At 72.2% G+C, this 57,671-nt stretch carries 54 protein-coding genes (1 of these 54 running past the window's edge); 27 read left to right on the top strand and 27 right to left on the bottom strand.

Going from position 1 to position 57,671, the window contains the following annotated elements:
* The 3 genes from AC2CHG_RS02630 to AC2CHG_RS02620 form a co-directional block, all read right to left on the bottom strand.
* Positions 1-77: the beginning of an acyl carrier protein gene (locus tag AC2CHG_RS02630; protein ID WP_013286876.1), read on the bottom strand. The gene continues 184 nt to the left of window position 1, outside the view; only the first 77 of its 261 coding nucleotides appear in the window; its start codon is at positions 75-77; its stop codon lies off the left edge, out of view.
* A gap of 96 nt (positions 78-173) precedes the next feature.
* Entirely contained in the window at positions 174-1,427 is a 1,254-nt protein-coding gene (locus tag AC2CHG_RS02625; RefSeq protein ID WP_355509850.1) for a cytochrome P450, read from the bottom strand.
* Positions 1,418-2,380 (bottom strand): PaaX family transcriptional regulator, encoded by a 963-nt coding sequence (locus AC2CHG_RS02620; RefSeq protein ID WP_355509853.1) that lies wholly within the window; start codon positions 2,378-2,380, stop codon positions 1,418-1,420. The genes AC2CHG_RS02625 and AC2CHG_RS02620 overlap by 10 nt, the downstream gene beginning before the upstream one ends.
* A 237-nt stretch (positions 2,381-2,617) precedes the next feature.
* On the opposite strand from AC2CHG_RS02620, the gene AC2CHG_RS02615 reads away from it, so the two are divergent.
* Positions 2,618-3,979: an extracellular catalytic domain type 1 short-chain-length polyhydroxyalkanoate depolymerase gene (locus tag AC2CHG_RS02615; protein ID WP_262011945.1), complete on the top strand. Its 1,362-nt coding sequence runs from the start codon at positions 2,618-2,620 to the stop codon at positions 3,977-3,979.
* A gap of 78 nt (positions 3,980-4,057) precedes the next feature.
* On the opposite strand, the gene AC2CHG_RS02610 is transcribed toward AC2CHG_RS02615, so the two are convergent.
* The 10 genes from AC2CHG_RS02610 to AC2CHG_RS02565 form a co-directional block, all read right to left on the bottom strand.
* The gene (locus AC2CHG_RS02610; RefSeq protein ID WP_194799048.1) at positions 4,058-4,813 is read right to left on the bottom strand and encodes a GntR family transcriptional regulator; all 756 of its coding nucleotides are present in this window, start codon (positions 4,811-4,813) and stop codon (positions 4,058-4,060) included.
* An 88-nt stretch (positions 4,814-4,901) separates the two neighbouring features.
* Complete coding sequence (locus tag AC2CHG_RS02605; protein WP_396882404.1) at positions 4,902-6,104, bottom strand: dipeptidase; 1,203 nt, start codon at positions 6,102-6,104, stop codon at positions 4,902-4,904.
* A gap of 29 nt (positions 6,105-6,133) precedes the next feature.
* A complete protein-coding gene (locus tag AC2CHG_RS02600) occupies positions 6,134-7,123 on the bottom strand; it encodes an ABC transporter ATP-binding protein (RefSeq protein WP_484524079.1) in 990 nt (329 codons plus the stop codon).
* Positions 7,107-8,090: an ABC transporter ATP-binding protein gene (locus tag AC2CHG_RS02595; RefSeq protein ID WP_262011948.1), complete on the bottom strand. Its 984-nt coding sequence runs from the start codon at positions 8,088-8,090 to the stop codon at positions 7,107-7,109. The genes AC2CHG_RS02600 and AC2CHG_RS02595 overlap by 17 nt, the downstream gene beginning before the upstream one ends.
* Entirely contained in the window at positions 8,087-8,923 is an 837-nt protein-coding gene (locus AC2CHG_RS02590; RefSeq protein WP_262011949.1) for an alpha/beta fold hydrolase, read from the bottom strand. Before AC2CHG_RS02590 ends, AC2CHG_RS02595 begins: the two co-directional genes overlap by 4 nt.
* Complete coding sequence (locus tag AC2CHG_RS02585) at positions 8,920-10,101, bottom strand: M24 family metallopeptidase (protein WP_484524078.1); 1,182 nt, start codon at positions 10,099-10,101, stop codon at positions 8,920-8,922. The genes AC2CHG_RS02590 and AC2CHG_RS02585 overlap by 4 nt, the downstream gene beginning before the upstream one ends.
* A 2-nt stretch (positions 10,102-10,103) precedes the next feature.
* Complete coding sequence (locus AC2CHG_RS02580; RefSeq protein WP_262011951.1) at positions 10,104-10,985, bottom strand: ABC transporter permease; 882 nt, start codon at positions 10,983-10,985, stop codon at positions 10,104-10,106.
* Between the two features lie 61 nt (positions 10,986-11,046).
* A complete protein-coding gene (locus tag AC2CHG_RS02575) occupies positions 11,047-12,000 on the bottom strand; it encodes an ABC transporter permease (RefSeq protein ID WP_194799043.1) in 954 nt (317 codons plus the stop codon).
* A gap of 34 nt (positions 12,001-12,034) precedes the next feature.
* The gene (locus AC2CHG_RS02570; protein WP_262011952.1) at positions 12,035-13,660 is read right to left on the bottom strand and encodes an ABC transporter substrate-binding protein; all 1,626 of its coding nucleotides are present in this window, start codon (positions 13,658-13,660) and stop codon (positions 12,035-12,037) included.
* Entirely contained in the window at positions 13,657-14,871 is a 1,215-nt protein-coding gene (locus tag AC2CHG_RS02565) for a dipeptidase (RefSeq protein ID WP_484524077.1), read from the bottom strand. Before AC2CHG_RS02565 ends, AC2CHG_RS02570 begins: the two co-directional genes overlap by 4 nt.
* Before the next feature lie 366 nt (positions 14,872-15,237).
* Here AC2CHG_RS02565 and AC2CHG_RS02560 point away from each other — a divergent pair, with 366 nt between their 5' ends.
* The 24 genes from AC2CHG_RS02560 to AC2CHG_RS02445 all read left to right on the top strand — a co-directional run bounded on the left by AC2CHG_RS02560 (position 15,238) and on the right by AC2CHG_RS02445 (position 37,600).
* On the top strand, positions 15,238-15,618 hold the full coding sequence (locus tag AC2CHG_RS02560; RefSeq protein WP_262011955.1) for an ArsR/SmtB family transcription factor: 381 nt from the start codon (positions 15,238-15,240) through the stop codon (positions 15,616-15,618).
* Positions 15,572-16,039, top strand: a complete 468-nt coding sequence (locus AC2CHG_RS02555) for an SRPBCC family protein (RefSeq protein ID WP_262011956.1) — start codon at positions 15,572-15,574, stop codon at positions 16,037-16,039. Before AC2CHG_RS02560 ends, AC2CHG_RS02555 begins: the two co-directional genes overlap by 47 nt.
* Positions 16,032-16,457, top strand: a complete 426-nt coding sequence (locus tag AC2CHG_RS02550) for a DUF6069 family protein (protein ID WP_262011957.1) — start codon at positions 16,032-16,034, stop codon at positions 16,455-16,457. Before AC2CHG_RS02555 ends, AC2CHG_RS02550 begins: the two co-directional genes overlap by 8 nt.
* Before the next feature lie 136 nt (positions 16,458-16,593).
* Positions 16,594-17,724: an ABC transporter permease gene (locus tag AC2CHG_RS02545; protein ID WP_484524076.1), complete on the top strand. Its 1,131-nt coding sequence runs from the start codon at positions 16,594-16,596 to the stop codon at positions 17,722-17,724.
* Positions 17,721-18,446, top strand: a complete 726-nt coding sequence (locus AC2CHG_RS02540; RefSeq protein ID WP_262011959.1) for an ABC transporter ATP-binding protein — start codon at positions 17,721-17,723, stop codon at positions 18,444-18,446. The genes AC2CHG_RS02545 and AC2CHG_RS02540 overlap by 4 nt, the downstream gene beginning before the upstream one ends.
* Before the next feature lie 62 nt (positions 18,447-18,508).
* The gene (locus tag AC2CHG_RS02535; protein ID WP_262011960.1) at positions 18,509-19,093 is read left to right on the top strand and encodes a TetR/AcrR family transcriptional regulator; all 585 of its coding nucleotides are present in this window, start codon (positions 18,509-18,511) and stop codon (positions 19,091-19,093) included.
* A gap of 475 nt (positions 19,094-19,568) precedes the next feature.
* On the top strand, positions 19,569-21,596 hold the full coding sequence (locus tag AC2CHG_RS02530; protein WP_484524075.1) for an oxidoreductase: 2,028 nt from the start codon (positions 19,569-19,571) through the stop codon (positions 21,594-21,596).
* Between the two features lie 63 nt (positions 21,597-21,659).
* Positions 21,660-22,736, top strand: coding sequence for a class I SAM-dependent methyltransferase (locus AC2CHG_RS02525; RefSeq protein ID WP_262011962.1), 1,077 nt, complete (start codon positions 21,660-21,662; stop codon positions 22,734-22,736).
* The gene (locus AC2CHG_RS02520; RefSeq protein ID WP_194799033.1) at positions 22,736-23,047 is read left to right on the top strand and encodes a hypothetical protein; all 312 of its coding nucleotides are present in this window, start codon (positions 22,736-22,738) and stop codon (positions 23,045-23,047) included. Before AC2CHG_RS02525 ends, AC2CHG_RS02520 begins: the two co-directional genes overlap by 1 nt.
* Positions 23,047-23,433, top strand: a complete 387-nt coding sequence (locus tag AC2CHG_RS02515) for a nuclear transport factor 2 family protein (protein ID WP_013286889.1) — start codon at positions 23,047-23,049, stop codon at positions 23,431-23,433. Before AC2CHG_RS02520 ends, AC2CHG_RS02515 begins: the two co-directional genes overlap by 1 nt.
* A 99-nt stretch (positions 23,434-23,532) precedes the next feature.
* Entirely contained in the window at positions 23,533-24,642 is a 1,110-nt protein-coding gene (locus AC2CHG_RS02510) for an ABC transporter substrate-binding protein (protein WP_262011963.1), read from the top strand.
* Positions 24,643-24,718: 76 nt separating this feature from the next.
* On the top strand, positions 24,719-25,498 hold the full coding sequence (locus tag AC2CHG_RS02505; protein ID WP_355509869.1) for an ABC transporter ATP-binding protein: 780 nt from the start codon (positions 24,719-24,721) through the stop codon (positions 25,496-25,498).
* 12 nt (positions 25,499-25,510) lie between these two features.
* Positions 25,511-26,371: an ABC transporter permease gene (locus AC2CHG_RS02500; RefSeq protein ID WP_262011965.1), complete on the top strand. Its 861-nt coding sequence runs from the start codon at positions 25,511-25,513 to the stop codon at positions 26,369-26,371.
* A 100-nt stretch (positions 26,372-26,471) separates the two neighbouring features.
* Complete coding sequence (locus AC2CHG_RS02495) at positions 26,472-27,218, top strand: SDR family NAD(P)-dependent oxidoreductase (protein ID WP_262011966.1); 747 nt, start codon at positions 26,472-26,474, stop codon at positions 27,216-27,218.
* A gap of 32 nt (positions 27,219-27,250) precedes the next feature.
* Positions 27,251-28,615: a M20/M25/M40 family metallo-hydrolase gene (locus AC2CHG_RS02490; RefSeq protein WP_013476397.1), complete on the top strand. Its 1,365-nt coding sequence runs from the start codon at positions 27,251-27,253 to the stop codon at positions 28,613-28,615.
* Complete coding sequence (locus tag AC2CHG_RS02485) at positions 28,612-29,439, top strand: alpha/beta fold hydrolase (protein ID WP_013286895.1); 828 nt, start codon at positions 28,612-28,614, stop codon at positions 29,437-29,439. Before AC2CHG_RS02490 ends, AC2CHG_RS02485 begins: the two co-directional genes overlap by 4 nt.
* Entirely contained in the window at positions 29,436-29,900 is a 465-nt protein-coding gene (locus tag AC2CHG_RS02480; RefSeq protein WP_262011967.1) for an Ohr family peroxiredoxin, read from the top strand. The genes AC2CHG_RS02485 and AC2CHG_RS02480 overlap by 4 nt, the downstream gene beginning before the upstream one ends.
* The gene (locus AC2CHG_RS02475; protein ID WP_013286897.1) at positions 29,887-30,876 is read left to right on the top strand and encodes an EamA family transporter; all 990 of its coding nucleotides are present in this window, start codon (positions 29,887-29,889) and stop codon (positions 30,874-30,876) included. The genes AC2CHG_RS02480 and AC2CHG_RS02475 overlap by 14 nt, the downstream gene beginning before the upstream one ends.
* Before the next feature lie 45 nt (positions 30,877-30,921).
* Positions 30,922-31,779, top strand: coding sequence for an IclR family transcriptional regulator (locus AC2CHG_RS02470; protein ID WP_262011968.1), 858 nt, complete (start codon positions 30,922-30,924; stop codon positions 31,777-31,779).
* Positions 31,772-32,971 (top strand): CaiB/BaiF CoA transferase family protein, encoded by a 1,200-nt coding sequence (locus AC2CHG_RS02465; protein ID WP_252448003.1) that lies wholly within the window; start codon positions 31,772-31,774, stop codon positions 32,969-32,971. Before AC2CHG_RS02470 ends, AC2CHG_RS02465 begins: the two co-directional genes overlap by 8 nt.
* A 31-nt stretch (positions 32,972-33,002) precedes the next feature.
* Positions 33,003-33,842, top strand: a complete 840-nt coding sequence (locus tag AC2CHG_RS02460; RefSeq protein WP_262011969.1) for a cyclase family protein — start codon at positions 33,003-33,005, stop codon at positions 33,840-33,842.
* On the top strand, positions 33,835-35,241 hold the full coding sequence (locus AC2CHG_RS02455) for an MmgE/PrpD family protein (protein ID WP_262011970.1): 1,407 nt from the start codon (positions 33,835-33,837) through the stop codon (positions 35,239-35,241). Before AC2CHG_RS02460 ends, AC2CHG_RS02455 begins: the two co-directional genes overlap by 8 nt.
* A 22-nt stretch (positions 35,242-35,263) precedes the next feature.
* Entirely contained in the window at positions 35,264-36,727 is a 1,464-nt protein-coding gene (locus AC2CHG_RS02450; protein ID WP_262011971.1) for a dihydroorotase, read from the top strand.
* 12 nt (positions 36,728-36,739) lie between these two features.
* Complete coding sequence (locus tag AC2CHG_RS02445) at positions 36,740-37,600, top strand: HpcH/HpaI aldolase/citrate lyase family protein (protein ID WP_402810732.1); 861 nt, start codon at positions 36,740-36,742, stop codon at positions 37,598-37,600.
* Between the two features lie 58 nt (positions 37,601-37,658).
* Here AC2CHG_RS02445 and AC2CHG_RS02440 read toward each other — a convergent pair whose 3' ends face one another.
* Complete coding sequence (locus AC2CHG_RS02440) at positions 37,659-37,991, bottom strand: GntR family transcriptional regulator (protein ID WP_484524074.1); 333 nt, start codon at positions 37,989-37,991, stop codon at positions 37,659-37,661.
* 105 nt (positions 37,992-38,096) lie between these two features.
* On the opposite strand from AC2CHG_RS02440, the gene AC2CHG_RS02435 reads away from it, so the two are divergent.
* Positions 38,097-38,231, top strand: a complete 135-nt coding sequence (locus tag AC2CHG_RS02435; RefSeq protein WP_366625979.1) for a hypothetical protein — start codon at positions 38,097-38,099, stop codon at positions 38,229-38,231.
* Between the two features lie 66 nt (positions 38,232-38,297).
* On the opposite strand, the gene AC2CHG_RS02430 is transcribed toward AC2CHG_RS02435, so the two are convergent.
* From AC2CHG_RS02430 to AC2CHG_RS02400, 7 genes are all read right to left on the bottom strand, one after another.
* Positions 38,298-39,197: an ROK family protein gene (locus AC2CHG_RS02430; protein WP_484524073.1), complete on the bottom strand. Its 900-nt coding sequence runs from the start codon at positions 39,195-39,197 to the stop codon at positions 38,298-38,300.
* Positions 39,198-39,292: 95 nt separating this feature from the next.
* Positions 39,293-40,747 carry a lyase family protein gene (locus AC2CHG_RS02425; RefSeq protein WP_484524072.1) on the bottom strand — a complete coding sequence of 485 codons (1,455 nt, stop codon included), beginning with the start codon at positions 40,745-40,747 and terminating at the stop codon, positions 39,293-39,295.
* A gap of 41 nt (positions 40,748-40,788) precedes the next feature.
* Positions 40,789-41,610: a creatininase family protein gene (locus tag AC2CHG_RS02420; RefSeq protein WP_484524071.1), complete on the bottom strand. Its 822-nt coding sequence runs from the start codon at positions 41,608-41,610 to the stop codon at positions 40,789-40,791.
* Complete coding sequence (locus tag AC2CHG_RS02415; RefSeq protein ID WP_318334551.1) at positions 41,598-43,346, bottom strand: ABC transporter permease; 1,749 nt, start codon at positions 43,344-43,346, stop codon at positions 41,598-41,600. The genes AC2CHG_RS02420 and AC2CHG_RS02415 overlap by 13 nt, the downstream gene beginning before the upstream one ends.
* Positions 43,343-44,416: an ABC transporter ATP-binding protein gene (locus AC2CHG_RS02410; RefSeq protein ID WP_135240724.1), complete on the bottom strand. Its 1,074-nt coding sequence runs from the start codon at positions 44,414-44,416 to the stop codon at positions 43,343-43,345. Before AC2CHG_RS02410 ends, AC2CHG_RS02415 begins: the two co-directional genes overlap by 4 nt.
* Before the next feature lie 61 nt (positions 44,417-44,477).
* Positions 44,478-45,530, bottom strand: coding sequence for an extracellular solute-binding protein (locus tag AC2CHG_RS02405; protein ID WP_262011980.1), 1,053 nt, complete (start codon positions 45,528-45,530; stop codon positions 44,478-44,480).
* A 206-nt stretch (positions 45,531-45,736) separates the two neighbouring features.
* Positions 45,737-46,885: an ROK family transcriptional regulator gene (locus tag AC2CHG_RS02400; RefSeq protein WP_262011981.1), complete on the bottom strand. Its 1,149-nt coding sequence runs from the start codon at positions 46,883-46,885 to the stop codon at positions 45,737-45,739.
* A gap of 524 nt (positions 46,886-47,409) precedes the next feature.
* On the opposite strand from AC2CHG_RS02400, the gene AC2CHG_RS02395 reads away from it, so the two are divergent.
* A complete protein-coding gene (locus tag AC2CHG_RS02395) occupies positions 47,410-50,127 on the top strand; it encodes a sugar-binding protein (RefSeq protein WP_262011982.1) in 2,718 nt (905 codons plus the stop codon).
* Positions 50,128-50,219: 92 nt separating this feature from the next.
* Here the strand turns inward: AC2CHG_RS02395 and AC2CHG_RS02390 are convergent, their stop codons facing one another.
* The 6 genes from AC2CHG_RS02390 to AC2CHG_RS02365 all read right to left on the bottom strand — a co-directional run.
* Positions 50,220-50,798, bottom strand: a complete 579-nt coding sequence (locus AC2CHG_RS02390; protein WP_484524070.1) for a VanZ family protein — start codon at positions 50,796-50,798, stop codon at positions 50,220-50,222.
* A gap of 84 nt (positions 50,799-50,882) precedes the next feature.
* Entirely contained in the window at positions 50,883-52,184 is a 1,302-nt protein-coding gene (locus AC2CHG_RS02385; RefSeq protein ID WP_262011984.1) for an MFS transporter, read from the bottom strand.
* Positions 52,181-53,446 (bottom strand): KamA family radical SAM protein, encoded by a 1,266-nt coding sequence (locus AC2CHG_RS02380; protein ID WP_366625994.1) that lies wholly within the window; start codon positions 53,444-53,446, stop codon positions 52,181-52,183. The genes AC2CHG_RS02385 and AC2CHG_RS02380 overlap by 4 nt, the downstream gene beginning before the upstream one ends.
* 100 nt (positions 53,447-53,546) lie before the next feature.
* Entirely contained in the window at positions 53,547-53,759 is a 213-nt protein-coding gene (locus tag AC2CHG_RS02375; protein ID WP_135240728.1) for an MbtH family protein, read from the bottom strand.
* A gap of 92 nt (positions 53,760-53,851) precedes the next feature.
* Positions 53,852-55,075 (bottom strand): cytochrome P450, encoded by a 1,224-nt coding sequence (locus AC2CHG_RS02370; RefSeq protein WP_262011986.1) that lies wholly within the window; start codon positions 55,073-55,075, stop codon positions 53,852-53,854.
* The coding region (locus AC2CHG_RS02365) for an amino acid adenylation domain-containing protein (protein WP_484524069.1) at positions 55,072-57,671 on the bottom strand (2,600 nt) is incomplete at its 5' end. The genes AC2CHG_RS02365 and AC2CHG_RS02370, both read right to left, overlap by 4 nt.

The raw sequence follows: 57,671 nt of genomic DNA, 5'->3' as shown, positions 1-57,671 counted from the left end.
TCGTCGTCGACGTCGGAGACGTCGTACTTCATCTCGGTGAGTGCGGCGAGGAGGAACGCGCGGATCTCGTCGGTCATGTCCGGTGTTTCCCTTCCACGGTGTCCTGGCGGCGCGCTCGACCTGCTCAACGGAACGTGTGAGGCGCGGAGCGGACACTCCGCGTAGCATCGACCTTACTCGATCGGGTTGGTTTGGCAAGGTGCCCGACCGGTCAGCCGTACCGGTAGCCGGTCGTACCCGCGCAGCATCAGTGCGCGGCGCGGGCCGGGCTCGGCGGCCAGCGCCGGGAAGCGGTCCAGCAGCCGGGGCAGCACCAGCCGCCCCTCGGCGCGGGCCAGCGTCGCCCCGAAGCAGTAGTGCGGCCCGGCGCTGAACGCCAGGTGCCGGTTGTCGGGGCGGGACGGATCGAACCGGTCCGGGTCGGGGAAGCGGCGCGGGTCCCGGTTCGCGGCGCCGGTCAGCACCACCACGGTCCGGCCGGCCGCCACCGGGAGACCGGCGACCTCGGCGTCCTCGGCGGCGTAGCGGACCGCGAAGTGCACAGGCGGCTCGTACCGCAGGATCTCCTCGACGTACGACGCGGCCAGCGACGGATCGGCGCGCAGCGCGTCCCGGGCGTCCGGCCGCTCGGTGAGCAGCACCAGCCCGTTGCCGAGCAGGTTCGCGGTGGTCCGGAACCCGGCGTTGTACATGATGATGAGGTTGGCCAGCAGCTCGTCGGAGGTCAGCCGGCCGGGTTCGTCGTCCAGGCCGCGCAGCAGCGCCGAGACGAAGTCGTCGCGCGGCGCCGCCCGGCGCGCGGCGACCAGGCCGGTGAAGTACGCGGTCAGCTCCGCCGCGGCCACGTTGGCGGCCCGGACCTCGCGCATGGACCGGCGGCCGATCTCCAGCACCGCGTCGAACGCGCGGACCCGGGACGGGAACCACTCCCGGTCCGCCTGCGGCACGCCCAGCAGCTCACCGATGACGTCACTGGGCAGCCGCAGCGCGAAGCGCGCCATGAAGTCGACCGGCCGGCCGTCCGCGCCCTCGGCGGCGAGCCCGTCGAGCAGGTCGTCGGCGATGCGCCCGATGGCCGGTTCCAGCGCGGCGACCCGGCGCGGGGTGAGCGCCTGGGAGAACAGGTGCCGGACCCGAAGATGGTCGCCCTCGGCGGCGTTGAGCATCGACGACTGGAGGATCCGGATCACCTGGTGCTCGCGCCAGCGCACGCCGGCCCGGTCCAGGTACTCGGCGCCGAGCACCCGGAAGACCGGGTCGCGCAGCACCCGGTTGACCGCGTCGTACCCGTGCACGACGAGCGCGTGCGGGTCGGCGGGCCGCAGCGCGACCGCCTCCCCCGCCTCGTGCAGCCGGGCGTAGAACGGGTACGGGTCACGCCGTACCTCGTCACCGAGCAGCTCGTCGAGGGAGATGGTCACGCGCATGGCCGCTCCTCGCGAATGCCGGCGAGCATGTCGGCGGTGGTGTGCGCCCGGATGCCCGGCGGCACCGGCTCGGCGAACCGCGCGACGACCGCCCGGACGTGGGTCTCGGCGGCGTCGGCCAGGCCGTCGTAGACGGCCGCGAACAGGTCCCGGGCGGCCCGGCGCGGCCATCCGGCGGGGAGCAGTTCCAGCGGCAGTCGCGGGTCGAGCGTGGGGAACCGCCGGTACGTGTCCATCACCTCGGTCCGGGCCCGCACGGCCGCGGCGCCGCCGACGGTGCCGAGCCGCGACACCATCGGGGTCCACCGGCGCAGGAACGCCTCGTACTGTCCGCTGATCGCGTCGACGTCCCAGGCGTCCACGGGGGCGCGCTGACCGATCGCGTCCAGCGCGTCCTGCCGGCCCCGGAACACCGTGACCGCGCCGAGGGCGAGCGGGGCGAGCCGGGCCCGCGCGGGCGCGGTCAGCTCGTACGGCGAGATCCACAGCCCGTCGTAGAGCGGCGCGAAGCCGAGCCAGCGCAACTGGCCGCGCAGCGCCCGGCGTTGCGCCCCATGGTCCTGCGGCAGCGAGAAGGCGACGACGGTCCAGCATCCGTCCCACGTCTGGACGTCGGTCGTGGAGGCGATGATCCAGTTACCGCCGGCGGACAGGTACTCGGCGGCGGAGCGGCTGAGCCGGTAGAAGCTGTTGCGGCCCTGCCGGCTGCCCTCCAGCACCCCCCGGCGGGCCAGCCGGCTGATCGCGGTACGCGCCCCGGCGCTCGTCACCCCGGCCTCGCCGAGCAGGGCGACGATCGCCGCGGACGGCAGGTCGGCGCGGGTGCGCAGCGTGTAGTCGGCGAGCAGGGTCACCGCGACGCTCTGCGGCGAGGTGCCGGCCTGCCGCCGGGGCAGCCGCGCGGCGGGCCCCTCGTCCGGGTAGATCTCCTCGATGTCGAACGGGTTTGCCACGCGCGCTCCGGGCTCGGCTCAGGGACGGTGCACCGACTGTAGACGAACGCCGCCGCAGCTCATCGGAGCGCATCGATTGACACTTCAGCGTCCGGCGGGAACACTATGTGCCACACGACGGAGCCGGGCCGGGCGAGACACGTCAATGGGCGAGACGCGACACCGCGGCGGTCCGGGCCGCCGGCGCGGCGCGCGCCCGCCCGTCACCGCCCGCACAGGGCGATCGAAGGAGATTCCGTGAGAATCAGAGCCAAGATGGTGGTGGCCCTGGCCGCGTCGCTGGTGGCGGCCGGCCTGGTGATCCCCGCCGTCCAACCCGCGTACGCGGCGTCGCTGACCGAGGTGACCAGCTTCGGCGACAACCCCGGCCGGATGCGCATGCACGTCTACGTCCCGGACACCCGCCCGGCCCGGCCGGCCACCGTGGTGGCCATGCACGGCTGCGGCGGCTCCGGCCCCGGCTTCTACTCCGGCAGCGAGTTCGCCGGGCTGGCCGACCGGTACGGCTTCATCGTCATCTACCCCAGCGCGACCCAGCAGGCCGGCTTCGGCAACTGCTTCGACACCTGGTCCGACGCGGCCAAGCGGCGCGGCGGCGGCAGCGACCCGGTGTCGCTCATCTCGATGGTCCGCTACGTCCAGCAGCAGTACGGCGCCGACCCGGACCGGGTCTACGCCACCGGCAGTTCGTCCGGCGGCATGATGACCAACCACATGCTGGCGCTCTACCCGGACGTCTTCAAGGCCGGCGCGGCGTTCATGGGCGTGCCGTTCAACTGCTTCGCCGGCGCCGCCGACTATCCCCCCGGCTCCAGCCAGTGCACCGGCGGGAACATGAACCGCACCCCGCAGCAGTGGGGTGACGCGGTCCGCCAGGCGTACCCCGGCTACACCGGGCCCCGCCCCCGGGTGCAGTTGTGGCACGGCACCAACGACACGCTGGTGCCGTACTCGCTGCTCCAGGAGACGATCGAGCAGTGGACGAACGTGTTCGGCCTCAGCCAGACGCCCACGTCCACCGACACCCCGCAGTCCGGCTGGAACCGGCGGCGCTACGCCGACGGCACCGGCACCGTGCAGGTCGAGGCGTACAGCATCCAGGGCGCCGGGCACAGCCTGCCGTCGGCCGGCATGGCCGCGGCCGCGGTGGCGTTCTTCGGCCTGACCAGCACGCCCAGCCCGACCGCCACGGCCAGCCCGACGGTGTCGCCGAGCCCGACCGTCTCGCCGAGTCCGACCCTCTCGCCGACGCCCGTCCCGACCACCCCGCCGCCCGGCACCGGCGCCTGCTCGGTGAGCATCGAGCTGAACGCCTGGAACAACGGGCTGACCGAGAACATCACCATCACCAACACCGGCACCGCCGCGGTGAACGGCTGGTCGCTGACGTTCACGCTGCCCAGCGGCCAGACCATCACCTCGGGCTGGAACGCCTCCTACTCCCCCGCCTCGGGTCAGGTGACCGCGCGCAACCTCGCGTACAACGCGGTCATCCCGGCTCGCGGCTCGACCACCATCGGCTTCCAGGCCACGCACACCGGTAACACCGCCCGGCCCGGCTCGTTCAGCCTCAACGGCTCACCCTGCACGCTCGCCTGACCGGCACTCCACACTCCGGCGTTCCTTCCCACGGCGCCGGGGGCGGCCCCGCGACCCGAGAGGTCGCGGGGCCGCCGTCTACTCGGCCGGCGAGGCCGGTTCCGGCTCCCCGCCGCGACTGATCCGCAGGGTCAACACGTCGGTGCGAACCGTGATGTGGCCGTGGAACAGCGGCGCGCCGCCCGTCCCGTAACCGACCTGGGTCGCGGTGACCAGCGGGTGTCCGATCGCCACGCCGAGCCGCTCGGTGGCCTCCTCGTCGGCGAGCACCGCGGAGAGTTCGATCTCCGCCCGCCGCACCGGCATGCCGGTCGCGCTGGCCAGGAACTCGAACATGTCCAGGTCGATGCTGAGCAACCCGGACGGGTCGAGGTCACGGCCGTCGAAGCGCAGCGGCAGGTGATCACGGATCCAGGCCGCCGGTACCCCGTCCACGGCGAAGAGCCGGTCGACCCGCCACACCGGCGAGTCCGGCTCCAGGCCGAGGACGCGGGCGCAGTCGGCCGGGCACTTCGCCCGGCTGACCGCCGCGTCCTGAAGCGTCGGACGGTGGCCCGAGGCGGTGATCCGGTCCCGCAGCGCGGTGACGTCCCCGATGGACACCGGCACCCGTTCGGCGTCGTCGTGCACGAAGGTGCCGATCCCCCAGGTCCGGGTGACCACCCCCTCGGCGACGAGCTGCCCCAGCACCTCGCGCACGGTCGCGCGACTGACCTCCAGACGCTCGGCCAGGTCCCGCTCGTTGGGCAGCTTCTCCCCCGACCGGAACTCGCTGCCGATCAGCTGCCGTAGCCGGCCGTGCGCCGCCTGTAGCGCGGTCTCCCGCCGAGCCATCCGCCCTCACCTCATCACTGCCCGCCGCCGCGTCGGCGTACGGAGTGTAGTTCGTCCGCGTGCGCTCAGCCGATCACCCGGGACGGCGTCACCAGACCTGCTCCAGCACCCGGATCGTGTTGCCGCCGATCACCTTGGCGATCTCGTCGTCGGAGTAGTCGTGCGCCACCAGCCAGCCCACGATGTTGCCGAACGCCTCGCCCGGATTCTCCAGCCCGGACACGTACTCCACCCGCGGGTGCTGCGGACGGTTGCCGGCGTCGTGGGCGTAGTTGCCGGCGTAGGTGTCGTGCACCCCCACGTGGTCGCCGAACATGGTGTCCGGGCCGAACGTGACGTGGTCGATGCCGACCAGGTCGACGCAGTAGGTGAAGTGGTCCATCACCGACTCGATCGAATGGTGCTGGTGCGCCTGCGAGAGCGTGGTGTGCGGGGCGGCCTCGATGCCGATCACGCCACCTCGCTCGGCACAGGCCCGGATCACCTCGTCCGGCTTCATGCGGGAGGTGTCCCAGACCGAGCGGGCGCCGGCGTGGGTGATGAACACCGGCACCCGGCTGGCCTCGATCACATCCAGGCAGGTCTGGTCGCCGGAGTGCGAGATGTCGATGGCGATGCCGAGCTTGTTCATCCGGTCCACCGCACGCCGGCCGAAGTGCGTCAGCCCGCCGTCGTGCTTCTCCGACAGGCCCCCGCCCAGCATGTTCGCCTGGCTGTACGCGATGCCGAGCTGGCGTACGCCGAAGCCGTAGAGGATGTCGATCCGGTCCAGCTCGTTCTCGATCGGACTGCTGCACTCCAGGCCTGCGACCAGGGCCAGTCGGCCGTCCCGCTTCGCGGCGTGGATGTCGTCCAGGGACGTGGCCAGGAAGACGTGGTCCTGCTTGTAGAGGTCGCTCATCCGCATCCCGAGGGCGTAGACGAGGTCGTTCCACTTCCAACCGTTCTCGCTCGTCACACAGGAGGCGCCGGCCATGAAGTTGTCGAAGACGGCGGTCAGGCCCGAGCGCGCCAGCCCCTCGTACCCGGTGCGCTGGCGGGCGGTGCGGTTGTAGGCCCGCAGCTCACGGACGTCGGCGGGCAGGACCACCGGATGCTCGTGCAGCGAGATGGCGGCGTGCTCGGTGAGCAGCCGCGTCACCCGCGCCCGCTGGGCGTCGGTCAGACCGAGGTCGTGCTCCGGCACCCGGCCGATCTCCTCGGCCAACGTGAACACCCGGTAGTCCGAGTGCGGTTCCAGGTACGAGTACGACCTGTGACCCTTGTACCGGGGGGCGGGTTCTTGCAGCAAGACGCTTCTCCTTTGGCGATCGCCGGCCGTCACGCGGCCAGCGGGAAGTGGCAGGCGACCGGATGCGGCCCGGCGGCCAGCGGCGGCTCGGTACTGGCACAGGTGTCGGTCGCCTGCCAGCAGCGGGTCCGGAAACGGCAGCCGGAGGGTGGGTCGACCGGGCTGGGCGGGTCGCCGGCCAGCAAGATGCGCTGCCGCTGCCGCCGGCCGGCGGGGTCCGGCACCGGCACGGCCGACAGCAGCGCCCGGGTGTACGGGTGCCGGGGCGACTCGTAGAGGTTGGTCTCCGGGCCGGTCTCCACGAGCTTGCCCAGGTACATCACGGCGACCCGGTCGGAGATGTGGCGCACCACGGACAGGTCGTGGGCGATGAAGACGTACGCGACGCCGAGTTCCTCCTGGAGCCGCTCCAGGAGGTTGACCACCTGCGCCTGGACCGACACGTCCAGTGCGGAGACGGGCTCGTCGCAGACGATCACGTCGGGGTTCAGCGCGAGCGCCCGGGCGATGCCGATGCGCTGGCGCTGCCCGCCGGAGAACTGGTGCGGGTAGCGGTCCAGGTGCAGGCCGGGGTCGAGACCGACCAGGTCGAGCAGCTCCTTGATCCGCTCGACCCGGCGCCGGCGGTCCAGCACGTCCGGGTGGATCTCGAACGGCTGGAGCAGGATCTCCCGGATCGTGCGGCGGGGGTTCAGCGAGGTGTACGGGTCCTGGAGCACGATCTGGATCCGCCGGCGCAGGGCCCGCAGCTCCCGCCCCCTGGCCTTGTGCACCACTGACGTGCCGAAGCGCACCTCGCCGGAGGTGGGTTGCTCCAGCCCGACGAGCATGCGGGCCAGCGTGCTCTTGCCGCAGCCGGACTCGCCCACCACGCCGAGCGTCTCGCCCCGGCGCAGGTCGAAGGAGACACCGTCGACGGCTTTGACCACGCCGCCGGAGGCGAACGGGACCCGCCCCTTGAGCGGGAAGTGCTTGACCAGGTTCTCGACCCGCAGCACGACCTCATCGGCGGGTGGCATCGAGCACCTCCTCGTGGTGGTGACAGGCGCTGGCCCGGTCGGCCGGCAGCGCCCGCAGCGGCGGCAGGGCGATCCGGCATTCGTCGGTGACCCGGTGACAACGCAGGTGGAACGGGCAGCCGGCGGGGAGCCGAGCCGGGTTGGGCGGAGCGCCGGGAATCGCGTAGAGCTGCTCGTCGCGCCGGTCCACCCGGGGCATCGAGTTGAGCAGCCCTTCGGTGTAGGGGTGCGCCGGACCGGCGAAGATCTGCTCGACGGTGCCCCGTTCGACGATCCGGCCGGCGTACATCACCGCCACGTCGTCGGCGACCTCGGCGACCACGCCCAGGTCGTGTGTGATCAGCAGCAGGCCCATTCCGCTGTCCCGCTGGATCTCCGCGAGCAACTCCATCACCTGGGCCTGCACGGTCACGTCCAGGGCGGTGGTGGGCTCGTCCGCGATCAGCAGGGCCGGTTCGAGGGCGATCGCCAACGCGATCATGATGCGCTGGCGCATGCCGCCGGAGAACTGGTGCGGGTAGTCCCGGATCCGGTCCTTGGCCGCCGGGATCCGCACCCGGTCGACCAGTTCGACGGCGCGGCGCCGGGCGTCGGCCCGGGACATGCCCCGCCGGACCCGCAGCACCTCCACGATCTGGTGTCCGACGGTGAAGACCGGGTTGAGCGCGGCCATCGCGTCCTGGAAGACCATCCCGATCTCTTCGCCACTGACCCGCTCCCGCTGCTTGCGTGGCAGGGTCAGCAGCTCCCGGCCCCGCAGCTGGACCGAGCCGGCGACCGTCGCCGGCGGGACGTCGAGGATGCCCATCACCGCCTGCGCGGTGACGCTCTTGCCGGAGCCGGACTCACCGAGGATGGCAAGGGTCTGGCCCGACTCGACACGCAGCGACACCCCGTTCACCGCGTTCACCGGGCCGGTCGGGCCCGGGAACGCGACCCGCAGGTCGGCGATCTCCAGCAGGCTCATCGGAGCACTCCGGCCCGGCTGAGGAAGTCCCGCACCACCTGCTGGAACCGCTCTGGCTCCTCCAACTGCGGCGAGTGGCCGGAGGACTCGAAGACCACCAGCTCGCCGTGGGGCACCAGGTCCGCGATGACCTGAGAGGCGGCCACCGGGGTACGCCAGTCGTGCCGGCCCACAGTCACCAGGGTCGGGCACGTGATCGACGGCAGCTTCGGCTTCAGGTCGTAGCGGGGCATGTTCTGCCCGAAGGCGGCGTTGTGGGTGCGGTAGTGGAACCGGGTGGCGGCTAGCCGCGCCTCGTCCTTGGCCGGGTCGTGCCGGTGGTCGTAGAGCGGCAGGATCGCTCGCCAGTACTCGCGCAACTGCTCGTTGCTCTCGAACCGGCCGGTGCCGATCCGGCCGATGACCCACTCCGGGATCACCGAACGGTCGGTGTTGCGGGCCCGCTCCACGGCCAGGTGGTCGTGCGCGGTGTCCGCGGCGGTGTCCCGCAGCACCAGCGCGGAGACCCGGTCCGGGTGGGCGATGGCGTACTCCATGGCGATGAACCCGCCGTACGAACCGCCGGCCATGACGATCGTCTCGTAGCCGAAGTGCGCGCGGATGGCGTCCACGTCGGCCACCCACTGCTCGTGGGTGAACGGTCCGTCGTCGCTGGACTCGCCGGAGCCGCGGGCGTCGAAGACGATGACCCGCATCCGGTCGGCGAACGGGCCGAACGAGCGCTTCGGCTCCTGGCGGGAACCGAGGCCCGGGGCACCGTGGTGCACGATCATGGCCGGGCCGTCGACCGGGCCGAACGCCTCGACGACCAGTTCCGCTCCGTTGATTCTCATCGGATCCCCTCGATGATGTTGGATGCCAGGTCACGCGGGTACCGGGTGAGCCGGCGCGGGCCGTCGTCCTGCACCAGGACCGTGTCGGAGATGCGGTAGCCGGCGTGGCCGGGCACGTAGACGCCGGGCTCGCTGGACAGCAGCATCCCGGGGGCGAGCACGGTGTGGTCCCCGTCGGAGACCCAGGGCGCCTCGTGGTTCTGCAGCCCGATGCCGTGGCCCTGCCGGTGCCGGATGTAGTCGCCCAGGCCCCGGTCCCGCAGGACGTCCAGGCAGATCCGGTTGACCTCGGCGCAGGTACGGCCGGCGACCATCGCCTGGGTGCCCACCTCCTGGGCCTCCCGGTCGGCCTCGTAGTAGCGCACCTGCTCGGCGCTGGGCTCGCCGATGACGAACGTCCGTTCGCTCTCCACGAACCGGCTGGCCACCGCCGCGCCGAGGGAGAGGATCAGGGTGTCGCCCGGCTGGAGCCGCCGACGGGTCGGCAGGCCGTGCGGCAGGGCGGAGTTCGGGCCGGCGTAGACCAGCCCGCCGGCCAGCTTGGTGGTGTAGACGACGAGGTCGTAATCGGCGTACATCCGGTCGGTGCCGTAGCCGATCACGTGCCGGGCGATCTCGTCCTCGCGCGGCAGCGGCCCTCCGGCGGCGAGCGCCTCCTCGATCAGGGCCCGTCCGGCGGCCAGCATCTCGTCGCAGATCCGCGCGGCGGCCTCGTGGAACGGGATCTCCTCGGGGAACTTGCGCAGCCGCAGCTCGGCGACCGCGTCCGTGGTCTCCAGGGTGGCCCCGTCGATGGCCCCGGCCAGCGCCCGGAACGTGCCGACCGCCAGGCCCGCGCCCACGCCGATGCGGCGGACCGGACCGCCCGGGCGGGACAACGCCGAGGCGAGCGTCTCCTCGGCGGTGACCACGCCCGGGTACTCGAAGTAGGTGAGGGTCGGGACCGTCACGCCCTGCTGGGCCGCGTACTCCTCGTCGAGGCGCGGGATCACCAGCAGCGGATCCCCCGCACGCGGCAGCCAGAGATACACCGGACGTTCGGTGGCGATGTAGAAGAATCCGCTGAGGAAGGCGACCTCCGCCGGCGAGGTGGCCAGGAACCCGTCCAGGCCACGTTGTTCGAGCGCCTCGGCGAGCCGGCTTCGGACGCTGTGGTAGAAGCTCTCGGGCAGTCGCATGGTCAGCCTCCGTTGCGACGGGGGTCGCGGGTGTCGTTGAACCGGGTTCCGGCGAGGGTCGCCGCCAGCACCAGGAACAAGATCGCCAGGGACGGGAAGAGCGTCTGCCACCAGGCGATCGCGATCGTGCCGCTGCGCTGGGCGTTGAGCAGGATCCGTCCCCAGGACCAGGCGTCCGGGTCGCCGAGGCCGAGGAAGCTCAGGCCCGCCTCGGAGATCACCGCCCGGGAGGCGGTGAGCAGCACGCTGACCACCATCAGCGAGACGACGGCGGGCAGGATCTCCCGGGTGACGATCCGCCAGCCGGTGGCCCCGAGCACCCGGGCGCCGTCGATGTAGGGCATCGCGCTGATCACCAGGCCCTGCGACCGGATCAGCCGGGCGACCTCGGGCCAGGCGAAGAACCCGATGATCAGGGTCAGCGTCGTGACGCTCGGGCTGACCACCGCCGCCAGCATGATCATCAGCGGCAGGGTGGGCAGCGCCAGCATCACGTCGGTGATCACCGTGGCGACCGCGTCGAACGGCCGGAAGTACGCCGCGGCCAGCCCGATCGCGGTGCCCAGCACGATGGCGAGCAGTGACGCGGCCAGGCCGATCACCATGCTGGTCCGGGTGCCCCAGACCACCTGGGCGAAGATGTCCTGCCCGAGGTCGTCGGTGCCGAACCAGTGCGCCCCGGAGGGGGGTTGCAGCACGTCCGCGCCCGCGCCGGCGGGCTCGTCGGCGATCAGCGGCGCGAAGATCGCCAGCAACGCCATCACGAGCAGCACCAGCACGGACAGCGCCACGACGGGCTGACGCAGGTAGCCGGAGAGGAAGGACCGCTTGGGCGCGGCCGGGGCCGGCGGCAGCGCCTGCTCGGTCAGCACGGGGGCACTCACGGCACCCTCCCTTCGGTGGCGGCGGACGGATCCGGGCGACGTGCCGCGACGCTGCGCGCGTTCACAGCCGGATCCGGGGGTTGAGGACCGCGTAGAGCATGTCGGTCAGGGCGTTGGCGATCACCACGGTGACGGCGAGCATGATGAACGCACCCTGGATCACCGGGTAGTCCTGCTGCCCGACCGCCTCGTAGATCAGCCGGCCGACCCCGGGGTAGGCGAAGACCGTCTCGGTCAGCACCGCACCGCCGACCAGGGTGCCCAGTTGCAGGCCCATCAGGGTCAGTGCCGGCAGGATCGCGTTGCGCAGGCCGTGCTTCCACACCCGGCGCCGGGCCGAGAGACCACGCGCCTGCGCGGCGCGGATGTAGTCCTCGCCGAGGACTTCGATCATGTTGGTACGAAGGGTCAGCGCGTACGGGCCGAGCTGCACCAGGACCAGGGAGAGCACCGGCAGCACCAGGTGGTGGGCCAGGCTCAGGTAGGCCGCCGCGCCCCGGGTGTCCGGGTCGATCGCCCCACCGATCGGGAACCAGCCGAGCTGGGCGCCGAAGAAGACCAGCAGCAGGATCGCGACGCTCGGCACGAACAGCGCGTTCGCGCTGATCCCGAAGCCCTGCAACGCGCGGTCGAGCCACTTGCCGCGGTTGACCGCGGCGGCCACGCCGATCGGGATACCGACGGCGATGGTCAGGACGAACGCGCTGCCGGCCAGCAGCAACGTCCAGGGCAGCCGGTCGAGGATGATGTCGGTGACCGGCTGGATCTGGCGGAACGAGATGCCCAGGTTGCCCTGGACCAGCTCGCGCAGGTACGACACGTACTGCTCCCACAGCGGACGGTCCAGGCCGTACGTCTTGAGCAGTGCCGCCTGCATCTCCGGTGTCATGTCGCCCTCGACCATGAGGGTCGTGGGGTCCCCCGGCAGGAGCCGGAGCAGAAAGAACGTCGAAGTGATCGCAATCCACACGGTCAGGACGGCCTTCAGTGCCCGGCTGAGCACGAAACGCGCCACGGGGGACCCCTCCTCTCCCTCTAGGTTGGGTGGGTTACTTGACCGGGGTGACCTGGGCCAGCGAGTACGCGGTGACCATGCCGAGCAGGTCCGACGGCGACGGGACGAAGCCGGTGAACTTGCTGGCGTTGTAGGCGAACTGGAAGTTCTCCACGTACAGCGGGGTCAGGTACGCCTGCTCGTGCACGACCTTGTCAATGTTCTTGATCTTGGTCTTGAACGCCTCCGCGTCGGTGGTGCCGGCCGCGTCGTTGATCAGCGCGTCCATCTCCGCCGACTCGAGCAGGTTGTAGTTGATGCCACCCGGGTTGCTGGACAGGTAGGTGCTGCGCAGCTGGTCCATCGGGTTGTCGAAGACACCCCACTGCGAGGCGTCGATGTCGTACTCGCCGTTCTTGGTGCGGGTGAGGAAGGTGTTCCGCTCCACGCACTCGTTCTCCAGCTTCACGCCGGCCTTGGCCGCGCTCTCCCGGAACAGCTGCACGACCCGGGTGATGTTGGCGTTGGACTGGTCGCACGCCACGCCGAACGTCAGCTCGTCGAAGAAGCCGTCGTTGTTGGCGTCCTTGTAGCCGGCCGCGCTGAGCTTGGCCTTCGCGCCCGCCGGGTCGAACGGGTACGGCTGCAGCTCGGTGTTGTCGTACTCGGAGAAGATCGGCGAGATCGGGCCGGCCATCTGCTGGCCGTCGCCCTGCAGCACGGCCGAGATGATCGCCTTGGTGTCGACCGCCATCGACAGCGCCTGCCGGACGTCCTGGTCGGCGAGGTACTTGTTCTTCATGTTGTAGGTCAGGTGCGCGAAGCCGAGGGCGCCGACCTTCTTCAGCTTGATCTTGTCGTCGTTCTCGAAGGTCTTCGCCGCCGAGACCGGCACCGGGGTGCCCATCATGTCGATGTCACCGTTGCGCAGCGCCAGCATCATGGTGTTCACGTCCGGGTAGACCCGGTACTCGACCTGGCTCACCGCGGCCTTGCCACCCGGCGCGAGCGGGTAGTGCTCGTTGCGCTTCATGACGTAGCGCTGGCCCTTGGTGATGCTGTCCAGGACGAACGGCCCGGCGCCGACCCAGTTGGAGTCGTTGGCGAACTTGGACAGGTCACCGGCCGGCTCGAAGATGTGCTTCGGCACGACCGACATCCAGAAGCCGACGCCCTCGGCGAACGGCGCGTACGGCTGGGAGAGCTTGAACTTGACGGTGGTGGCGTCCGGCGCCTCGACCGACTCGACCCAGGTCAGCTTCGCCGCGACGTTGCCGAGCTTGTACTTCATGATCGACTCGGCGGAGAACTTCACGTCCTCGGCGACCACCGGCTTGCCGTCGGTCCACTTGAAGTCGTCGCGCAGCACGAAGACGGCGGTCTTGCCGTCGTCCTCGTAGCGGTACTCCTTGGCCAGCTCCGGCGACTTCTTCGCGTTCTCGTCGATCCGCAGCAGGTGCGGGTACATCGCGTTGAGGATCCACGAGTCCGTCTTGCTCAGCGACTGGAGCGGGTTGAAGTTGCTCACGTCGGTGGTGGTGCCGATCCGCAGCACCGAGTCCGACGACGAACCACTGGAGGAGGACGTCTCCTCGTTCAGGCCGCAGCCGGAGACACCGAGCGTGGCCGCCACGCCGAGCGCGACAGCGAGCCGCCACCGACCCTTGACTGTCTTGTTCACCAAACCTCCTGAAGAACCCGGATGATGTTGCCGCCGATGACCTTGGCGATCTCCTCGTCGGAGTAACCGTGCGTGACCAACCACCCGACGATGTTGCTGAAGCACTCCGCCGGGTTCTCCATGCCACTCACGTACGGAACCCGAGGGTGGTCCACCACGCCGTGGGCCTTTCCGATCGCCAGGTGCTGGGTAAAGCTGTCGTGCAGTCCGACGTGGTCACCGAAGTTGGTGTCCGGGCCGAACGCGACGTGGTCGATGCCGACCAACTCCACGCAGTAGGTGAAGTGGTCCATCACCGACTCGATCGAGTGGTGCGGGTGGTCGTCCGAGAGGGTGGTGTGCGGAGCGGCCTCGATGCCGATCACGCCACCCCGCTCGGCGCAGGCCCGGATCACCTCGTCCGGCTTCATCCGGGGGGTGTTCCAGACCGAGCGGGCACCGGCGTGGGTGATGAACACCGGCACCCGGCTGGCCTCGATCACGTCCAGCGACGTCTGGTCGCCGGAGTGCGAGATGTCGATGGCGATGCCGAGCTTGTTCATCCGGTCCACCGCACGTCGGCCGAAGTGCGTCAGCCCGCCGTCGCGGTCCTCGGAGAGGCCGGAACCGAGCATGTTCGCCTGGCTGTACGCGATGCCCATCTGGCGTACGCCGAAGCCGTAGAGGATGTCGATCCGGTCCAGCTCGTTCTCGATCATCGTGGCTGCTTCCAGGCCGGCCACCAGGGCGATCTGCCCGTTGCGCTTGGCCTCGAAGATCTGTTCGAGCGTGGTCGCCACCACCACGTGGTCCTGCTTGGCGACGTCGGCGAAGCGCAGGCCGATGTCGTAGATGACGTCGTCCCACTTCCAGGCGTGCTCGCTGGTCACGCAGCCGGTGCCGTTCATGAAGTTGTCGAAGACCGCGGTCATGCCGGAGCGGGCCAGGCCCTCGAACCCGAAGGCGTTACGGCCGGTCCGGTTGTAGTCGCGCAACTGCGTCACGTCGGCCGGCAGGATCTTCGGGTGTTCGTGGAGCGAGATGGCCATGTGCTCACGCAGCAGCCGGGAGACCCGGGCTCGCTGCTCGTCGCTCAGGCCGAGGTCGTGTTCCGGCACCCGGCCGATCTGCGGCGCGAGCTCGAAGACCTTGTAGTCCACATGCGGCACCAGGTAGTCGAAGGACCGGTATCCGGCGTAGCGGGGGGCGGGTTCCTGCACTGGTCTGCTCACCTCGTCAGCTAGAGGCATGAGGATCGAGGTCTGACCTCATGCCTCGTGGAACGTACCGAGCGCGACCGCGTCGCAGGAATACCTCGTGACCTTTCCGTTACCCGAATCGGGGAACATTCCCGCAGGCCGGGACAGGTGCAGGCGCGCAGTGCCGCACAACTGAGCCAGACCGGACCGAACGCCCGAGGCCGTCGCGCCGAACGGGTGAGCGCCTGCAATCCACCCCGCCGCCACCACAATTCCTCCAGGTGGTCAGACCACTGGGCAATGGGTGGCACCCAGCGGCCCCGCAGTCGAGGTGCTTCCGCCACGCCCACCTCCGGCAAGACGTTGAACCGATCGGTTCAGTGTCGTACGGTGAACCTCGTGGTTCAGCAAGAGACGCTCGACCGGGTGTTCGCCAGCCTGGCCGACCCGACCCGGCGCGACATCCTGATCCGGCTCGGCGCCGGCCCGGCCACCATCAGCGAGCTCACCGAGCCCACCGGGATGACCCTCACCGGCATGCGCAAGCACGTCCGCGCGCTGGAGGACGCGGGCCTCGTGGTGACGCGCAAGGTCGGCCGGTCCCGGCAGTGCCGGCTCAGCGAGGCACCGCTGGACTCGGCGATGGCCTGGATCGCCTTCTACCGACGGCTCTGGGCCCGTCGCCTCGACGGCCTCGACGCCTACCTCACACTCACCACGGAGGACCGCGACCATGACGCTCCACATGCGAGTGACACGACACCTTCCGGGCACCCCTGACGAGGCGTTCGACGCCTACACCGACGCCGGCAAACAGAAGATCTGGTTCGGCATCCTCGACGAGGAGCCCGGCATCGTGGAGATCGACGTCGACCTGCGGGTCGGTGGGAGGCAGACCGCGGTCTGGGGCCCCTCCCCCGACATGCTGTTCCGCGAGACGCAGACGTTCCTGGAGATCGACCGCCCGCACCGGCTGGTGACCGAGTCGACGGGCACCGGCCCGGACGGCACGACCATGACCACGCGCATCGAAGTCACCTTCGAGGCGCGCGACGGCGGCACGCTGATGACTGTGGTGCAGAGCGGCTTCCCCACCCCGCAGCTGCGCGACTTCTTCGTCGGCGAGGTCTGGACGGGGGCGTTCGCCCGCATCGAGGCGTACCTGACCCGAGAGCACGCAGAGGAGACATCCCGTGGCTGACCTGCCCCGCACCGCCGTCGTCGCCCTCGCCACCGCCGTCGCGGTGGTCGTCAACCTGATCGTGTACGCGATCGGCCGGGCGGCCGGCGGCAGCTTCCTGTTCACCGCCGACGACCGGCGGGTCGAGGTCGACGCGGTGACCGTCGCGGGCTTCAGCGCACTGCCGCTGGCGCTCGGCCTCACCGCCGTCGCCGTGCTGGCGCCCCGGTTCGCCTGGGTGGTCCGGGCGGCGCTGATCGTCGGCCCGGCGCTCGCGGTGCTCACGATCGCCACCATGACGCTGCCCGCCGACCTGGACGCCACCAGCAAGATCACGCTGGCCGCGTGTCACCTCACGCTCGCGCCGATCATCGTGGTCGCGGTGACCGTCCTCGGACGGCGCGCGCGCCGCGCCACCGCGGGCCCGGTAACCGCCTGACGCCGGGCGCGGCAGGCCGCGCATCGCCGGTCCCGTCACGGAGTGTGGCCGGCTAGACAACCACCACCACCATCTTGCCGACACCGTGTTGCTAACATGGCGACATGGTGTCGACAAGATTGAGAGGTGGCGGCTGATGTTCCTGGCCATTCGCGAGCTGGGGTTCGCGCGGCTGCGGTTCGCCCTGATGGGGGCCGTGATCGCGCTGATCTCGGTGCTGATGGTGATGTTGTCCGGCCTGTCCGTCGGGCTGGTCCGTGACGGCGTCTCCGGCCTGCAGAACCTGCCGGTCACCTCGTTCGCCTTCGCCCACGGCGTGCAGCACGACTCGGCGTTCTCGCGCAGCGTGGTGGACGCCTCGGCGGTGGACACCTGGCGCGACCAGCCGGGCGTGGCCGAGGCGACCCCGTTCGGCAACACGCTCATCAACGGGCGTACCGACGGGGGCACCGAGGTCGACCTGGCGCTGTTCGGCGTCGAGACCGGATCGTTCCTGTCGCCCGCCGTCAGCGAGGGCGACCGGCTCGGCCCGGCGGACGGGATCGTGGTGAGCCCCACCGCTATCGACGCGGGCCTGCGGGTCGGCGACACGGTGACGGTGGACCGGCTGGGCACGCGGCTGCGCGTCGTCGGCGTCACCGAGCAGCAGGACACGTTCGGCCACGTCGACGTGGCGTACGTGCCGCTGGCGACGTGGCAGGAGGTCAAGTCCGGCACCCCGGCCGGCGCACAGGTGCCGGCCCAGGCCGCCCAGGAGATCACCGCCGTCGCGGTCCGCGCGGCCGACGGCGCCTCGGTGGACCTGGCCGCCGGTGACAAGGCGGCGGGCACGGAGAGCCTGACGCTCGACGAGTCGTACGGCGCCTCGCCCGGCTACACCGCCGAGACCACCACGCTCCAGCTGATCCAGGGCTTCCTCTACGCGATCTCGGCGCTCGTGGCCGGCGCGTTCTTCGCGGTCTGGGCGATCCAGCGCAAGCAGGAGGTCGCCGTGCTGCGGGCACTTGGTGCCTCGACCGGCTGGGTGCTGCGCGACGCGCTCACCCAGGCACTCATCCTGCTGGCAGTCGCCATCGCGGTCGGCATGGGGATCGGCCTCGGTCTCGGCGCGCTGATCTCGGGCGGCAACGTCCCGTTCGCGCTGCACCCGCAGAGCATCGCCGCCGCCGCGGCCGGCCTGCTCGTGCTCGGCCTGGTCGGCGCGGCAGCCGCCGTCGTCCGCCTCACCTCCATCGACCCGGCGACCGCCCTGGGAGGCAACCGATGAGCAGCCGGCCCACAGCGTCCCCCTCGACGGCGGGCACCGCCCCGGCCGACCTCGGCCTGGTCATGCGCGGCGTCCACCTGCGGCACGGCGACGGCGCGGAGACCGTGCACGCGCTCGACGACGTGGATCTGACCGTCGCGCCGGGTGAGCTGGCCGCGATCGTCGGGCCGTCCGGCGCGGGCAAGTCCAGCCTGCTCGCCGTGGCCGGCGGGCTGGCCCGCCCCGACGAGGGCACCGTCACCGTGGCCGGGCACGACATGACCGTGTCCAGCCGCCGGGCGCGCACCGAGCTGCGCCGCCGGCACGTGGGGTTCGTGTTCCAGTCGGGCAACCTGCTGCCCGCGCTGACCGCCGCCGACCAGCTGCGCCTGCCGCTGCGGCTGGGCGGGCGACGGGAGCGGACCGGACGCGACCCGCTGGAGATGCTCGCGCACGTCGGCCTGGCCGGTAAGGCCGACCGGCGGCCGCACCAGCTCTCCGGCGGCGAGCGCCAGCGCGTCGGCATCGCCCGGGCGCTGATGACCGAGCCGTCGGTGCTGCTGGTGGACGAGCCGACGGCGGCGCTGGACCGGGCCCGCAGCCACGACATCGTGCAGCTGCTCGCCCAGGAGGCGCGGGAGCGCTCGGTGGCCGTCGTGATGGTCACTCACGATCACGACGTGCTGCAATACTGTGACACCATCTACGAGATGATCGACGGCAAGCTCGCCACGAGCAGCTGACCGCGACGAGCAGGGAGCGACGCGGACCGGACACGGGCGGCGGGAGACACGGGGAGGTCGCGGTGCCGAAGATCCAAGCCTCGACCGTCGCGGAACACCGGGCCGCGCAGCGGGCGGCGTTGCTCGACGCCGCCCGCACCCTGCTCTCCGAGCACCCGGAGCAGATCCCGAGCCTGGCCGACGTGGCCCGGCACGCCGGGCTGGCCCGGTCCAGCGCGTACTCGTATTTCAAGTCCCGCACCGACATGTTCGACGTGCTGGTCGCCGACACGTTCCCCCGGTGGTCGGCCTTCGTCGAGAAGCGGATGGCCGAGGCCCGCACGCCGGGGGCGAGGATCCTGGCGTACGTCGAGGCCAACCTGCAGCTGGTCGCGCGGGGCGACCACGCGCTGGCCCGGGCGCTGGCGTCGGCGGGCAACAGCGAGGTGCTGGCGACCTCCAGCCGGCTGCTGCACGACAGCCTCGAGGCGCCGTTGCGCGCCGCGCTCACCGAGCACGGGGCGAGCGACCCGGACCGGATGGCGGAACTCGTCCAGTCGGTCGTCTACGCCCTGAGCCGCATGATCGAGAACGGTCTCGACCTTCCGGCGGCCACCAGCCTCGCCCGCGAGTTGCTCACGCCGTACCTGCGTCCGGACGCCGGCTGACCGCCCCCCTCCGGGACGGCCGGCGACCGCGCCTCCACCACATCCGCTGACGGACGACGGCCCGGGTCGTCGCGACGGCCGCACCCACCGGTGCGGCCGGGCGCAGGCCCGGGCCGTCCCGTGTCCGGAGCCGCGCCGGGAGGCGTGCCGGCGTTCCCGGCGGAGGGCCGCCGACGCGGCCGGGTGCGGCCGTCCGAACGATCGGCACGGGCCGCCGACCGGCGAGCGGCGGCCGGCACCGTCGTCCGATCAGGAGGAACCGAACGATCGACCGCCGCATCGACGGTCATCGTCGGTCAGCGTTCCGCCTAGTGGAACAGCAGCTCAGGGGTGGTGCGGCGAACTAAGTTACTGCTCAGTAGCCCGTTGACGGCATGTGAACCCGGCCCTACCGTTCCACTCAATCGAACGGCGTACGGTTCATCCGAACGCTCTCGGCCTCGCCGAGTGCGGCCCGAAACAGGAAGTCCGAGGCATGCTCGACGACAAGCTTCTCGCTCTTCTCTCCCCCACCCGGCTCGGTCGTCTCACATTGCGGAACCGGGTCTTCGTCCCCGGCCACACCACCAACTTCGGACTGAACAATGTGCCCACCGCCCGCCACGTCGCCTACCACGCGGAGCGGGCGCGCGGCGGCGCCGGCCTGATCATCACCGAGGCCATCCGCGTGCACCCCACGAGCGCGGGCCGCAGCATCAGCCTCGGCAGCTTCGACGACTCGTCGATCCCGGCGTACGCGGCGGTGACCGAGGCCGTGCACGAGCACGGGGCCCGCATGTTCGCCCAGATCATGCACGCCGGACGGCAGGCCAACGGCGGCGCGACGCGTACCGCCGCCTGGTCCTCGTCGCCGGTGCCGTGGGCGGCCGGCTCGCACGTGCCGCACGCGATGGGACGCCGGGACATCGCCGTCGTCGTCGAGGCGTTCGCCGCCGCCGCGCGGCGCATGCGCGAGGCCGGCTTCGACGGCCTGGAGGTGCACGCCGGCCACGGCCACCTGCTCCAGCAGTTCCTCTCGCCGCACACGAACACCCGCGACGACGCGTACGGCGGCAGCCTCGACAACCGGATGCGCCTGACCCGCGAGGTGCTCACGGCGGTTCTCGCCGCCGCACCCGAGCTGCCCGTCGGGCTGCGGGTCAGCGCCGACGAGTTCCTGCCCGGCGGCCTCGACCCGGCCGCCGTGCTGGAGATCGTCGGGAAGCTGCGCGCCGAGTTCCCCCTCGCCTACGTGCACGTCAGCCACTCCGCCTACCACGGCAGCTTCTCGCTCGCGACGCAGATGGCGGACATGAGCTTCGGCCACGCCCCGTTCCGGCACCACGCGGCGCTGTTCAAGCGGGAGTTCCCGGACCTGCCGGTGCTCGCGGTGTGCCGGCTGGACAGCCTGCCGGAGGCGGCCGAACTCGTCGCCGCCGGTGAGGCCGACCTGGTCGGCCTGGCCCGCCCGCACATCGCCGACCCGCACCTGGTCCGCAAGGCCGAGCAGGGCCGCCAGCACGAGGTACGCGCCTGCCTGGCCTGCAACCAGGGCTGCATCGGCCGGCTGGAGAGCAGCCTGCCCATCTCCTGCGTGGTGAACCCCGAGGTCGGCGCCGAGCGGGAGTGGGCCGACGCCTGGCCGGAACTGCCCGGACCGTCCGGCGCGCGGGACGTCCTGGTCGTCGGCGGCGGTCCGGCCGGCTTGGAGGCAGCCCTCTCCGCGCACCGGGCCGGGCACCGGGTGACAGTGGTCGAGGCACGCGACCGGCTCGGCGGGCAGGTCGAGGTGGCCGCGCGCGTACCCGGCCGGGAGCGGCTCGGCCTGCTCACCCGCGACCTGGCCCGCGACGTGGCGGCCGCCGGCATCCCGGTCCGGCTCGGCCACCGCGCCGGCGTCGAGGACGTGCTGTCCGGCGGCTACCAGGACGTCGTCCTCGCCACCGGCTCCCGGCCCGCCCGCCGCGACCTGCCCGGCGGCCCGCCGGTGATCGACATCTGGCAGGCCGTCGACCACCTGGCCGACCCCGGCTACCGGCCGGCCGGCACCGTCGTCGTGCTCGACGACGAGGGCACCTGGTCGGCGGCGTCGGTGGCGGAGGCGTTCGCCCGGCGGGGCGCCCGCGTCCACCTCGTCTCCCCCACCGCCACGGTGAGCGCCAAGATCACCACGTACTCGCGGCTCGCGCTGCTCAAGCGCTTCGCGGACCTGGGGATCGCGGTCCACCCGATGCGGACCGCCCGCGCCGCGGGCGCCACCACGGTGGCCCTCGGCGGCCCGCTCGCCGGCGGCGACACGCTCGTCGAGGACGTCACCACGGTCGTCGACGGCGGTTCGGCGCAGGCCGCGGACGAGTTGTACCGGCAGCTCGACGCGCTGCCCGACGGCCCCCGCATCCACGTCGTCGGCGACGCGAACGCCCCCCGCACCGCCTTCGAGGCCGTCTACGAGGGACGGATGGCCGGCGCGTTCCTCGGCGCCTTCGACACCGCGTCCGCCCAGCGCGTGCGGTACGCCCACTGACCCGTCCACCCCGGTCGCGGTGCACCGCGGACCGGACCTCCCCCACCTGTAGAGGAGACAAGCATGCTGGACATCGAGGAGCGCCTCACCCTGGATGAGCGTTCCGCCGTGGACTTCGTCCTCGGCCTGCGCAAGCGCTGGGCGGACACCGTCTACCCGGCGCTGCGCGAGGAGTACGGCGCCACCGGGGCGTCCGCCGCCACCGTCGCCGACGCCGGCCAGGTGCTGCGTGGTCTTCCGCTCTACCCGTGGTTCAGCCACCTGGAGCGGGTGCAGCAGAAGATGCTCTGGAAGGTCGCCGGCGACGCGGTGCTCAGCCGCCGTGAGGAGCTGACCGACCAGCTCACCTCGCTGCCCGAGCAGCCGAAGGGCTCGCTGGAGCTGAACCCCGACCTGGAACTGCCCGACTGGTACACCGACTACGACATCCACATCCAGCCCGGCAGCTTCTTCTCCGACGACATGTCGGCCTACGTGTACGAGTTCGGCGCGCGCATCGTCATGCTGCGCGACAACGACGGCTACAAGTTCCACACGCTGTTCGCCAAGACCGCGCTGCCCGAACTGCCGGCGGCGACCCGGATCGTCGACATCGGGTGCGGTTTCGGCAAGAGCACCCGCCCGCTGCCGGCCAAGTACCCGACCGCGCAGGTGATCGGCGTGGACCTGGCCGCGCCGGGTCTGCGCCTGGCCCACGCCGAGGCCGAGGCGACCGGACTCGCGATCGACTACCGGCAGGCCGACGGCCGGGCCACCGGCATCGAGCCGGACAGCTGCGACGTGGTCACCGGCACGATGGTGCTGCACGAGATGCCGGCCGCCGCGATCCGGGAGACGATCCTGGAGGCCGCGCGCCTGCTCAAGCCGGGCGGCTCGCTGCGCTTCCTGGAGTTCATGCTCACCGGCGACCCGCTGCGCGACGCCACCGTCTACGAGCACGCCGAGCGCAACAACGAGCCGTTCTTCCACGACCTGTTCGGCTCCGACCTGATCGAGGTCTGCACCGAGGCCGGTCTGACCGACGTGTCGTGGACCCCGTTCGACGAGCGCCGCAACGGCGTCCAGCCGCAGGGCTGGGGCGACCGTCCCGAGTGGCACTTCCCCTGGGCCGTACTGGCCGCGACCAAGCCGGAGGCGTGATGAGCAACGAGTTCGACTACTTCGGAGACCCCAAGGTCGGCAAGCTGCTCGACCTGGTGCTGCAGCTGTCCACGGAGCTGCACGTGACCCGCCAGCGAGTACGCGTCGTCGAGGCGCTGCTGACCCGCTCCGGCGCGCTCACCGCGGGCGCCGTCGACGAGTTCGTCTCCACCGAGGAGGAGCAGCAGGTCCTCGACCGGGAGCGGGACGCGCTGCTGGCCCGCCTGATGCGCATCCTCACCGAGCACGGCCCCGCGGAGCACCCGCTGCGGGACCAGTGGGAGGCGGCGCTGAGCGAGAAGACCGGCTGATGAGCACACCGGACGCGCCCGGTCTGATCGACAGCTACCTGCAGCTGTGCGAGGACCGCGAACTCGACGAAGCGGGGCGCTTTCTCGCGGAGCGGGCGCGGTTGGTCTTCCCGGGCGGCCGGGAGTACTCGTCGCTGCGGGAGATGGCGGCCGCGTCGACCGGAACCTACCGGTGGGTGCGCAAGCACCGGGACCGCTACCTGGTGGGCGAGGCCGACGGGCGGGTCACTGTGACCTCGCTCGGGCGGCTGTACGGGGAATGGCTCGACGGCACTCCGTTCGAGGACATCCGCTACGCGGACGTCTTCGTGCTCGACGGCGGACTGATCGTCGAGCAGCACGTCTACAACGATCTGGCACTCGTCGCGCAGCAGCGCGACGCCTGACGGACAACGGTCGCGCGGCAGCGCGACAGCTGATTCCCCCACCTCCGCCGCTCCGGCGGCGGAGGTGGTCTCCCCCGACTCATGACGAGGTGTGTGCATATGAAACGAAAGTGGGCCCTGCTCCCGGCGGCGTTGGCCACCGCGCTGGTCCTGGCCGCGTGCGGCGGCGGCTCCGACGACGAGGCCGGCGGCGAGGGCAAGGAGGCGAAGCTGACCATGGCCATCGCCTCCGCCGTGATCGGCCCGAAGGAGGAGGTGGCCGTCTACGCGGTCGCCAAGGAACTCGGCTACTTCGCCGAGGAGAAGCTGACCGTCGAGACGATCAACGCCGACGGCTCGGTCGCCGCCCTCCAGGCGGTCGCGTCCGGCAGCGGCGACATCACCCCCGCCGACGCCGGCTCGGCGCTCGGCGCGGTGGAGAAGAACGTGCCGATCAAGGCTGTCGGCGGCCTGGTGCAGAACTGGCCGTGGGTGATGGCGGTCAAGCCGAACTCCCCGATCACCGGCGGCGCGGACCTGCGCGGCAAGAAGATCGGCGTGATCAGCCTGGCCTCCGGCTCGGCCCCGTACGCCCGCGCCTACGTCAAGGCCGCCGGCCTGGACCCGGCCGAGGACGTCGAGCTGCTGCCGGTGGGCGTCGGCGCGCAGGCCGCCGCCGCGCTCAACGACGGCAAGGTCGACATGCTGGCGCTCTACACCCAGGCGTACGCGGTCATCGAGAACGCCGGCACCGAGCTGAAGTACCTGACCAACCCGGACGTGTTCTCCGGCATCCGGTCGCTCACCTTCAGCGTCGGCGCCCGTGACTTCGACGCCAAGAAGGACTCCTACGAGCGGTTCCTGCGCGCGGCGTACAAGGCGATGCTCTTCTCGGCCAAGAACCCCGAGGCCGCCATGAAGATCGGCTACAAGGTGTTCCCGCAGATCCTCGCCGGCAAGTCCGCCGACGAGCGCCTCAAGGCGGACACCGAGAGCCTGACCGCCTGGCTGAAGACGGCCACCCCGGCCAGCGGCGACCCGGAGCAGTTCGGCGACTGGGGCGCGATCAGCGACGAGGAGTGGGCGAAGACCCAGGCGTACACCAAGGAGGCCGGGCAGATCACCGGCGAGGTCGACCTCAAGAAGCTGTGGGACCCGAGCCTGCTCTCCGGCGCCAACAACTTCGACAAGGCCGCGGTGCTGAGCAAGGCCGCGAACTACACCGCCTAGGCAGCGGACAGCGGAAGGGATTTCGATGGCCATCAAGGCGACGGCCCGCCGGGCGCAGACGCAGGCTCCGGCATCGGTGTCGGAAGACTCCTGGATCGAGATCGACGGGCTGGACAAGGAGTACCGGCCCCGGAAGTCGGCACCGACCCAGGCGTTGAGCGACATCAACCTGACGGTACGTCGCGGCGAGTTCATCTCGGTCGTGGGACCGTCCGGGTGCGGCAAGACCACTTTGCTGAAGATCCTCGCCGGGCTCAGCCCGAAGTCCGGCGGCGCGGTACGGATCGCCGGGCGGGACGTGACGAAGCCCCTTCCCGAGGTCGGGATGGTGTTCCAGGCACCGACGCTGCTGCCGTGGCGCACCATCTTCGACAACGTGATGGTGCCGGCGGAGATCCAGCGACTGGATCCCCGCCGGCACCGGGAACGCGCCCAGCAACTGCTCGACATGGTCGGTCTCAACGGCTTCGAGCAGAAGTACCCGCACGAGCTCAGCGGCGGCATGCAGCAGCGGGCCGGCATCTGCCGGGCGCTGGTGCACGACCCGGCGGTACTGCTGATGGACGAGCCGTTCGGCGCGCTCGACGCGATGACGCGCGAGTACATGAACGTGGAGCTGCTGCGCATCTGGCAGGAGAGCAACCAGACGATCGTGCTGGTCACGCACTCCATCCCGGAGGCGGTCTTCCTCTCCGACCGGGTGGTCGTGCTCAGCCCCCGGCCGGGCCGGATCGCGGAGGTCATGGACATCGACCTGGAGCGGCCGCGTGACCTCGGCGTCATGTCGTCCGACCGGGCCGGGGTCTACGTGGAGCGGATCCGCCGACACTTCAACGCCGCCGGCGTTATCGACTGACGAGGGACAGCCATGGCAACAAGCAACCTGGTCCGCGAGCCGGCCCAGCCACCGGCGCCGTCCGCCCGGCCCACCAAGCCCGCCCGGCGCAAGTTCGACCTCCGCGAGAAGCCCCAGCTCTGGCTGGTCCCGACGGTCTTCGTCGTGGTCGTGCTGGCCTGGGAGTACGGCGTCCAGCTCATCGGCGTCGACGAGTACGTCCTGCCGCTGCCGTCGAGCGTGGTCGAGTCGCTGTGGCAGCAGCTCGGCGACGACCAGTTCTGGGGTCACTTCTGGGTGACCACCCAGGAGGCGCTGCTCGGGTTCGTGATCGGTGTCGGGGCCGCGCTGGTCCTCGGCACGTTCATCTCCCAGATCAAGATCGTCGAAGCCACCCTGATGCCGTACATCGTGGCCTTCCAGACCGTGCCGAAGGTCGCCCTGGCCCCGCTGTTCGTGGTCTGGTTCGGTTTCGGCCTGACCAGCAAGGTGGTCATGGCCGCGGTGATCTCGTTCTTCCCGATGCTGGTGAACGTCATCGAGGGCCTGCGGGCGGCCGACGCCGACAAGATCCAGATGCTGACGGTGTTCGGCGCGAGCAAGACCCAGATCTTCCGGATGGTCCGGCTGCCCAGTGCGCTGCCGTTCATCTTCGCCGGCCTGGACATCGGCATCGTCTTCGCCATCCTCGGCGCGGTCGTCGGCGAGTTCATCGGCGCCAAGGAGGGCCTGGGCTACCTGCTGCTGCAGACCAACTACAACTTCGACATCGCCGGCATGTTCGCCGTCCTGGTGGTGCTGTCGGTGATGGGTCTGGTGGCGCACTTCGTGATCCGGCTGCTGCAGAAGCGGCTGGCCTTCTGGGCCGAGGACACGAAGGTGATCGGCGCGTGACGGCAGCTGACGGGACCGCCGTCACGCGTGCGGAGCACCGGCCGGGCGTGGTTCACGCCCGCCCGGCCGGTGGCCGAACGGGAAAGGCAGGACACGAGACATGAACACCGATCCGAACCGGTTCGACGGGCGGGTGGCACTGGTCACCGGCGCGGCCCGCGGCATCGGCGCCCGCATCGCCGCGACCCTCGCACAGCGCGGCGCGACGGTGGCGCAGGCCGACCTGCTCGACGACTGGGCGGAGGCCGAGCTGACCGGCGGCGCCCACACCCGGCACCGGGTGGACGTCCGGTCGGCCGCCTCCTGCGCCGGCCTGGTGGCCGAGGTCGTGGACGCCCACGGGCGCCTCGACCTGCTCGTCAACAACGCCGGGATCGTCCGGCGCGGGCCCGCCGCGACGATGTCCGAGGAGGACTTCACCACCGTCCTGGACGTCAACCTGACCGGCACGTTCCGGATGAGCCAGGCCGCGTACCCGGCGCTGCGGCAGACCCGCGGCGCGGTGGTGAACATCGGCTCCACGAACGGGCACGTCGCGGTGCTGAACACGCTCGGATACTGCGTCAGCAAGGCCGGCGTGATGCACATGGCACGCGTGCTGGCGCTGGAGTGGGCACCGGACCGGATCCGGGTCAACGCCGTCGGACCCACGATCGTGCCCACCGACATGACCGCCGACGTCCGCGGCGACGACGCGTACCTGGCCGACAAGATGGCCTCCATCCCGCTGGGCCGGATGGCGCTGCCGCAGGACGTCGCGAACGCGGTCGCCTACCTGCTCAGTGACGCCGCCGCCATGACCACCGGGCAGACGATCTTCGTCGACGGCGGCGTCACCATCCACTGACTTTCCCCCCGACCCCTTCTGTGAGGACCACCATGCCCAAACCGGATACCGCAGCCGCTCTCGCGGCCGTCGACGCGCACTTCGACGAGTTCGTCGAGGAGCTCCAGCAGCTGTGCCGCATCCGCAGCCGCCGCCAGGAGCCGGAGCAGATGGAGGCCACCGCCGAGTTCATCGCCGGGTCGGTCCGCCGCTGGGGCGGCGAAGCCGAGATCATCCCGTGGGAGCAGTCGTACCCGTACGTGCTGGCCGAGGTGCCGGGCGAGGGTGACAAGGCGCTGCTGCACTTCACCCACTACGACGTGGAGGTCGAGCCGGCCGGTGACGACGCCGACTGGATCAGCCCGCCGTACGCGGCGGAGATCCACGACGGCCGGCTGTACGCCCGGGGCGTGGCCGACGACAAGGGCGTCGTCATGTCCCGCATCCACGCGGCGGCGGCCTGGAAGCTGGCCGGGCTGACCCCGCCGGTGACCAACCGGATCATCTTCGAGGGCAAGAAGTGGCTGCACAGCCCGGGTCTGGGCTCGTTCGTCGAGGCGCACGCCGACCGGCTCGCCAGCGACGCCGCGCTGTGGGAGAACTCCTGGCTCGACGGCGAGGACCGGCTGCTGCTCAAGCTCGCCGAGAAGGGCGTGCTCTACCTGCGGCTCACCGCACAGACCCTGCCGCGCGACCTGACCAGCCAGAACACCGCGCTGCTGCCGGCTGCCACGGCCCGGCTGGCCGCCGCCCTGGCGCAGTTGCAGCGGCCCGACGGCACCGTGACGATCCCCGGTTTCGCCGACGACGCCCGGCCGCCGACGGACGAGGAGCGGGCGCTGCTGGAGAAGGTGGCGTTCGACGGGGACTTCCTGCGCAAGCGGGCCCAGGTCGACCGGTTCACCGGTGACCTGGACGACCAGGGCGCCGCGGTCGCCATCCGTACCGTGCCGACGCTCACCGTCGCCGGTTTCGCCGGCGGCGACATGCGCGACGACGTGACGCTCGGCATCCCGTCCACCGCCTCGGCGAAGCTGGAGATCCGGCTGGTGCCGGGCCAGGACCCGGACCGCGTGCTCGGCTGCATCCGCGACCACCTGGCCGCGACCGGCTTCGGTGACCTGCGCATCGAGGTGATGGCGACCAGCCGGCCCAACCTCACCGACCACCGCGACCCGTTCGTCGCGCTGGTCGCCGACGCGGCCCGCCGGGTGTACGGGACCGAACCGGTGATCGAGCCGTACACGCAGTGGATCGGCAACCAGGGCGTGATCGCCGACCGGCCGATCGTCGGCGTCGGCGTGTCCCGCGCCGACTCCGGTGTGGACGGCCCGAACGAGAACATCCGGCTGGACGACTACAAGGCCGGCATCAAGCACGTCATCGAGGTCATGGCGGCGCTGGCGGTGGCCGAGTGACCCGGGCCCGCGGCGTGGCCCGCCGCGCCTACGTCGACGTGCCGTGGGGTCAGGTGCACTACCGGCACGGCGGCGACGCCGACGCCCCGGTGCTGCTGATCCTGCACCAGTCCCCGCTCTCCTCGGCCACCTACGACGCGGTGATCGAGCCGCTGGCCCGCCGCGGCCTGCGGGTGATCGCCCCGGACACGCCGGGGTTCGGCATGTCCGACGCGCCGCCGCGCCCGTGGTCGATCCCGGAGTACGCGGCCGGGGTGTGGCAGTTCGCCGACGCCCTCGGGCTGTCCCGGGTGCACCTGCTCGGGCAGCACACCGGCGCGATCGTCGGCGCGGAGGCGCTGATGTCGGCGCCGGAGCGGGTGCACCGGCTGATCCTGCAGGGCATCCCGCTCTACGACGAGCAGGAGCGGGCGGAGAAGAAGCGGTCGTACGCGCCCGGCTACGTGCCGGCCCGCGACGGCGGGCACCTGAAGGTCATCTGGGACCGGGTGTACGGCCTGTACCCGCGCCTGACCCCGGAGGAGGCGGACCGCCAGGTCACCGAGTACCTGCTGACCGGACCGGACTACGCCACCGCGTACCGGGCGGTGTTCGACCACCACGTCGACACCGCCGCCCTGGACGCGCTACCCATCGTGCTGCTGCACGGCGCCGACGACCTGCTGGACCGGATGACGCCGCAGGTGCGGGCCGCGCTGCCCGGCGCCGAGCTGGTCACCATCCCCGGCGGCACCGACTTCGTGGCCGACGAGCAGCCGGAGGCGTTCGCCGACGCGGTCGCCGCGCGGGTGCACGCCGACCTCGGACGGGAGGTGGCGGCATGAGCGTCGGCACCCCGGCCGCCGAGGCGAAGGTCGTACCGGCGAACACGCTCTACACCGCCGCCGTCGAGGTCTCCGGCGGCCGCGGCGGCAGCGCCCGGTCGCTGACCGGTTCGCTGCGGGTCGACCTGACCCGTCCCGCCCAGCGGGGTCCGGACGCGCCCGGCACCGACCCGGAGGAGCTGTTCGCGGCCGGCTACGCGGCCTGCTTCGACAGCGCGCTCGCGGTCGCCGCCCGGCAGGCCGGCGTCAAGCCCGGCCCGACGACGGTGACCGCCTCGGTCTCCCTCGGGCAGACCGAGGACGGCCGGTACGCGATCGCCGTGGTGCTGGACGTGTCCGCGCCGCAGTGCCCGCAGGCCGACCTGGAACGCGCGGTGGAGCTGGCCGACCGGATGTGTCCCTACTCGAACGCCCTGCGGGGCAACACCGCGGTGGCGATCCGGGTCGATGGCCACCGCTGACCTGACCCGGCCCGCTGCGGTCCGCCACCCGGCGGATCCGCAGCGGCCCGCCGGCCCGATGGCCCTGGCCGTCGGGCTCGGCGCGGTCTACCTGATCTGGGGCTCGACCTACCTGGGCAACCGGGTGGCCCTGGACAGCATCCCGCCGCTGGTCGCCACGTCGGCCCGGTTCCTGGCCGCCGCGCTGCTGCTGTTCGCGGTGGCGGCGCTGCGCCGGGGACCGGCCGGGCTGCTGCTGCCCCGGCGGCAGTGGGGCGGGGTGGGCGCCAGCGGGCTGCTGATGGTCGGTGCGGGCAGCGCGCTGCTCGCCCTGGGCCAGCAGTACGTGCCTACCGGGCTGACGTCGCTGGTGGTGGCCGGCATGCCGCTGTGGGTGCTGGTGCTGCGGCTGGCGGTCGGTCCGCGGCCGTCGGCGCTCGCGGCGGTGGGCGTACTGGGCGGGGTGGCCGGGCTGGCGCTGCTGTTCTCGGTGCCGACGAAGGGATGGCACCTCGGCGGGATGCTGCTGCTGGTGGTCTCCACGATGGTGTGGGCGCTGGGCTCGACGCTGTCGCAGCGGCTGCACATGCCGGCCGACCACCTGGTCGGCACCGGCTGGCAGATGCTCGTCGGCGGCGTCGCGGTGGCGGTGGCGAGCGTGGTCAGCGGTGAGCTGGGACGGTTCGACCCGGCCGGCGTGACCGGCCGGTCCTGGCTGGCGTGGACCTACCTGATGCTGGTGTGCACAGTGGTCGGCTTCAGCGTCTACACGTGGTTGCTGCGCAACGCGCCGATCCAGCTCGCGTCCACCTACGCGTACGTCAACCCGGTGGTGGCGGTCCTGCTCGGCATGATGGTGCTGGATGAATCGTTGTCCGGACGACAGGTGCTCGCCGGTGCCGTGGTGCTCGCCTCGGTGGCGCTCGTCATCGCGCGGGAGCGACCCCGGCAGGCCGACGGCCTGCCACCCGGGAAGACCCCCGTCGCGCCCGCCTGACGCCCGACGACCCCACGCACGTACGTCGACAGTGGAGGAAGAGAGATGATCACGACAACGGTCGTCGAGAGCAGTGCCGGCCGGACCCGCTCCGGTCTGGGCCGCGCCCTCGACATCGTCAACATCATCGCCGAACGGGCACCGGAGACCCTCGGCGTGTCGACGATCGCGCGGGAACTGGGCCTGCCGAAGGCGGTCGCGCACCGGATCCTCAAGGAGCTGGTGGCCGACAACTTCCTCACCTTCAACGAGGAGACCAAGCGGTACCGCCTCGGCACCGGCGCGCTGGCGGTGGGCCTGGCCGCGCTGCGCGCCCTGGACGTGCCGGACATCGCGCGCCGGTACCTGGTCCGGCTGGTCCGCGACAGCGGCGAGACCGCCACGCTGTCGGTGCGGCAGGGCTGGTCGCGCGTCTACATCGACCAGGTGCTCTCGCCGCACGAGGTCCGGATGTCGGTGTCCCTGGGCACCAGCCACGCGCTGCACTCCGGGTCGTCGTCGAAGGCGATCCTGGCGGCGCTGCCGGACGCCGAGGTCGACGACTACCTCGGCCACCACCCGCTCGACGCGGTCACCCCGGCCACCATCACCTCCACCGCCAAGCTGCGGGCCGACCTGGCCCGGATCCGGCGTCAGGGGTACGCGGTGAGCATGGGCGAACGGCAGAACGGCGCGGGGAGCGTGGCCGCGCCGGTGCGGTACGCGACCGGGCAGGTGTTCGGCTCGATCTCGCTGTGCGGGCCGCAGAACCGGTTCACCCCGGAGGTGTGCGCCGCGCACGGTGCGCTGGTCGCCGCGGCGGCGGCGGAGATCTCCGCCGAACTGGGTTTCCGGCCGCCGGCGCAGCGCGTCGCCGGCCGGACGGGTCAGGAACAGAACTGGGGAGGTGGAACAGGTGAGTGACGGACCGCTGACGGGCCTGCGGGTGCTTGACGTCTCGACGATCCTCGCCGGGCCGCTGTGCTGTCAGATCCTCGGCGACTACGGCGCCGACGTGATCAAGATCGAGCACCCGACCATGGGTGACAGCATGCGCGGCCACGGCAAGGCCAAGGACGGTCATCCCCTGTGGTGGAAGGAGATCTCCCGCAACAAGCGGCTGGTCGGGCTGAACCTGTCCGCGCCGGAGGGCGCGGCGCTGCTGCTGCGGCTGGCCGAGCGGGCCGACGTGCTGGTGGAGAACTTCCGGCCGGGCACGCTGGAGCGCTGGGGTGTCGGCCCGGAGGAACTGCACCGGGTCAACCCCGGTCTGGTGATCGCCCGGATCACCGGCTTCGGGCAGACCGGCCCGTACGCCTCCCGCGCCGGGTTCGGCACGCTGGCCGAGGCGATGAGCGGCTTCGCCCACCTGACCGGCACGGCCGACGGCCCGCCGACGCTGCCCGCGTTCGGGCTGGCCGACAGCATCTGCGGCATCGCCACCTCGTCGGCGGTGATGATGGCGCTGTGGCACCGGGAGCGCTCCGGCGGCCGGGGCCAGGTCGTCGACATGAGCCTGCTGGAGCCGATCATGACCGCTGTCGGTCCCGGCCCCACCGTCTACGACCAGCTCGGCGTGGTGGAGCAGCGGCAGGGCAACCGCTCGACGAACAACGCGCCGCGCAACACGTACCAGACCAAGGACGGGTCGTGGGTGGCGATCTCCACCAGCGCCCAGGCCATCGCCGAGCGGGTGCTGCGGCTGGTGGGCCACCCCGAGGTGATCGACGAGCCGTGGTTCCGTACCGGCGTCGGGCGGGTGGCGCACGCGGACCTGCTCGACGAGTACGTGGGCTCGTGGATCGCCGAGCGCACCCGCGACGAGGTGGCCGCGGCGTTCGCCGAGGCCGGCGCCGCCGTCGCACCGGTCTACAGCGCCAAGGACATCGTCGAGGACCCGCACGTGCAGGCCACCGAGATGATCACCACGGTCGACGATCCCGACCTCGGCCCGATGCGGATGCACAACGTCATGTGGCGGATGTCGGAGACGCCGGGCCGGATCCGGTTCACCGGACGCTCCCCCGGCGCCGACACCGACGCCCTGCTCGTCGAGGAACTCGGCTGCGACCCGGCCGAGATCGCCGACCTGAAAGCCCGTGGCGTCGTCGCCTGACGACGCCGACAGCCGAAACGCGAGGAACCCCGTGGGCACCACAGCCAGAACCGCCGACCGCCTGCTCGACGCCGTGCAGGCCGGTGTCACGATCTACGACCTGGGCCGGCGGCTGACCGTCGGCATGCCGCAGTCACCGAACCACCCGGCGTTCGGGCTCACCCTGCCGCGCCGCCACGGCGACATGGTGCGCGCCGACGGCGGCTCCGCCGCCAACGACCTGCTGGTGATGGGCACGCACGTCGGTACGCACGTCGACGCGCTCGCGCACGTCTCCCAGGACGGCCGGCTGCACGGCGGCGCCGACGCCGCCGACGCGCAGGTCGGTGGCCGGTTCGACGAGCTGGGCGTGCACACCGTCGCGCCGATGGTCCGCCGCGGCGTGCTGCTGGACGTGCCCGCCGCGCTGGGCGTGGAGGCCTGCGAGCCCGGCTACGAGATCACGCCCGCCGACCTGGATGCCGCGGTGTCCCGGCAGGGCACGCCGGTGGGCGCCGGTGACGTCGTGCTCATCCGCAGCGGGTGGGGCCGGCTGTTCGACCACGAGGACCGCAACCAGTACATCGGCAAGGACTCCGGCGTACCCGGGGTCGGCGCGGACGGCGCCACCTGGCTGGCGCAGCGCGGCGTACACGCGGCCGGCGCCGACACCATCGCCTTCGAGTGCCTGCACCCGGGCAAGGGCCACAGCTCGCTGCCGGCGCACCGCATCCTGCTGGTGGAGCACGGCATCTACCTGATCGAGACGATGGCACTGGAGGAGCTGGCCCGCGACGGGGTGCACGAGTTCACCTTCGTGATGGCGCCGCTGCCGCTGTACGGCGCCACCGGCTCCCCGGTGCGCCCGCTGGCGGTGATCAGCCGTGGCTGAGCCGACCCTGGGCCGCCACCTGGCCACCTTCGCCGCCGACACCGCCGCCGAGACGCTGCCCGACGAGGTGGTCGCCAGCGTCCGGGCCCGCGTCCTGGACGTGCTCGGCCTCTGCGTGGCGGCCCGGCCGCTGCCGACCAGCCAGGCGGCCCTCGCCTACGTCGAGGAGCAGGGTGGCCGCGGCCAGGCCACCGTCGTCGGCCTGGACGAGAAGGCGCCCGCGGCGCTGGCCGCGTTCGCCAACGGCGTGCTGGCGCACTCGCTCGACTACGACGACACGCACCTGCCGTCGGTGCTGCACCCCAGCGCGTCGGTGGTGCCGGCCGCGCTGGCCGCCGCCGAGGCGTCCGGGGCGTCCGGGCGGGAGACGGTCGCGGCCATCGCGGTGGGCCTGGAGGTGTGCGTCCGGCTCGGCATGGCCGGGTACGACCCGGCCGCCGGCAACTCCGTCTTCTTCGAGCACGGGCAGCACGCCACCTCGATCTGCGGCACGCTCGGCGGCGCGGTGGCGGCGGCCCGGCTGCTGAAGCTGGACGCCGACGGCGCGCTCGACGCGCTCGGCGTGTCCGCCTCGATGGCGGCCGGTCTGATCGAGTCCAACCGCAACGGCGGCACCGTCAAGCGGATCCACTGCGGCTGGGCGGCGCACGCGGCAGTGAGCGCCGCGCAGCTGGCCCGGCACGGCGTGACCGGGCCGCCGACCGTGCTGGAGGGACGCTTCGGCTTCTTCCAGGCGTTCCTGCGCGGCGAGTTCGACGGCGACGAGATCGTCCGCGGGCTCGGCACCGATTGGGCGGTACCGGGCATCTTCTTCAAGCCGTACCCGGCGAACCACTTCACCCACGCCGCCATCGACGCGGCGATCGCGCTGCGCGAGCGTGGGCTGCCGCTGGACCAGATCGAGTCGATCACCCTCGGCGTGCCGACGCCGACGGTGCGCACCATCGGCCAGCCCATCGAGCGCAAGCGGGCGCCGCAGACCGGCTACGAGGCGCAGTTCAGCGGCCCGTACGCGGTGGTCGCCGGCCTGATCGGCGGCGGCGGTCTGGGCGTGGACCTCGCCGATTTCACCGACGCCCTCGCGCACGACCCGCAGCGGCGGGCGCTGATGGCGCTTGTCGACGTGGTGGGCGACGAGCGGTGCGACGCGATCTTCCCGCACCAGTTCCCGGCCGTGCTGCGGGTGGTCACCCGCGACGGGCGGGAGTGGGTGCAGGAGGTGCTCGCCAACCGGGGCGGGCCGCAGCGTCCGCTCAGCGACGCCGAACTGGCGGTCAAGTTCCGCACCAACGCCGCCGCCCTGCCGGAGGCGACCGCCGACCGCATCACCGAGGAGGTCCACCGGCTGGACCGGGCCCCCGACGTCCACGGCCTGATGGGCCTGATCAACCGCCGCTGAACCGAGCACGAGGAGCGACACCATGAGCACCTACGACCTGCTGCTGACGAACGTCCGCGTGGTCCGGCACGACCGGCCCGAACCCGAGCTGATGGACATCGGCGTCACCGACGGGCGGATCAGCCGCGTCGCCCCGCAGATCGACCAGGCGGAGGCCGCCCAGGTCGTCGACGGCGGCGGCCGGCTCGCCTTCCCCGGCGTGGTGGACGCGCACCAGCACTGGGGCATCTACAACCCGCTGAGCGAGGACGCCGTCTCGGAGAGCCGCGCCTCGGTGCAGGGCGGCGTCACCACGGCGCTGAACTACATGCGCACCGGGCAGTACTACCTCAACCGGGGCGGCCGGTACGCCGACTTCTTCCCCGAGGTGCTGTCCGCGACCGAGGGCCGCTCCTACATCGACTACGGCTTCCACCTGGCGCCGATGTCGCGGGAGCACATCGGCGAGGTGCCGTCGCTGGTCGAGGAGCACGGCGTCACCTCGTTCAAGATCTTCATGTTCTACGGCAGCCACGGCCTGCACGGCCGGTCCGCCGACCAGAACTCGTTCCTGATGATCCCGGAGGGCGAGCGGTACGACTACGCCCACTTCGAGTTCGTGATGCGGGGCGTCCAGGCGGCCCGGGAGCGTTTCCCCGAGCTGGCCGACGAGATCTCGCTGTCGCTGCACTGCGAGACCGCCGAGATCATGAGCGCGTACACCAAGCAGGTCGAGCAGGACGGCACGCTGCGCGGGCTGGAGGCGTACCACGCGTCGCGGCCGCCGCACTCCGAGGGACTGGCCGTGTCGATCGCGTCGTACCTGGCGCACGAGACCGGGCTGCCGAAGATCAACCTGCTGCACCTGACGTCGGAGAAGGCTGTCGACGCGGCGCTGCGGATGGCGCGGGCGTTCCCGCACATCGACTTCCGCCGCGAGGTCACCATCGGCCACCTGGTCGCCGACATCGACACCGCGCACGGCCTGGGCGGCAAGGTCAACCCGCCGCTACGCCCGCGCGCCGACGTCGAGGCGCTCTGGGGGTACGTCCTGGACGGCAAGATCGACTGGGTGGTCAGCGACCACGCCTGCTGCAAGGACGAGGTCAAGTTCGGTGAGCCGCGCGACGACATCTTCGTCGCCAAGTCCGGCTTCGGCGGCGCCGAGTACCTGCTGCCCGGCCTGGTCACCGAGGGCAACCGGCGCGGCCTGTCGTACCAGCGGGTGGCGGAGCTGACCTCGTGGAACCCGGCCCAGCGCTTCGGCCTGCGCAACAAGGGCGCCATCGCGCAGGGGTACGACGCCGACATCTGCCTGGTCGACCCGAACTCGACCTGGACGGTGCGCGCCGAGGACTCCGAGTCGACGCAGGAGTACACGCCGTTCGAGGGCTTCGAGCTGACCGCCCGGGTCACCGACACCTTCGTCCGCGGGCAGCACGTGCTCGTCGACGGCAAGGTGACCGGCGAGCCGACCGGCCGCTACCTCGCCCGCCCGCAGCGGTAGGGGGAACGACTGATGGCGGCGGTGGCGCGCAGCTACCTGTACGTGCCGGGCGACCGGGCGGACCTGCTGGACAAGGCGGCCGGGCGGGGCGCGGACGCGCTCGTGCTCGACCTGGAGGACGCGGTCACGCCGGCCCGCAAGGCGCAGGCCCGGGAGACGGTCGCCGGGTACCTGGGCGCCGCCGCGCCGGCCGGGCCCGGGCTGTGGGTGCGGATCAACAGCGACCAGGTCGAGGCGGACGTCGAGGTGCTCTCCCCCGCCGCGGCCGGGGTCTGGGTGCCGAAGGCCGAGCCGGACCTGCTCGCCGAGGTCGACGCCGCGCTGACCCGGGTGCAGCGGCGGCTCGGCCCGGACGCCCCGGCGTTCCGGGTGGTGGCGCTGATCGAGACCGCCCGGGGCGTGCTCACCGCGCCGCGGGTGGCCGAAGCGCCACGGGTGCTGCGGCTCGGCCTCGGCGAGGCGGACCTCGCCGGTGAGCTGGGGTTGCAGCCGGGGCCGGACCGGGCGGAGTTCGCCCCGATCCGCTCCCAGGTCGTCGTCGCGTCGGCGGCCGCCGGCATCGCCCCCGCGGTCGGGCCGGTGGAGACGACGCTGCGCGACCCGGAACGGCTGGAGCGGACCACCCGGGCGCTGCTGCGGCAGGGCTTCCGGGCCCGCAGCGCCATCCACCCCGGGCAGATCGCGACGATCAACGAGGTGTTCACCCCCACCGAGGCCGAGGTGGCCTCCGCCCGGGCCGTGCTGGCGGCGCTGGAGCAGGCCGAACGCGGCGGCTCCGGGGTGGCCACCGACGCCGATGGGCGGCTGCTGGACCGGGCGGTGGTGCGCGCCGCCACCGAGGTGGTACGCCGCGCCGAGGCGTCCGCCGGGTGACCCGTGCCGCCGGGCCGGGGACCGTCGACGGGTACGACGTGTCCCGGCCCGGCGTGGGTCAGGGCGTGCCGAGGGTGGCGCGGGCGGCCAGGATGGTCTCGTGGAACTGCGCGTTGCAGACCGCGATCCGGTCCGCCCGGTCCCGGCGCTGCCCGGCCGCGTAGCCCTCCGTCCCGGCGCACAGCTCGCGCAGCCGGGCGATCTCCTCCGGCGTGATCCGGGTCGCGGCCAGCTCGGCGCCGTACCCCTCCAGCAGGGCGCGCCGCTCGAAGATCTCCTCCAGGTCCTGCTCGCGCCAGGCCGGTACGGTGGCGCCCCGGTCGGCCTCCCGGTCCACCAGGCCCTCGGCGTGCAGCCGGCGCAGCGCCTCCCGCACCGGGGTGCGGCTCACCCCCACCGCTGCGGCGACGCCCACGCACGCGGAGACGTCAAAGGTCGGCGGAGAGCACCTCGTCGGTGCGCTCGCCGAACGGCGTTGGCGATCCGCCTGCCGAGGGTGTCGAAGTCGGGGTCGGTGCGCGCCCCGGAGACGGCCGGTTTCGCCGCCTCCCTGGAGTTCGAGTCGTGGGCGCAGGCGTCCTCGGCGACCGGGCCGGCGATCCAGGAGGCGGTGGCCGCGTTCCGCAGGTGATCCGGCCGCACCGGACCGGGCGGGGCGCACCGCTGCGCCCCGCCCGGCGTTTCACGGTGGTGGCGGTCAGACCGCGGCGGGCTGGGCCTCGGTGGCCAGGGCGAGCGCGCCGAGCAACGCGGCGTCCTGCGCGAAGTCCGACAGCACGACCTCCGGCGGGTACGGCAGCGTGCGGGTGAGCCGTTCGGTCAGCAGCTCCCGGACCAGGCCGTTGCCGGCGACGCTGCCGACCAGCACGATCCGCTGCGGGTCGAGCAGCAGGCAGCAGGTGACCAGCTGGCGAGCCAGTTCGTCGACGCGCAGGCGGAGCTGCTCGCGTACCGGGCCGGGCTGCTCCGCGGCCGCGCACAGGCCGGCCGCCCGGCCGTCGACGCCGAGGCGCTGCGCCAGCTCGTCGAGGGCCCGGCCGGAGAACGTCGCCTCCAGCATCGGTTCCAGCCGGGGCGGCCAGCTGAGGTCGGTGAGTCCGTAGGCGATCTCGCCGGCCGCGCCGTGGCGGCCCGGGAGCACCTCGCCGTTCACCGTCACCGCCGCGGCGACCCCGGTGCCGAGCCCGACGACGAGGCCCGGATCGGCATCGCGCAGCGCACCGAGCCGCAACTCGGCGTGGGCCGCCGCCTTCAGGTCGTTCGTCACCCGCACGTGCGCCAGGTTCAGGTGGGCGCGGACCGCCTCGGCCAGCCGCAACTGCTCCCAGCCGGGCACGTTCGGTGCCAGTTCGATGCCGTCGTCGTGGACGACGCCGGGCGAGGCGATGCCCGCCGCGACGATCGTGCCGCCGGTCTGCTCGGCGAGTTCGCACGCCCGGTCCAGCGCCCGGGAGAGGGCCTGCTGCGCGCCCTGCTCGGCGATCGTGGGCAGGCGCTCGGAGACGAGCAGCCGGCCGTCGGTGTCGCCCACGCCGATGGCCATCTTGGTGCCGCCGAAGTCGATGCCGAGCAGGCGCGGATTTGCCGGTCGTTCCATGGTGATGTCAGATCGCCCTTCGGGCCGTCGGTCCAGATCACGTGGTCGCCGCGACACGACGTCCGCGACCACGGCCAGCTGCGTCTGCCGCCCCGTCACGGGCCTACCCTCGCCGCGACCGCCTCGGCGAGAGCCGCGTCGGCACGGGTCAGCCGCTCACGCAATGCCTGCGCCCGCTCCTGCACCGCGTCGAGCATTGTAGACAGTCGTCCGACCTGGTCCCGGACGGCCGCCTCGCCGGGGCCGTCGGCCTGGGCGCGGCGCAGCACGAGTTCGGGGCGGACCGCGGCGGCCAGCAGGTCCCGTACCGCGGCGTCGTCGAGCGCCAGGCCGAGGTCGGCGGCGGTGGACCGGACCAGTTCCTCGGTCCAGGTCGCCGGCGCGCCGCCGCGTACCAGCCGGCCGAGCAGCGAGTGGGCGCCCCGGAACGGCACGCCGTGGCGGGCCAGCGCGTCGGCCGCCGCGGTGGTGGTGGCGCCGGAGGCGACGATCTCCTCGCCGGACGGCGGGCGCTGCGGATCGAGCTTCTCGATCAGGCCGCCGAGCAGCGAGAAGAACCGGTACGCCCGGTCGTCGCCCTCCCAGAGGCGGGACTGCACGTCGGTGGTGGCGTTGTTCGAGTCCTCCCACCAGGCAGCGCCGACGTTGTTCAGTACGCTCGCCGCGTCGGCGGCGGCGGCGCCGGCCATCGAGACGAGGTGTTCCAGCACCACCGGGTTGCGCTTCTGCGGCATGATGCTGCTGCCCTGGGTGAACTCGCCGGGCGTGACCACCCAGCCCCAGCTCAGCCAGTCCATCAGGGTGCGGGCGAGCCGGGCGCCGGTGGCGAGCGCCTGCGCGTTGAGCGTGGCGACCCGGACCAGGTGGTCGGCGCCGGCCACCGCCTCGTACGAGTTGACGATGAGCTGGTCGAAGCCGAGCAGGTCGGCCAGCCGGCGGGGCGAGATGTCCAGGTCGGTGCCGGCGAAGGCGCAGGAGCCCAGCGGCGAGCGGTTCATCTCGTCCAGCAGGCAGGCGTACGCGGCGGCCTCGCCGGCGAGCGCCTCGGCGTAGCCGGCGAAGACGTGCCCGATGCTGGTCGGCTGGGCCGGGCGGCGGTGCGTGTATCCGGTGATCACCACGTCGGCGTGCCGGTCCGCGCGGTCCAGCACGGTACGTCCGGTCGCCAGCAGCGCGTCGAGCACCTGGAGCAGCTGGTCGCGCAGCACCATCCGGAAGACGCCGGCGTCGAGGTCGTTGCGGCTGCGCGCGAGCTGCACGCTCAACTGCGACACCTCGATGCCGGCCGCGGCGGCGAGGCGCTTCTCCAGCGTGTAGTAGACGTCCTCGACGCTGCCGTCGTACTCCAGTTCCCCGGGCCGGTCCGTGGCGAGGGCGACCAGGCCGCGCAGCATCGTCGCGGCGGCCTCGTCGGAGATCAGCCCTTGCTCGGCAAGCATGACGACGTGGGCCTTGCTGGCCGTGACCATCGCCGGGTAGAGGTTGGCGACGTGGTGGTCGAACACGACGCGCAGGTGGTGCTGTTGGTAGACGGTCAGTGACGGGCTCATGGAGGCCTCCCGAGGTGGTGCGTGGTCCTGGGGCGTGACTGTCATCCGGTCGGCTGGTCGGGCCGGTCGGCGCCGGGCGGCCCCGGCAGCGGCGCGGCGAGCCACGCCCCGACCAGCTCGCGCAGGCGGGCGCCGGCGGTGGCGCGGATCCGGCCGCCGGCCTCCTCACCTGCCAGCGAGACGTGGCCCGACCAGCCCTGCCAGGGGTCGGGGCGCGACTCCACCAGCACGTACGGGTACGGGGTGGGCAGTTTCGGCTTGGGCGGCAGGTCCGGCGCCGCGTCCAGGCGTACCGCGGCCGGGTCGAAGCCGAGCACCGCGGAACTCTCGTACGCGCCGCCGTGTCCCCGGGCCGGCAGCTCACCGAACATCTCGGTGGTCTCGTCCGGGCCGACGAGCTGGAACCAGTTCACCAGCATCATGCTGGCCCGGTGCCGGCCGGACACCCACTCCATCGCCGCGCGGACGGTGGACATGTTGGCGTCGTGCCCGTTGACCACGAGCACCCGGGTGAAGCCCGCCTCGACGATGCCGGCGAGCACGTCGGCGAGGTAGCCGACGGCGATCTCCGGCCGCAGCGCCACGGTGCCCGGCCACTGCCGGGTCTGGCCCGGGCAGGCGGCGTACGGCGTGGCCGGGAACAGCACCGCCCGGGCGGACCCGGTCGCCAGTTCCCCGGCGAAGCCCTCGGCCAGGATCAGGTCGGTTCCGATCGGCAGGTGCGGACCGTGCCACTCGACCGCGCCGACCGGCAGCACCGCCAGGTCGGCCGCCTCGGTCACGGCGGCGAACGCGTGCCCGGGAACCCGGGTGACCGGGAGCAGACCTTCCCCGGTCCGCCACCGTTCGATCAGTTCGTCCACTGCTCGGCCCTCCGGGTCGCGGTGCGGCTGCTCTCCAGCCGCCCGGAGAACCACATCACCACGAAGATGAGCAGCACCTGGAGCATGCCGTACGCGGCCGCGGTGCCCAGCTCGAAGCTGTACATGCGGTTGTTGATGGCGACCGAGATCGGCACCGTCGACGAGGTGTAGATGAGCACCGAGGCGACGAACTCGCCGACGCCGTGCACGAACGCCAGCAGCGCGCCGGCGAGCACACCGGGCAGCATCAACCGGACGGTGATCGTGTAGAAGGCGCGCAGCCAGGAGGCGCCGAGGTTGCGGGCGGCGTCCTCCAGCGACGGGTCGATCAGCGCCAGCGTCGCGGAGCTGGACCGGAACACGATCGGCAGGAACCGCACGAAGTAGGCGAGCGGCAGGATCCAGAACGTGCCGACCAGCACCTGCCCGAAGCTGAACGCGTTACCGGTGCTGAACGCAGAGATCAGGTTGATCGCCACGACCGTGCCGGGCAGCGCCCAGGCGATCATCACGGCCACGTCGAGCAGGCCGCGGCCGACGAACGTCAGACGCCGCACCGCGTACGCGATGAGCACGCCGATCACCACGCAGCCGACGACCGCGAGGAGGCTCATCTGCACCGAGTTGAGGATCGGCTGGAACGCCTTGGGGTCGGTGAAGATGGTGACGAAGTTCTCGAACGTGTACGTCGGCGGCAGCACCTCGGTGGTCCAGGACCGGTCCTCGGAGAACGCGACGAGCGCGATCGCGCCGACCGGGGCGAGCAGCACCAGCGTGGCCAGCACCGAGGCGAGCGGGGCGAGCCAGCGGCCGATCGGGTTGGTGATCTCCCGCCGGACCGCCGAGACGCCCTTGGACTGCGACTGGTAGTTGCGCCGTCCCTCGTACCAGCGCATGCCGAGCAGGAAGATGATCGAGACGATGCCGAGCACGGAGGCGTACGCCGAGGCCATCGGCAGGTCGCCGTTGGTGCGGTTGATGTAGATCTGCATCGTCATGGTCTGGCTGACGTTGAACAGCAGTGGCGCGGTGTAGGACGCCAGCGACGTCATGAAGACCAGCAGCGACGCCGAGATGAGCGCCGGGGTGAGCATCGGCAGCAGGACGGTGCGCCACACGCGTACCCGGCCCGCGCCGAGGTTGTACGCCGCCTCCTCGACCGACGGGTCCATCCCGGCCAGCGCCGCGGAGGCGGCCAGGTAGAAGAACGGGTACATGGTGAACGTGTGCACCACCAGCACGCCGGCGATGCCGTCGAAGGCTAGGATCGGCTTGTCGGTGCCGAGCAGCGCCTGGAGGCCACGCGGCACGATGCCGATGTTGCTGTAGAGCAGCTGGAACGACACGGCGCCGATCAGCGGCGGCAGGGCCGCCGGCACCAGGATGAACGCCTCGATGAGCCGCCGGCCGCGGAAGTGGAACCGCTTGAGCAGGAACGCCATCGCCACGCCGACGACGCCGCAGAGCAGCACGCTCGCGGCCGAGATGAACAGCGAGGTGAACAGCGACTCGCGGGCCACCCCGGAGGACGAGAGGAACTGGAGGTAGTTGTCGGTGCCGTTGGCGCTGACGCTCTCCCGGAAGGTGGCGAACATCGGCTGGACGACGAAGCCCCACAGCACCAGGACCAGCGGCAGCACCAGCAGGTAGGGGAACCATCGGGAGTTCGCCCCGCCGGCCAGGCGCCGGCCGAGGGCCGCCGCCCAGCCGGGGGCGGTCGGGGTCGCAGCGGTCACGGCTTGACCACCCAGAGCCGCTCGGGTGTGAGCCGCAGGCCCACGACGTCGCCGAGCTGGATGCCGGCGGGCGCGTCGACCAGGGCGGCCATCACCTCGTCGCCGTCGACGTCGACGGTGACGTGGGTGGCCATGCCGGTGAACTCGACGTGGCTGACCCGGCCGCGCATGGCCGCGGTGTCGTCGTCGCCGCCGAGCGCGATGTGCTCGGGGCGCGCGGAGACCAGTGCGGTGTCGCCCTCGGTGAGCCCGTGTCCGGCGGGTGCGCCGATCTCGATGGTGGCGCCGCCGGGCAGGCGCACGTGGACGCGCTGCTCCGCCGCGCCGGTCACCGGCAGGCTCAGCACGTTGCTGCGTCCGATGAACCGGGCCACGAACGCGTTCGCGGGCTGGTAGTAGACCTCGTGCGGGGTGCCGACCTGCTGGACCCGGCCGGACTCCATCACGGCAATCCGGTCCGACATCGCCATCGCCTCGGCCTGGTCGTGCGTGACGTAGATCGAGGTGGTGCCGCTCTCCCGCTGGATGCGCCGGATCTCGGCGCGGGTCTCCTCGCGCAGCTTCGCGTCGAGGTTCGACAGCGGCTCGTCGAGCAGCATGGTGCGGGGACGGATCACCAGGGCCCGCGCCAGCGCGACGCGCTGCTGCTGGCCGCCGGAGAGCGCGTCGATGCGCCGGTCGCCGTACCCGGCGAGGTGCACCTGCTCGAGCGCCTCGGTGACCCGGCGGGCCTGCTCGGCGCGCGAGACCCGGCGGACCTTGAGCCCGTACGCGACGTTCTGCGCCACCGTCATGTGCGGGAACAGGGCGTAGTTCTGGAACACCATGCCGGTGTCCCGCTTGTTCGGCGTCCAGTGGGTGACGTCGTCGTCGCCGAAGTGGATGTGACCGGAGGTCGGGAAGTAGAAGCCGGCCACCATGCGCAGCGTCGTCGTCTTGCCACAACCGCTCGGCCCGAGCAGCGTGAAGAACTCGCCGGCCCCGATGGTGACGGTGACGTCATCGACCGCCGCGGAGTCGCTCGACTTGGCGAAGCGCTTACTGACCGCCGTCAGTCGGACATCGATCATTTCGTGGGTCCTTCCAGGACGAAGCCGGGCCGTGCCGGAGCACGGCCCGGTTCCGAGCGTCTTAGCCCTTGCCCTTGATCTGGGCGTTCCAGTGGGTGATCCAGGCGGTCTCGTTCTTGCCGATCACGTTCCAGTCGACGTCCATCGGCTTGAGGTCGAGCTTGGTCAGCCACTCGGGCTTCTCGGCGATCTCGACAGCGGGGATCTGGAAGTAGTCCTTCGCGAGGCTGGCCCGCAGCGAGTCGTCGAACAGGAACTCGAGGAACTTCTTCGCGCCCTCGCTGTTGCCGCCCTTGACGGCGGCCACGCCGTCGACGAGGACCGGCGCACCGGAGGCCGGCATCACGTAGCCGAACGGCATCTTCTCGTTGGCCTGCAGCAGGATGTCCTGGAGGTTCCAGGCGCTGACCACGCCCTGCTCACGCGACATCTTCAGGTAGAGGTCGCTGGGGTTGGCGGCGTACTCGACGGTGTTGGCGTCGAGCTTGCGCAGCCAGTCGTAGCCGGGCTGCGGGTTGGACCCGTCGGCCGTGAAGCGCTGGATCATCGAGGCGTAGATCGAGCGCATGGTGCCGGAGGCGGCCACGTCCCGGATGATGATCTTGTCTTTCCACTTCGGGTCGACCAGGTCGTCCCAGTCCTTCGGCGCGGTCTCCGGGGTGAGCGCCTTGTTGTTGTACATGATGACCTCGGGCAGCAGGATCTCGCCGAACCAGCGGCCCTCGGCGTCCTTGTACCGCGCGTCGATCTTGGAGGCGAACGACGGCTGCCAGGACTCCAGCAGGCCCTCGGACGCGCCGGCGGCGAGGCCCTGCTGGGTGCCGCCCCACCAGACCGACGCCTGCGGGTTGGCCTTCTCGGCGCGGACCCGCTCGAGCACCTCCTGGGCGCCCATGTTGAGCACCTCGACCTTGCCCTTGTACTCGGGGTTCTTGGCCGTGAACTGCTCGACGACGTAGTCGGTGACCGACTTGTCGCGGGCGCTGTAGATGACGACCTTCTCAGCCGGCGCGGAGCCGGAGGAGCCGGTGTCCTTGTCGTCGTCGCTGCTGCCGCACGCGCTCACGGCCAGCAGCGCGCTGAACGCGACGGCCAGGGCCAAACGACGTTTCATTGGTACCTCCATTGTGCGGGGGATCTATCGGAAGCGGGGAAGGAAGATCAGCGCGTCGCGCCGTACCGGGGCGCGACGCATCGCGCCGCGACCTGTCGTCAGTGGGTACGGACGAGGGTCGCCGCGACGGCGTTCGGTGACGTGGGTGGCGGGTCGGGGTGGTGGGTGCGGGGTCGGGGTCGGGGGTCGTCGGGGGCCGGGTTCGGTCAGGGAAGCGAGGGGCGGGGCACCGCTGCCGAGAGCGCGTAGCTGATCGCTCCGTGCAGCACGGCCTGGTCGCCGAGGGTGGCCCGGCGTACCTCGGTGGGAGCCGGGGTCCGGGCGGAGACGAGGGTCTGGAGCTGGCCGAGGGCCGCGTCGTCGAGTTCCGCCGCGGCGCCGCTGAGCAGCACCAGCCCCGGATCGACGACGCAGGCGCAGGAGAGGATGAGCCCGGCCCAGGCGCCGAGGACCTCGTCGAGGTACTCGCGGGCGGGCGCCGAGGTCGCGGCGAGCCCGCTCAGCTCCCGTACCGGTGACTCGGGCCGGCGGCCCGGGTTGAGCGCGACGACCCGCTCCGCGATGGCGTTCACCGACCACCGGGCCTCGAACTCGCCGACGCCGCTGTAGGGGCGCTCGGTCGCGCCGCCCAACGGCAGGAAGCCGACCTCGCCGGCGGCGCCGCTGGCGCCGCGGCGGACCTTGCCGTCGAGCACGAGGCCGGCGCCGATGCCGTCGGCCACGTGGATCAGCAGCAGGTTCGCCACGTCCGCGCCGGCGCCGGCCACGCACTCGCCGGCGGCCATGAGGTTCACGTCGTTGTCGACGACCACGGGTACGCCGAGCCGCCGTTGCACGGATTCGCCGATCGGCCACGCCTCGACCAGTCCGACCGACGGCGCGAGGCGTACCGCGCCGTTGCTGGACACGCCGGGCACCGCGATGGCGACGCCGCGGAGCGAGGGCAGGTTGTCGCCGACCAGGTCGAGGACGAACTCGCAGACGGTCTCCACCACGTTCGCGCCGAGCCGCGCGACGCGGTGCGCGATGACCGCGCCCTCGCTGTCGGCGATCTCGCAGCTGATCCGGGGTGGCTCCAGTGACACCGCCGCGACGAGCTCGGCGCGGGGGTTGAACTCGAGCATCTCCCGTGGCCGGCCGGTGGTGGGTGCGCCGGGCCCGCGTTCGATGAGGTAGCCCTCGGCGACGAGTTCCCGCACGAGCGCGGTCACCGTGGCCGCCGAGAGGCCGGTCATCTCGGCCAGGTCCACTCGGGACAGCCGCCGGGCCTGCCGGGCGGCCAAGATCACCGAGAGACGCTTGATCTCACGGGACCGCTCACGGCTGACCGGGCTGGTCGGGGCTTTGTCAGACACACTTTCTTCCTAGTGAGAAAAAATTCTGCCGTCAAGTAACGAGATGATCTCGGTCCGCCGACCAGGGAAAATTCTGCGGCCGACAAGCCGGTCGGGCCGGGGCCAGCCCGACATGACGCGCAAAACCGAGCCCTACGGTCCACATTGGGGCCCCAAAACCGGACATAGCCTGTCCACAGGCCATGGCCGGCCTCCCAGCGATCGCCCTGAGCAGGCACGATCGTTTATTCGGATAAGGAAGAAAGTCGTCCGGGGCTATTGACGACGCCTCCGCAAGATCCCTAGGTTACGGCCCGAAGGCCTTCCGGTGGACCGACGTCGCCACCGTGCGTACCGCTCACGCCGTGACGGTGCGCGAGTACCACCATCCCGTTGTCGAGCACCACGACCCCCGAGGACCTCACGGTCCTCTGTGGACAGCTGTCTGCAACACGGCCCGGCACGAGCCACCGTGTCAGCCGGCCCGTGCCGGGCCGACCGTCCCCAGCCGCAGCACTCTCGCTTCGAGACGAAGAGGTATGCCCATGAGATGGCGCACCAGCGCGGCGATCGCCATGTGCGGTCTGCTGTCGTTGGGCCTGGCCACTCCGGCCCAGGCCAACCCCCAGCAAGCAACACCGAAGCCCCAGGCCAAGAAGTCCGACAAGCCGGTCGACCTGGACATCATGTTCATCGGCGCCCACCCGGACGACGAGGCCGGCCAGCTCGGCATGCTCGGATACTGGAACGAGTATCACGGCATGAAGGCCGGCGTCATCACCACCACCCGCGGCGAGGGCGGCGGCAACGCCACCGGTCTCGAGGAGGGCCCGGAGCTCGGCATCCTGCGGGAGGCCGAGGAGCGCAAGGCCGTCGGCTGGGCCGGCGTCGAGCACATCTACAACCTGGACGCGCTGGACTTCTGGTACACCGCCAGCGCTCCCCTGACCGAGGAGGTCTGGGGCCACCAGGAGACGCTGTCCCGGATCGTGCGGGTCCTGCGGACCACCAAGCCCGAGGTCATCCTCACGATGAACCCCTCGGCGACGCAGGGCAACCACGGCAACCACCAGAAGGCGGCCATGCTGGCCGTGGAGGCCTTCTACGCGGCTGCCGACCCGAAGGCGTTCCCGGAGCAGATCAAGAACGAGGGGCTCAAGCCCTGGCGGGTCTCCCGCATCTTCCAGACCGGCGGCAGCGGCACCTCCAGCAACGGCCCCGCCTGCGAGACCACGTTCACGCCGGCCGAGGCCAGCAACGTCGTCTTCGGCACCTGGCAGGGCTACGAGTCGGCGCGCCACGACGGCAACCGGTGGAACACGGTCCAGACCTGGGCCCGCCGGGAGTACGTGTCGCAGGGCTGGGGCAACAGCTCCTTCCCGACGACCAACCCCGACGCCATCGGCTGCAACCGGCTGACGCTGATCGACACCCGCACCCCGTACCCGGACCCGAACGTGGGCGCCGGCACCGGTGCGCTCCAGGGTGCCACCCTGCGGGCCACGGGCGGCCTGCCGCTGGGCACCGAGGTCCACGTGCGTCCGCGCACCTGGGAGGCCGTCGGCGGCCAGCCCATCAAGGTGGACACCGTCCTGTACGCCGAGAAGGCCGTTCCGGGCGCCAAGGTCACCCTGAGCGTGCCGGCCGGCTGGACCGTCAGCGGCAACGGCGACGTGGGCACGCTGACCCCGCGTAAGGAGGTCGTGAAGACCTTCACGGTCACCCCGCCCGCGCAGGTCGAGGTGGGCACCCGCTTCAAGATCGACGCCACACTGACCAGCAAGAAGGACGGCAGCGGCACCAGCAGCGCCCGGGTTCAGGGCACCGCGCCGGTGCGCGGCACCCTGGAGCCGCTGGAGGAGATCGCCGACTTCCGCGCCTGGACCGTGCGGAACAAGACCCAGCAGCTCGACGCGCTCATCGAGTCCCTGCTGAACATCCCCAGCGGCGGCACCCGCAGCGTCAAGGTCAACCTGACCAACCACGGCACCCGGGTCGAGTCCGGCGCGGTCAAGCTGAACGTCCCCGCCGGCTTCTCGGTGGCCGAGCAGCAGGTGCCGTACAGCGGGCTCCGGCCTGGCGCCAGCACCTCGGTGACGTTCACCGTCACCAACACCGACACGTCGCTGCCGACGGCCAACCGGGCCCCGGACAACGGCGCCTACCGGGTGCAGATCGAGACCAGCTACACCGGTGGCAGCGCGAGCGAGCCGGGTGCGTTCAACCTGGTCCCGGTCACCACGATCCCGAAGGCCGCCACCGCGCCGACGGTGGACGGCCACGGTCACGACCACGAGTACACCGGCGAGGTCATCGACATCTCCACCCGCTGGGAGGGCACCGCCGCCCCGGCGTCGGACATCTCCGGCACCGCCCAGCTCACCCACACCGACGACGCCCTGTACGCCATCTTCAACATCACCGATGACGTGCTCGGCACCGTCCTGCCGCCGGAGGACTGCAAGCGTCCGCGGCGTAACGACAACATCGAGTTCGGCATCGACCCGCGCGGCACCTCGGCGAACACCTCCACGGTGTTCAACATGGCGCTCTTCCCGGCCACGAACGACCCGGCCAACGGAAACCCGCCGTGCTTCGCCCGGGAGCGGGACAACCACCAGGGCGGCCCGGAGACCGCACCGGGTGTGGAGATCGCCTCCGTGGTGACCAGCAACCCGTACACGGGTTACCGGATCGAGGTCAAGATCCCGTTCAGCGTGCTGCCGGACACCATCGACCCGAACCGGATGGGTCTGAACATCCTGGTCAACGACTCGGACACGCAGGATCTGACCGCGCAGACCCGGGTCGGCTGGTCGACCTGGAGCGGCGTACGGGCCGACCCGTGGCGCTGGGGCAACGCGACGCTGCCGGCCCTGGCGGCGAAGCCGTCGGCGCCGAAGGCTCCGATCATGCCGGACACCGCGGCGCAGAGCGTGGACTCGCCGCAGACCCTCCTGCAGTCCGTCTCGGACGGGGTGGCGCCGGGTGGTTACGCCAAGCTGGCGGACAACACGGTGAAGATCAAGAAGGTCACCCGCACCGCGAGCAAGGTGTCCGTGCAGCTCCAGGTGAAGAAGGCCGGCACCGCCCGGGCCTTCCTCTGGGACGGCACCCGGGTCGTGGCGGAGGCCAAGGCCGAACTGCGGAAGGACGGCACCCTCGTCCTGCCGCTGACCGGGGCGCTCCCGGCCGGCACCTCGCTGCTCGTCTCGTACGAGCACGGCGGCGCCACCACCGCTGCGGCCAAGAAGATCTGCTGAGCGGACGATGACCGCGTCGACCTGACGCACGCGACGGGCCGGGCCTGCGGGTCCGGCCCGTCGTGCGTCCCGCCCGTCCGGGCCGCGCCCGCTCAGCGAACCGGCGCCGGGCCGGTCGCGACCGGTGACGACTCGGCCGGTGCACGCCACCAGCGGCGCGACGCCAGCGCGGCCAGTCCGGCGCCGGCGGTGTTGAGCAGGACGTCGTCCACCGAGGACAGCCGGTCCAGCCGCAGGGCGTACTGCGCGACCTCGACCAGGACCGAGCAGCCGGCCGCGAGCACCAGGATCCGCGGCACCGACGCCAGCGCCGCGAACCGCAGCGGGCCGAAGAACCCGAGCGCCGCGAACACCAGCAGGTTGCCGACGATCTGGACCGTCACCGTCAGCGGCCCGCCCGCGAGGACGGTGAGCAGGTCCCGCAGCGGCACCAGGCTCACCCGGCCGGGGACCACACCGGCGCCGTCGCCCGGCAGCATGATCATCCAGACCCACGGCACGGTCCCGTAGACGATGCCCACCTCGGCCAGCGACCGCCGCCACGCCGGACCGCCGCCGCCACGCCGGCGGGCCAGCACCCACACCACCAGCGCCGCCGCCGGCAACGCGGCCACCGTGAGCAGCACGACCCCGTTGATCGTGCCGAACCAGCCGTGCCACCCCTCGATCACGCCGCCCCCACCTCCGTCCGGCCGACGGCCGGCCCGAGGCCATCCTGCCTCCCGGCGGGCCGCCGGCCGCGGGCGCCCGTGCGGTTACGGCGACTCCTGCGTGTTCATCGACCGGATCCCGCTGCTCAGCGTCGCGGTCACCGCCGAGACCGCGACGAGCCCGGCGAAGACCAGCATGGTCACGGCCACCGGGAACCGGGCCAGCAGCAGCCCGGCCAGTCCCGGGGCGAGGGCGGCGGCCGAGGTGGCGGCCAGGAAGATGACGCTGACCACCCGGCCCTGCAACCGGTCCGGCGTGATCGCCGCCTGGTAGCCGAAGAGCACCGCGTTGGCGGTCGGCGCGAGGAACACCGCCGCCGCCAACGGCACCGCGGCGAGCACGCTCGACGGCACCAGGGCGCTCGCCGCCATCAGGACGGTGGTGGCCCAGCACAGCACGATCACCAGGGTCGGCAGCCGCAGCCAGCGCTGGACCGCCGGCGCGGCCAGCGCGCCGAGGAACCCGCCCAGACCGAAGATCGTGCTGGCCAGGCCGACCACCACCGAGGCGGTGCCGGCCCGCTCCAGGGCCACGATGATCGTGAAGATCATGCCGGTGAAGGCCATGTTCAGCGGCGCCGCGATCACCAGCAGCGCCCGCAGGAACGGGTTGGCCAGCACGAACCGGATGCCCTCGGCCATCGCCGCGCCGCCGGACTGCGGCGCCTGCTCGGTGCGGGGCTGCTCCATCGGCCGGCGGATGAGCAGCACCGCCAGCAGCGAGAGCAGATAGGACACGGCGTTGCCGACGAACGGCAGGGACCGGCCGAGCCCGTAGAGCAGGCCACCGAGCGGCGGCCCGGCGAGCTGGGTTCCGTAGGAGCGGGCCTCGTTGCGCGCGACAGCGGTGGTGAGCTGCTCGGCGGGCACCAGGTTGCGGACCGCCGCGTGTTCCGCGGTGCCGAAGACCGCGTTGGCCGCGGCGCCGACAACGGTGACCACGATGATCATCGGCAGCCCGGCCACCCCGGCGAGCACCGCGCCGGCCAGCCCCAGGTACGCCACCAGCCGGACCACGTCGCAGACGATGAGCAGCGTACGGCGGGAGAACCTGTCGGCCACGACGCCGGCGGGCAGCCGGCAGGCCAGCGTGGTGAGCAGCCCCAGGCTGCCGACCAGACCGGCCTGCGCGGCCGAGCCGGTGAGGAAGAGCACCAGCAGCGGCATCGCCAGGTTCGACATCGCCGTGCCCAGGTCGGACAGGCACTGGCTGATCCAGAGCAGGTTGAAGTCGCGGTTGCGCCAGAGGCTGACCGGGCGGTCCGGCCCGGTCACCGGCGGATCGGTGACGGTCGGCATCTGTTCCTCGTCGGTCGCGGTCAGGGCCGGTTCGGCGGCGGCGGTCATGCCGGCCACCAGGAGCCGGGAGCGGGACGCAGGTCGTCGAACCACTCGGCCGCCGGGTCGTGCCGGGCGAAGAACTGCCGGCCGACGTGGGCCGCGTCGCGGGCCTGGAGCATACGCAGGCTGAACATCTCGGTCCCGCCGACGCGCACGACGCCGTCCACGAGCACCTTGCCCGGGGCGGCCGACATGACCGGCCCCCGGGCCGTCCGCGCCAGGCCGGACACCGACCGGACGGCGTCGGTGTAGATCTGCCAGGCCCGGGTCAGCGGCAGGCTGAAGTAGCTGCGGGCGCCGGTGTCGCGTTCCACGAACATGTAGTACGGGATCACGCCCAGTTCCACCAGGCGCTGCCACATCGTGGCCCAGTCCCCCGCCCGGTCGTTGACGTGCGCGATCAGCGGCGCCTGTGCCCGGATCACCGCACCGGTGGCCCGGATCCGGGCGATCGCCCGGCGGACCTCGTCGGTGGCCAGTTCCCGGGGGTGGGAGAAGTGGGCCATCACCGCGACGTGCCGGCCGGCGGCGGTGATCCGCTCGAAGAGGCGCAGCAGGTCGTCGGCGTCCGGGTCGGTGGTGAACCGGGCCGGCCAGTACGACAGCGCCTTGGTGCCGAACCGCAGCGTGCGGATGTGGTCGAGGGCCGGGTCCAGCAGGGGCGACACCCAGCGCTCCAGCACCGCGGCGCTCATGATCATCGGGTCGCCGCCGGTGAACAGGACGTCGGTGACGCCCCGGCTCTCCTCCAGGTACGCGACCACGTCGCCGACGTCCGAGGCGGCCTGCCGGATCTCGGCGTTGCCGACGAACTGCGCCCAGCGGAAGCAGTAGCCGCAGTAGGAGTGGCAGGTCTGCCCCTGGGACGGGAAGACCAGCACCGTCTCGGCGTACTTGTGCTGCACGCCGAGCAGCCGGCGTCCCCGGTGCGTCGGCACGTTCGCCTCGAGCTGGGCGCCCGGGTTCGGGTTGAGCCGGGCGTGGGCGTCGCGGGCCGCCTTGCGGATCACACCCGGCTCGGCGGCGGACAGGTGCAGCGCCGACAGGTGGTCGAAGATCTCCGGCGGCAGCATGTCCCGGTGCGGGAACGTGAGCCGGAAGATGGGGTCGTCCGGGACGGCGGACCAGTCGATGAGCTCGTCCACGACGTACTGATTGACCTTGAACGGCAGCACCGAGGAGACGACCCGCAGGTCGTGCAGGTATTCCTCGGGCATGCCACGCGCGCCGGCGAGCCGCGCCAGACGTTCGTGGGAGTAGACCTTCATCACCGTCGCCTCGTTGTCAGCGGGATGGGACAGGGGTGGCCGCCGGTCGGCGGCCGGGCCGGGACGGATCCGTGCGGACCCGCCCCGGCCGGTGGGCGGTTCAGCCCTGCGCGGCGGCCATCCGCTCGCGCAGGCTCTTCGGACGCATGTCGGTCCACACCTCGTCGATGTGGGCGAGGCAGTCCGCGCGGTTGCCCTCGAAGCCGGTGGCGGTCCAGCCCGCCGGCAGCTCGCGGTCGGCGAACCAGATCGAGTACTGCTCCTCGTGGTTCATCACGACGCGGTAGGTGCGGTCATCGTCGTCGACGGCCATCGCCGTTCTCCTTCTCGTTCGGTTCCTCGGTTGGGACGGATCCCGGCCGGGCGGCCGGGGGTGTGCGGCGCGGGCCCGGGTGGCCCGCGGTGTCAGAGCCGGACCGGCAGCGCGGCGAGGCTGCGGTTGAGCAGCGACGGCTGCCACCGCACCTCGGTGCCGGCGAGCGCCAGGCCGGGCGCCGCGGCCAGCAGGTCGGTCAGCGCGGCGCCGGCGACCAGCCGGGCCAGCGGGGCGCCCAGGCAGAAGTGCCCGCCCTGCCCGAAACCCAGGTGCGGGTTCGGGTGCCGGCGCAGGTCCAGCTCGTCCGGGCGGTCGAAGCGGGACGGATCCCGGTTCGCCCCGGCGGTGACCACGTAGAGCCGCTGGCCGGCGCGCAGCCGCTGCCCGGCCAGCTCGACGTCGTCCTTGACGTGCCGGATGGACATCTTGGACGGCCCGTCGAAGCGCAGCAGCTCCTCCACGGCCAGCGCGGCCAGCTCCGGTTCGGCCCGCAGCAGGGCGAGCTGGCCGGGGTGGCGCAGCAGGTTCCAGGTGCCGACCGCGATCAGGTTGCTGGTGGTCTCGCCACCGGCGAACGCCACGTGGGTGAGCATGGCGACGAACTCGTCCTCGCTCACCGACTCGCCCACCAGGCCGTTGGCGAGCGCCGCGCTGATCAGGTCCTCGCGGGGCGCGGCCCGCCGGGCCCGCACCAGCACCCGCAGGTAGTCGAAGAGGTCCAGCAGCGCCTGCTGCGAGCGCTCGTGCTCCTCCGGCGACTGCACCGAGCCCAGGGCCAGGTCGCCCACCTCGATCGCCCAGCGCTGGAACATCGCGGTGTCCTCGGCCGGTACGCCCATCCAGGCCGCCGCGACGGTCGCCGGGAGCGGGCGGGCGAAGTCGGCCACCAGGTCGATGGCACCCTCGCCGCCTCCGGCTCGGGCGGCCAGCCGGCTCACCGCCTCCTGCACCATCGGGCGGTTGCGGCGCACCTGCCGGGCCCCGAACGCGCCCCGGAAGACGCTGCGCAGCCGGCGGTGCTCGGGCGGGTCCACGAAGACCATCCAGCCGGCCATGATGGAGAACGCCCGGGCCGCCTCGGGGCTGAGCAGCTCCAGCGGCGTCTGGGCCAGCATCGGGCTGATCCGGTCCGCGGAGATCTCCGGCATCGTGTAGCAGGCCGTGGCGGGCTCGTAGCCGGTGACCAGCCAGGCCCGGTGCACCGGGCTCCAGTGCACCGGTTCGGCGGCCCGCAGCGCGGCCAGGTACGGGTACGGGTCGGCGACGAGGTCGTCGTCCAGCAGGTAACGGTCGGTCAGGATCGCGGTGCTCATGCCGTACGCTCCAGCAGCTCGGCGGCGAGGGCGGCGACGGCCGCCACGCCCGGTTCGGTGACCATGCTCCGGTGGGTGCCGGGCAGGTGGTGGACGGTGAGCGCGTCCGGGAACATCTCCCGGCAGCGCCGCTCGTAGGCGGACCCGTTCTCCCCGGCGACCACCGAGGGGCGGCCCGGTCCGGCGGTGGCCGCCTCGGCGGTGACCAGCAGGTGCGCGGGCCCGCGGTAGGGCTGCGGGCGGTAGCCGGCGGCGGCGCGCAGCAGCGCCGTCCACATCGCCACCGGCCAGTCGGCGCCCAGCGCCGCCTCGGACTCGTCGACGCCGGCCGCCAGCAGGGTGGCCACCAGCTCGCGCTCCTGGCTGAGCCGGGCCGGGGTGCCCGGTGTCAGCTCCCGGATCGCCGCGCGCATCGCGACCGCCCGATCGAGCAGGTCCAGCGCCTCGGTGACGGCGAACATGCCGGTCTCGTCCGGCACCGCCGGTTCGAGCAGCAGGAGGACGTCCACCCGCTCGCCGGCGGCGGTCAGCCGGATCGCCATCTCCTGGGCGATGTTGGCGCCCATCGACCAGCCGAGCAGCGCGTACGGGCCGTGCGGCTGGTGCGCGCGCAGCTCGCGCAGGTAGTCGTCGGCGAGACCGGTCATCGTGTCGGCGTCGACGCCGCCGTCGATGCCCCGGGCCTGGAGGCCGCGCACCGGCCGGCCGGCGGGCAGCGCCTGCGCCAGCGGCAGGTACCAGGCGACGCTGCCGCCGCTGGGGTGCACGCACCACAGGGGACGCAGGCCGGGGTCGCCGTCGCGCAGGGACACCACCACGCCGCCCTCGTGCCGTACCGCCGCTCCTTCCGGGCCGCGGTCGCGGGCGGCGATCGCGTTGGCCAGCGCCGCGACGGTCGGGTGCTCGACCAGGTCCGCCACCCCGACCGGCAGGCCCAGGTCGCAGGCGCGGGCGGCGAGCCGCACGATGGCCAGCGAATGCCCGCCGAGGTCGAAGAAGTCGTCGTGCACGCCGACCCGGTCCAGCCGCAGCGTCTCCGCCCACAGCTTCGCCAGCGTCGCCTCGACCTCGGTGCGCGGCTCCACGTACGGGCGTTCCGGCGCCGCCGTCGGCTCCGGCAGCGCGGCCCGGTCGAGCTTGCCGTTGCCGGTCACCGGCAGCGCGTCCAGCGCGACGAACGCGGACGGCACCAGGTAGGCGGGCAGCCGCTCGCGCAGCCAGCGGCGCAGCACGTCGGCCTCGGGCAGGTCCAGCCCGGCAACCGGCACCAGGTACGCGACGAGCCGGGCGTCGCCGGGCTCGTCGGCGCGGGCGGCCACCGCCGCCATCGCCACGTCGGGACGCGCCGACAGCGCCGCCTCGATCTCGCCGAGCTCGATGCGCCGGCCGCGGATCTTGACCTGTCCGTCGACCCGCCCGCCGAAGTCCAGCGTGCCGTCGGCCCGCAGGCGTCCCCGGTCGCCGGTGCGGTAGAGCCGCCGCCCGCCGCCGGCCGGGTCCGGCACGAACCGGTCGGCGGTCAGCCCCGGCTGCCCGAGGTAGCCGCGCGCCAGCGCGTCGCCGCCCAGGTAGATCTCGCCGGCCACGCCGACCGGCGCCGGGCGCAGCGCGTCGTCGAGCACCAGCACCGTGGTCCGGGCCAGCGGCCGGCCGATCGGCACGCTGACCGCGTCCGCCGGCAGGTCACGGACCTGGTGCGCGGTGACGACGAAGATCGTCTCGACCGGGCCGTACCCGTTCACCAGGCGCAGGTGCGGCCAGCGCGCGGCCAGGTCCCGGCAGTGCGGCGCGGACGCCGCCTCCCCGCCGAAGACGATCTGCCGCAGCTCGCCGAGCTCCGCCGGCACCTGCTCGACCGCCAGGTTGAACAGGGTGGTGGTGAGGAACGCGGTGGTCACGCCGTGCCGGCGGATCGCGGCCACGATGCCGGCCGGGGTGAGCGGTTGCGCCGGATAGAGCGCGCAGGTGCCGCCGTGCAGCAGCGGGCCGAAGATCTCGAACAGCGCCGCGTCCCAGTTGACGCTGCTCAGGTGCAGCACCGTCTCGTCCGGGCCGAGGTGGGCGAAGTCCTGCCCCAGCAACGAGTCCACTATCGCCCGGTGGGTCACCGCGATGCCCTTGGGCCGTCCGGTGGATCCGGAGGTGTAGAGCACGCAGGCCACGTTGTCGGCGTCCGGCCCCGGCGCCGGCGGCCCGGCCGGCTCCCCGGCGAACGTCTCCTCGGCCAGCGTGACCACGGCCCCGGCCGGCACCAGGTGCCGCCAGGCCGGCTGCGCCAGCACCAGGTCCACCCCGGCGTCCGCCGCGAGCAGCTCCAGCCGGGCGCGCGGGTCGCGCGGGTCCAGCGGCAGGTACGCCGCGCCGGACTTGAGGATGCCGAGCATGCCGACGATCAGGTCCACCGAGCGTTCCGCGCAGAGCCCGACGACCCGCTCCGGACCGGCGCCGTGCCGCCGCAGGTGGTGCGCGACGCGGTTGGCGCGCGCATCCAGCTCGGCGTAGCTCAGCGTCGTCCCGTCGAGGGCCAGCGCGACCCGCTCCGGCCCGGCGGCGACCCGGGCGGCCAGCACGTCGACCACGCTGCGCGGGTCCGCCC

It is taken from the genome of Micromonospora sp. ATLC20 (assembly GCF_057196585.1).
The sequence above is the reverse complement of the archived record's forward strand: the minus strand, read 5'-3'. Positions and strand labels throughout refer to the sequence as shown.

Coding starts and splice junctions, on each gene's coding strand:
- AC2CHG_RS02625 (WP_355509850.1), bottom strand. CDS start 1,427: ATGCGCGTGACCATCTCCCTCGACGAGCTGCTCGGTGACGAGGTACGG.
- AC2CHG_RS02610 (WP_194799048.1), bottom strand. CDS start 4,813: ATGGCTCGGCGGGAGACCGCGCTACAGGCGGCGCACGGCCGGCTACGG.
- AC2CHG_RS02600 (WP_484524079.1), bottom strand. CDS start 7,123: ATGCCACCCGCCGATGAGGTCGTGCTGCGGGTCGAGAACCTGGTCAAG.
- AC2CHG_RS02595 (WP_262011948.1), bottom strand. CDS start 8,090: ATGAGCCTGCTGGAGATCGCCGACCTGCGGGTCGCGTTCCCGGGCCCG.
- AC2CHG_RS02590 (WP_262011949.1), bottom strand. CDS start 8,923: ATGAGAATCAACGGAGCGGAACTGGTCGTCGAGGCGTTCGGCCCGGTC.
- AC2CHG_RS02585 (WP_484524078.1), bottom strand. CDS start 10,101: ATGCGACTGCCCGAGAGCTTCTACCACAGCGTCCGAAGCCGGCTCGCC.
- AC2CHG_RS02555 (WP_262011956.1), top strand. CDS start 15,572: ATGACGCTCCACATGCGAGTGACACGACACCTTCCGGGCACCCCTGAC.
- AC2CHG_RS02545 (WP_484524076.1), top strand. CDS start 16,594: ATGTTCCTGGCCATTCGCGAGCTGGGGTTCGCGCGGCTGCGGTTCGCC.
- AC2CHG_RS02540 (WP_262011959.1), top strand. CDS start 17,721: ATGAGCAGCCGGCCCACAGCGTCCCCCTCGACGGCGGGCACCGCCCCG.
- AC2CHG_RS02530 (WP_484524075.1), top strand. CDS start 19,569: ATGCTCGACGACAAGCTTCTCGCTCTTCTCTCCCCCACCCGGCTCGGT.
- AC2CHG_RS02525 (WP_262011962.1), top strand. CDS start 21,660: ATGCTGGACATCGAGGAGCGCCTCACCCTGGATGAGCGTTCCGCCGTG.
- AC2CHG_RS02520 (WP_194799033.1), top strand. CDS start 22,736: ATGAGCAACGAGTTCGACTACTTCGGAGACCCCAAGGTCGGCAAGCTG.
- AC2CHG_RS02515 (WP_013286889.1), top strand. CDS start 23,047: ATGAGCACACCGGACGCGCCCGGTCTGATCGACAGCTACCTGCAGCTG.
- AC2CHG_RS02510 (WP_262011963.1), top strand. CDS start 23,533: ATGAAACGAAAGTGGGCCCTGCTCCCGGCGGCGTTGGCCACCGCGCTG.
- AC2CHG_RS02500 (WP_262011965.1), top strand. CDS start 25,511: ATGGCAACAAGCAACCTGGTCCGCGAGCCGGCCCAGCCACCGGCGCCG.
- AC2CHG_RS02495 (WP_262011966.1), top strand. CDS start 26,472: ATGAACACCGATCCGAACCGGTTCGACGGGCGGGTGGCACTGGTCACC.
- AC2CHG_RS02490 (WP_013476397.1), top strand. CDS start 27,251: ATGCCCAAACCGGATACCGCAGCCGCTCTCGCGGCCGTCGACGCGCAC.
- AC2CHG_RS02480 (WP_262011967.1), top strand. CDS start 29,436: ATGAGCGTCGGCACCCCGGCCGCCGAGGCGAAGGTCGTACCGGCGAAC.
- AC2CHG_RS02475 (WP_013286897.1), top strand. CDS start 29,887: ATGGCCACCGCTGACCTGACCCGGCCCGCTGCGGTCCGCCACCCGGCG.
- AC2CHG_RS02470 (WP_262011968.1), top strand. CDS start 30,922: ATGATCACGACAACGGTCGTCGAGAGCAGTGCCGGCCGGACCCGCTCC.
- AC2CHG_RS02450 (WP_262011971.1), top strand. CDS start 35,264: ATGAGCACCTACGACCTGCTGCTGACGAACGTCCGCGTGGTCCGGCAC.
- AC2CHG_RS02445 (WP_402810732.1), top strand. CDS start 36,740: ATGGCGGCGGTGGCGCGCAGCTACCTGTACGTGCCGGGCGACCGGGCG.
- AC2CHG_RS02430 (WP_484524073.1), bottom strand. CDS start 39,197: ATGGAACGACCGGCAAATCCGCGCCTGCTCGGCATCGACTTCGGCGGC.
- AC2CHG_RS02425 (WP_484524072.1), bottom strand. CDS start 40,747: ATGAGCCCGTCACTGACCGTCTACCAACAGCACCACCTGCGCGTCGTG.
- AC2CHG_RS02410 (WP_135240724.1), bottom strand. CDS start 44,416: ATGATCGATGTCCGACTGACGGCGGTCAGTAAGCGCTTCGCCAAGTCG.
- AC2CHG_RS02405 (WP_262011980.1), bottom strand. CDS start 45,530: ATGAAACGTCGTTTGGCCCTGGCCGTCGCGTTCAGCGCGCTGCTGGCC.
- AC2CHG_RS02395 (WP_262011982.1), top strand. CDS start 47,410: ATGAGATGGCGCACCAGCGCGGCGATCGCCATGTGCGGTCTGCTGTCG.
- AC2CHG_RS02385 (WP_262011984.1), bottom strand. CDS start 52,184: ATGACCGCCGCCGCCGAACCGGCCCTGACCGCGACCGACGAGGAACAG.
- AC2CHG_RS02380 (WP_366625994.1), bottom strand. CDS start 53,446: ATGAAGGTCTACTCCCACGAACGTCTGGCGCGGCTCGCCGGCGCGCGT.
- AC2CHG_RS02375 (WP_135240728.1), bottom strand. CDS start 53,759: ATGGCCGTCGACGACGATGACCGCACCTACCGCGTCGTGATGAACCAC.
- AC2CHG_RS02370 (WP_262011986.1), bottom strand. CDS start 55,075: ATGAGCACCGCGATCCTGACCGACCGTTACCTGCTGGACGACGACCTC.